This is a genomic window from Gordonia sp. IEGM753 (assembly GCF_050321825.1).
Lineage (GTDB): Bacteria > Pseudomonadota > Gammaproteobacteria > Pseudomonadales > Pseudomonadaceae > Aquipseudomonas.
In genome coordinates, this window is sequence record NZ_JBNQGB010000001.1 from 857047 (window position 1) to 914717 (window position 57671).

51 protein-coding genes and 1 pseudogene (2 of these 52 only partly in view) are annotated in these 57671 nt (G+C 58.1%); 35 read left to right on the forward strand and 17 right to left on the reverse strand.

Annotated features, from left to right (window positions below; translation table 11 throughout):
• The 10 genes from ACQR3R_RS03935 to ACQR3R_RS03980 form a co-directional block, all read left to right on the forward strand.
• Window positions 1–459: the end of an acyl-CoA dehydrogenase family protein gene (locus ACQR3R_RS03935; RefSeq protein ID WP_428270701.1), read on the forward strand. It extends 600 nt beyond the left edge of the window; the window shows 459 of its 1059 coding nt (coding positions 601–1059); its start codon lies off the left edge, out of view; the stop codon is at window positions 457–459.
• Between the two features lie 5 nt (window positions 460–464).
• Window positions 465–1616 carry an acetyl-CoA C-acetyltransferase gene (locus tag ACQR3R_RS03940; protein ID WP_428270702.1) on the forward strand — a complete coding sequence of 384 codons (1152 nt, stop codon included), beginning with the start codon at window positions 465–467 and terminating at the stop codon, window positions 1614–1616.
• A gap of 63 nt (window positions 1617–1679) precedes the next feature.
• The gene (locus ACQR3R_RS03945) at window positions 1680–2558 is read left to right on the forward strand and encodes an SDR family oxidoreductase (protein WP_428270703.1); all 879 of its coding nucleotides are present in this window, start codon (window positions 1680–1682) and stop codon (window positions 2556–2558) included.
• 224 nt (window positions 2559–2782) lie between these two features.
• Window positions 2783–3568 (forward strand): SDR family oxidoreductase, encoded by a 786-nt coding sequence (locus ACQR3R_RS03950; RefSeq protein WP_428270704.1) that lies wholly within the window; start codon window positions 2783–2785, stop codon window positions 3566–3568.
• 10 nt (window positions 3569–3578) lie between these two features.
• Window positions 3579–4049 carry a MaoC/PaaZ C-terminal domain-containing protein gene (locus ACQR3R_RS03955; RefSeq protein WP_428270705.1) on the forward strand — a complete coding sequence of 157 codons (471 nt, stop codon included), beginning with the start codon at window positions 3579–3581 and terminating at the stop codon, window positions 4047–4049.
• A gap of 13 nt (window positions 4050–4062) precedes the next feature.
• Window positions 4063–5265 carry an acetyl-CoA C-acyltransferase gene (locus tag ACQR3R_RS03960; protein ID WP_428272591.1) on the forward strand — a complete coding sequence of 401 codons (1203 nt, stop codon included), beginning with the start codon at window positions 4063–4065 and terminating at the stop codon, window positions 5263–5265.
• A gap of 69 nt (window positions 5266–5334) precedes the next feature.
• Window positions 5335–6537: a LuxR C-terminal-related transcriptional regulator gene (locus ACQR3R_RS03965; RefSeq protein ID WP_428270706.1), complete on the forward strand. Its 1203-nt coding sequence runs from the start codon at window positions 5335–5337 to the stop codon at window positions 6535–6537.
• A gap of 105 nt (window positions 6538–6642) precedes the next feature.
• On the forward strand, window positions 6643–8019 hold the full coding sequence (locus ACQR3R_RS03970; protein WP_428270707.1) for a DUF1329 domain-containing protein: 1377 nt from the start codon (window positions 6643–6645) through the stop codon (window positions 8017–8019).
• Between the two features lie 160 nt (window positions 8020–8179).
• Window positions 8180–9220 (forward strand): Rieske 2Fe-2S domain-containing protein, encoded by a 1041-nt coding sequence (locus ACQR3R_RS03975; protein ID WP_428270708.1) that lies wholly within the window; start codon window positions 8180–8182, stop codon window positions 9218–9220.
• A 125-nt stretch (window positions 9221–9345) separates the two neighbouring features.
• Window positions 9346–9519, forward strand: coding sequence for a hypothetical protein (locus tag ACQR3R_RS03980; RefSeq protein ID WP_428270709.1), 174 nt, complete (start codon window positions 9346–9348; stop codon window positions 9517–9519).
• Here ACQR3R_RS03980 and ACQR3R_RS03985 read toward each other — a convergent pair.
• Window positions 9516–10424 (reverse strand): LysR substrate-binding domain-containing protein, encoded by a 909-nt coding sequence (locus ACQR3R_RS03985; protein ID WP_428270710.1) that lies wholly within the window; start codon window positions 10422–10424, stop codon window positions 9516–9518. The two genes, ACQR3R_RS03980 and ACQR3R_RS03985, sit on opposite strands and share 4 nt — an antisense overlap.
• 126 nt (window positions 10425–10550) lie before the next feature.
• On the opposite strand from ACQR3R_RS03985, the gene ACQR3R_RS03990 reads away from it, so the two are divergent.
• The 4 genes from ACQR3R_RS03990 to ACQR3R_RS04005 all read left to right on the forward strand — a co-directional run bounded on the left by ACQR3R_RS03990 (window position 10551) and on the right by ACQR3R_RS04005 (window position 15646).
• Window positions 10551–11897, forward strand: a complete 1347-nt coding sequence (locus tag ACQR3R_RS03990) for an FAD-dependent oxidoreductase (protein ID WP_428270711.1) — start codon at window positions 10551–10553, stop codon at window positions 11895–11897.
• 50 nt (window positions 11898–11947) lie between these two features.
• Window positions 11948–13603, forward strand: a complete 1656-nt coding sequence (locus tag ACQR3R_RS03995) for an FAD-dependent oxidoreductase (RefSeq protein ID WP_428270712.1) — start codon at window positions 11948–11950, stop codon at window positions 13601–13603.
• Window positions 13604–13607: 4 nt separating this feature from the next.
• Window positions 13608–14777: an FAD-dependent oxidoreductase gene (locus ACQR3R_RS04000; RefSeq protein ID WP_428270713.1), complete on the forward strand. Its 1170-nt coding sequence runs from the start codon at window positions 13608–13610 to the stop codon at window positions 14775–14777.
• 71 nt (window positions 14778–14848) lie between these two features.
• Window positions 14849–15646 carry a transporter substrate-binding domain-containing protein gene (locus tag ACQR3R_RS04005; protein ID WP_428270714.1) on the forward strand — a complete coding sequence of 266 codons (798 nt, stop codon included), beginning with the start codon at window positions 14849–14851 and terminating at the stop codon, window positions 15644–15646.
• An 87-nt stretch (window positions 15647–15733) separates the two neighbouring features.
• On the opposite strand, the gene ACQR3R_RS04010 is transcribed toward ACQR3R_RS04005, so the two are convergent.
• Window positions 15734–16252: a hypothetical protein gene (locus ACQR3R_RS04010; RefSeq protein ID WP_428270715.1), complete on the reverse strand. Its 519-nt coding sequence runs from the start codon at window positions 16250–16252 to the stop codon at window positions 15734–15736.
• 314 nt (window positions 16253–16566) lie between these two features.
• On the opposite strand from ACQR3R_RS04010, the gene ACQR3R_RS04015 reads away from it, so the two are divergent.
• The 10 genes and pseudogenes from ACQR3R_RS04015 to ACQR3R_RS04060 all read left to right on the forward strand — a co-directional run bounded on the left by ACQR3R_RS04015 (window position 16567) and on the right by ACQR3R_RS04060 (window position 29474).
• Window positions 16567–18273 (forward strand): ShlB/FhaC/HecB family hemolysin secretion/activation protein, encoded by a 1707-nt coding sequence (locus ACQR3R_RS04015; RefSeq protein WP_428270716.1) that lies wholly within the window; start codon window positions 16567–16569, stop codon window positions 18271–18273.
• A gap of 138 nt (window positions 18274–18411) precedes the next feature.
• Window positions 18412–20127: pseudogene (locus ACQR3R_RS04020) on the forward strand (filamentous hemagglutinin N-terminal domain-containing protein); the annotation flags it as partial.
• Window positions 20128–20145: 18 nt separating this feature from the next.
• Window positions 20146–26346 (forward strand): DUF637 domain-containing protein, encoded by a 6201-nt coding sequence (locus ACQR3R_RS04025; protein WP_428272592.1) that lies wholly within the window; start codon window positions 20146–20148, stop codon window positions 26344–26346.
• A 3-nt stretch (window positions 26347–26349) separates the two neighbouring features.
• Window positions 26350–26679 (forward strand): Imm40 family immunity protein, encoded by a 330-nt coding sequence (gene imm40 / locus ACQR3R_RS04030; protein ID WP_428270717.1) that lies wholly within the window; start codon window positions 26350–26352, stop codon window positions 26677–26679.
• Window positions 26680–27027: 348 nt separating this feature from the next.
• Window positions 27028–27285, forward strand: coding sequence for a hypothetical protein (locus ACQR3R_RS04035; RefSeq protein ID WP_428270718.1), 258 nt, complete (start codon window positions 27028–27030; stop codon window positions 27283–27285).
• Window positions 27286–27478: 193 nt separating this feature from the next.
• Window positions 27479–27727 carry an HNH/ENDO VII family nuclease gene (locus ACQR3R_RS04040; protein ID WP_428272593.1) on the forward strand — a complete coding sequence of 83 codons (249 nt, stop codon included), beginning with the start codon at window positions 27479–27481 and terminating at the stop codon, window positions 27725–27727.
• A 9-nt stretch (window positions 27728–27736) separates the two neighbouring features.
• Entirely contained in the window at window positions 27737–27874 is a 138-nt protein-coding gene (locus ACQR3R_RS04045) for a hypothetical protein (RefSeq protein WP_428270719.1), read from the forward strand.
• A gap of 580 nt (window positions 27875–28454) precedes the next feature.
• Window positions 28455–28736 (forward strand): hypothetical protein, encoded by a 282-nt coding sequence (locus tag ACQR3R_RS04050; RefSeq protein WP_428270720.1) that lies wholly within the window; start codon window positions 28455–28457, stop codon window positions 28734–28736.
• A gap of 113 nt (window positions 28737–28849) precedes the next feature.
• Window positions 28850–29122 carry a hypothetical protein gene (locus ACQR3R_RS04055; protein ID WP_428270721.1) on the forward strand — a complete coding sequence of 91 codons (273 nt, stop codon included), beginning with the start codon at window positions 28850–28852 and terminating at the stop codon, window positions 29120–29122.
• Window positions 29123–29276: 154 nt separating this feature from the next.
• Complete coding sequence (locus ACQR3R_RS04060) at window positions 29277–29474, forward strand: DUF4926 domain-containing protein (protein WP_428270722.1); 198 nt, start codon at window positions 29277–29279, stop codon at window positions 29472–29474.
• A gap of 216 nt (window positions 29475–29690) precedes the next feature.
• On the opposite strand, the gene ACQR3R_RS04065 is transcribed toward ACQR3R_RS04060, so the two are convergent.
• The 3 genes from ACQR3R_RS04065 to ACQR3R_RS04075 form a co-directional block, all read right to left on the reverse strand.
• On the reverse strand, window positions 29691–30602 hold the full coding sequence (locus ACQR3R_RS04065; protein WP_428270723.1) for a LysR substrate-binding domain-containing protein: 912 nt from the start codon (window positions 30600–30602) through the stop codon (window positions 29691–29693).
• A gap of 155 nt (window positions 30603–30757) precedes the next feature.
• On the reverse strand, window positions 30758–32122 hold the full coding sequence (locus ACQR3R_RS04070) for an FAD-dependent oxidoreductase (protein ID WP_428270724.1): 1365 nt from the start codon (window positions 32120–32122) through the stop codon (window positions 30758–30760).
• 36 nt (window positions 32123–32158) lie between these two features.
• A complete protein-coding gene (locus ACQR3R_RS04075) occupies window positions 32159–33214 on the reverse strand; it encodes a Rieske 2Fe-2S domain-containing protein (RefSeq protein ID WP_428270725.1) in 1056 nt (351 codons plus the stop codon).
• A 333-nt stretch (window positions 33215–33547) separates the two neighbouring features.
• Here ACQR3R_RS04075 and ACQR3R_RS04080 point away from each other — a divergent pair, with 333 nt between their 5' ends.
• Window positions 33548–34891 (forward strand): MFS transporter, encoded by a 1344-nt coding sequence (locus ACQR3R_RS04080; protein ID WP_428270726.1) that lies wholly within the window; start codon window positions 33548–33550, stop codon window positions 34889–34891.
• Complete coding sequence (locus tag ACQR3R_RS04085) at window positions 34872–35804, forward strand: NAD(P)-dependent oxidoreductase (protein WP_428270727.1); 933 nt, start codon at window positions 34872–34874, stop codon at window positions 35802–35804. Before ACQR3R_RS04080 ends, ACQR3R_RS04085 begins: the two co-directional genes overlap by 20 nt.
• A 1-nt stretch (window position 35805) precedes the next feature.
• Here ACQR3R_RS04085 and ACQR3R_RS04090 read toward each other — a convergent pair whose 3' ends face one another.
• Window positions 35806–35967: a DUF2986 domain-containing protein gene (locus ACQR3R_RS04090; protein WP_428270728.1), complete on the reverse strand. Its 162-nt coding sequence runs from the start codon at window positions 35965–35967 to the stop codon at window positions 35806–35808.
• 146 nt (window positions 35968–36113) lie between these two features.
• On the opposite strand from ACQR3R_RS04090, the gene ACQR3R_RS04095 reads away from it, so the two are divergent.
• Complete coding sequence (locus ACQR3R_RS04095; RefSeq protein WP_428270729.1) at window positions 36114–36740, forward strand: LysE family transporter; 627 nt, start codon at window positions 36114–36116, stop codon at window positions 36738–36740.
• Between the two features lie 146 nt (window positions 36741–36886).
• The gene (locus ACQR3R_RS04100) at window positions 36887–38245 is read left to right on the forward strand and encodes an MATE family efflux transporter (protein WP_428270730.1); all 1359 of its coding nucleotides are present in this window, start codon (window positions 36887–36889) and stop codon (window positions 38243–38245) included.
• Here the strand turns inward: ACQR3R_RS04100 and ACQR3R_RS04105 are convergent.
• Together ACQR3R_RS04105 and ACQR3R_RS04110 are read right to left on the reverse strand one after the other, a co-directional pair.
• Complete coding sequence (locus ACQR3R_RS04105; RefSeq protein WP_428270731.1) at window positions 38221–38820, reverse strand: 4'-phosphopantetheinyl transferase superfamily protein; 600 nt, start codon at window positions 38818–38820, stop codon at window positions 38221–38223. The genes ACQR3R_RS04100 and ACQR3R_RS04105 overlap by 25 nt on opposite strands.
• Before the next feature lie 17 nt (window positions 38821–38837).
• On the reverse strand, window positions 38838–42869 hold the full coding sequence (locus ACQR3R_RS04110; RefSeq protein WP_428270732.1) for a Pls/PosA family non-ribosomal peptide synthetase: 4032 nt from the start codon (window positions 42867–42869) through the stop codon (window positions 38838–38840).
• A 343-nt stretch (window positions 42870–43212) separates the two neighbouring features.
• On the opposite strand from ACQR3R_RS04110, the gene ACQR3R_RS04115 reads away from it, so the two are divergent.
• The 3 genes from ACQR3R_RS04115 to ACQR3R_RS04125 all read left to right on the forward strand — a co-directional run bounded on the left by ACQR3R_RS04115 (window position 43213) and on the right by ACQR3R_RS04125 (window position 47192).
• Window positions 43213–43749 (forward strand): sigma-70 family RNA polymerase sigma factor, encoded by a 537-nt coding sequence (locus ACQR3R_RS04115; RefSeq protein WP_428270733.1) that lies wholly within the window; start codon window positions 43213–43215, stop codon window positions 43747–43749.
• A complete protein-coding gene (locus ACQR3R_RS04120; RefSeq protein WP_428270734.1) occupies window positions 43746–44693 on the forward strand; it encodes a FecR domain-containing protein in 948 nt (315 codons plus the stop codon). The genes ACQR3R_RS04115 and ACQR3R_RS04120 overlap by 4 nt, the downstream gene beginning before the upstream one ends.
• A gap of 81 nt (window positions 44694–44774) precedes the next feature.
• Window positions 44775–47192: a TonB-dependent siderophore receptor gene (locus tag ACQR3R_RS04125; RefSeq protein ID WP_428270735.1), complete on the forward strand. Its 2418-nt coding sequence runs from the start codon at window positions 44775–44777 to the stop codon at window positions 47190–47192.
• A 22-nt stretch (window positions 47193–47214) separates the two neighbouring features.
• Here the strand turns inward: ACQR3R_RS04125 and ACQR3R_RS04130 are convergent, their stop codons facing one another.
• Both ACQR3R_RS04130 and ACQR3R_RS04135 read right to left on the reverse strand, forming a co-directional pair.
• The gene (locus ACQR3R_RS04130) at window positions 47215–47724 is read right to left on the reverse strand and encodes a DUF2846 domain-containing protein (RefSeq protein ID WP_428270736.1); all 510 of its coding nucleotides are present in this window, start codon (window positions 47722–47724) and stop codon (window positions 47215–47217) included.
• Window positions 47725–47805: 81 nt separating this feature from the next.
• The gene (locus ACQR3R_RS04135; protein ID WP_428270737.1) at window positions 47806–48405 is read right to left on the reverse strand and encodes a hypothetical protein; all 600 of its coding nucleotides are present in this window, start codon (window positions 48403–48405) and stop codon (window positions 47806–47808) included.
• A 153-nt stretch (window positions 48406–48558) separates the two neighbouring features.
• Here ACQR3R_RS04135 and ACQR3R_RS04140 point away from each other — a divergent pair, with 153 nt between their 5' ends.
• The 4 genes from ACQR3R_RS04140 to ACQR3R_RS04155 all read left to right on the forward strand — a co-directional run bounded on the left by ACQR3R_RS04140 (window position 48559) and on the right by ACQR3R_RS04155 (window position 53398).
• Window positions 48559–49134 carry a YceI family protein gene (locus ACQR3R_RS04140; RefSeq protein ID WP_428270738.1) on the forward strand — a complete coding sequence of 192 codons (576 nt, stop codon included), beginning with the start codon at window positions 48559–48561 and terminating at the stop codon, window positions 49132–49134.
• Between the two features lie 129 nt (window positions 49135–49263).
• Complete coding sequence (locus ACQR3R_RS04145; RefSeq protein ID WP_428270739.1) at window positions 49264–49809, forward strand: sigma-70 family RNA polymerase sigma factor; 546 nt, start codon at window positions 49264–49266, stop codon at window positions 49807–49809.
• On the forward strand, window positions 49806–50765 hold the full coding sequence (locus ACQR3R_RS04150) for a FecR domain-containing protein (RefSeq protein WP_428270740.1): 960 nt from the start codon (window positions 49806–49808) through the stop codon (window positions 50763–50765). The genes ACQR3R_RS04145 and ACQR3R_RS04150 overlap by 4 nt, the downstream gene beginning before the upstream one ends.
• A gap of 137 nt (window positions 50766–50902) precedes the next feature.
• A complete protein-coding gene (locus ACQR3R_RS04155; protein ID WP_428270741.1) occupies window positions 50903–53398 on the forward strand; it encodes a TonB-dependent siderophore receptor in 2496 nt (831 codons plus the stop codon).
• 52 nt (window positions 53399–53450) lie between these two features.
• On the opposite strand, the gene ACQR3R_RS04160 is transcribed toward ACQR3R_RS04155, so the two are convergent.
• The 7 genes from ACQR3R_RS04160 to ACQR3R_RS04190 all read right to left on the reverse strand — a co-directional run.
• Window positions 53451–53924 carry a periplasmic heavy metal sensor gene (locus ACQR3R_RS04160; protein WP_428270742.1) on the reverse strand — a complete coding sequence of 158 codons (474 nt, stop codon included), beginning with the start codon at window positions 53922–53924 and terminating at the stop codon, window positions 53451–53453.
• Window positions 53921–54355, reverse strand: a complete 435-nt coding sequence (locus ACQR3R_RS04165; protein ID WP_428270743.1) for a hypothetical protein — start codon at window positions 54353–54355, stop codon at window positions 53921–53923. The genes ACQR3R_RS04160 and ACQR3R_RS04165 overlap by 4 nt, the downstream gene beginning before the upstream one ends.
• Entirely contained in the window at window positions 54352–54933 is a 582-nt protein-coding gene (locus ACQR3R_RS04170; RefSeq protein ID WP_428270744.1) for an RNA polymerase sigma factor, read from the reverse strand. Before ACQR3R_RS04170 ends, ACQR3R_RS04165 begins: the two co-directional genes overlap by 4 nt.
• A gap of 15 nt (window positions 54934–54948) precedes the next feature.
• Window positions 54949–55269, reverse strand: coding sequence for a YXWGXW repeat-containing protein (locus ACQR3R_RS04175; protein ID WP_428270745.1), 321 nt, complete (start codon window positions 55267–55269; stop codon window positions 54949–54951).
• A gap of 306 nt (window positions 55270–55575) precedes the next feature.
• Window positions 55576–56001, reverse strand: a complete 426-nt coding sequence (locus ACQR3R_RS04180) for a DoxX family protein (protein ID WP_428270746.1) — start codon at window positions 55999–56001, stop codon at window positions 55576–55578.
• 27 nt (window positions 56002–56028) lie between these two features.
• Entirely contained in the window at window positions 56029–57141 is a 1113-nt protein-coding gene (locus tag ACQR3R_RS04185) for a Gfo/Idh/MocA family oxidoreductase (protein ID WP_428270747.1), read from the reverse strand.
• A gap of 136 nt (window positions 57142–57277) precedes the next feature.
• Window positions 57278–57671, reverse strand: partial view of a LysR substrate-binding domain-containing protein gene (locus ACQR3R_RS04190; protein WP_428270748.1) — the end only. It continues 497 nt past the right edge of the window; the window shows 394 of its 891 coding nt (coding positions 498–891); the start codon falls outside the window, past its right edge; its stop codon occupies window positions 57278–57280.

Genomic DNA, 57671 nt, shown 5'->3' on the forward strand with positions numbered 1-57671 from the left:
GGCGCGCTTTCGGTGGCCGGGCAACTGCTTGGACTGGCGCAACGCATGCTCGACCTGTCAGTGGACTATGTGGCGCAGCGCAAGCAATTCGGCAAGCCGATCGGCAGCTTCCAGGCAGTCAAGCATCACTTGGCCGACGTTGCCCGCTGCATCGAAAACGCCAAACCGGTGCTGTACCGCGCGGCCCATGCCTTGGCTCGGGGCGACAGCAACGCTTCGGTGTGGGTCTCGCAAGCGCGACTCGCGGCAAACGAGGCGAGCTGGATCGCGGCCCGCAAGGGCATTCAGGTGCATGGGGCAATGGGGTACACCTGGGAGGTGGATTTGCAGATGTTCATGAAGCGCGCCTGGGCCCTCGATGCCACCTGGGGCGACCGTGGCTTTCACAAAAACCGTGTCGGCGACTACGTGTTCGCTAACGCCACCGGCCTGGGGCCGGGGCATACTTTCGAGGAATGAGGCACATGGCCCAAGCCTACATTGTTGATGCACTGCGCAGCCCAACCGGCAAACGCAAAGGCTCGTTAAGCGAGATCCACGCAATTGACCTGGGCGCCCATGTGCTCAAGGCGCTGGTGGAACGCAACGTCATCCCCGGCGAAGACTACGACGACGTTATTTTTGGTTGTGTCGATACCATCGGATCGCAGGCTGGCGATATCGCACGTACTAGCTGGCTGGCTGCCGGGTTGCCACTCACGGTGCCGGGCACGACGGTGGATCGCCAGTGCGGTTCGTCGCAACAAGCACTGCATTTCGCCGCGCAGGCAGTGATGAGCGGCACCCAGGATGTGGTTGCGGTGGGCGGGGTGCAGACAATGACCCAAATCCCGATTTCCTCGGCGATGCTGGCAGGCCAGCCCTTGGGTTTTGCCGATCCGTTTTCGGGAAGTGTCGGTTGGCGTGCGCGGTTTGGCCAGCAACCCGTCAACCAGTTCTACGCCGCACAGCGGATTGCCGATCATTGGCAGATCAGCCGCGAGCAAATGGAAATGTTCGCGCTGCAAAGTCACGAGCGTGCGCTGGCAGCTATTGCCAGTGGGCGATTCGCTCGGGAAATCGTGGCGTGCCAAGGACTGTCGGTGGATGAAACACCTCGCCACAGTAGTTTGGCGAAGATGGCTGAGTTGCAGCCGGTAGACCCGCAGTTCCCGTCAATCACCGCTGCCGTTTCAAGTCAGACCTGTGATGCCTCGGCGGCGCTGTTGGTGGTGTCCGAAGCAGCGCTCAAACGCTACGACCTGACACCACGGGCGCGTATTCATCACCTGACGGTGCTCGGTGACGATCCGATCTGGCACCTCACTGCACCCATTGCCGCTACCCGCAGGGCGCTGGCCAAGTGTGGCCTGAGCATGGCTGATATTGATCGGGTCGAGATCAACGAAGCGTTTGCCTCGGTGGTCATGGCGTGGGCCAAGGAACTGGATTACGACCCGGCGCGAACCAACGTCAATGGCGGTGCGATCGCTCTGGGCCACCCATTGGGGGCCACAGGTGCACGCTTGATGACCACACTGTTGAACGAGCTGGAATGCAGCGGCGGCCGCTATGGCCTGCAAACGATGTGCGAAGGCGGCGGGCAGGCCAACGTGACGATTATCGAGCGCCTGTAGTTTTTCAACGCACGCCGCCGCCCGTTACGGGTGCGTGGCGACCTCTATCTCAAGGAGTCAAACATGGCTATTTGTTCAGGCCGCACCGTGATCATCACCGGGGCCGGCGGCGGGCTTGGCCGTGCCTACGCGCTGGCTTTCGCCGCCGAAGGTGCCAATGTGGTGATCAACGATATTCGCGCCGAGGCTGCACAGCAGGTGGCCACCGAAGTACGCGCCAGTGGTGGTCAGGCCATTGCCAACAGCGATGACATCACCACCCTTGCCACCGCGCAGCATATTGTCGATGCCGCTTTGGAAGCGTTCGGCGAGGTGCATGTGCTGATCAATAACGCCGGGGTGCTTCGCGACCGTATGTTCATCAGCCTCAGTGAAGAAGACTGGGACATGGTGATGCGCGTGCACCTCAAAGGCCATTACTGCCTGGCCAACATCCTCGGCCGGCGCTGGCGCGATTTGGCCAAGGCTGGTGCGCCGGTGGACGCCCGGATTATTAACACCAGTTCCGGTGCCGGCCTTCAAGGGTCGGTGGGGCAATCCAACTACTCGGCGGCCAAGGGCGGCATTGCCGCGTTGACCCTGGTGCAGGCGGCAGAACTGGCACGTTACGGCGTGACTGCCAATGCGCTGGCCCCTGCCGCACGAACCTCGATGACCGAGAGCGCCATGCCCGATGTGGTGAAAAAACCCGAGGACGGCAGTTTCGACGCCTGGGCCGCAGAAAACGTCGCGCCGCTGGTGGTATGGCTAGGTAGCAAGGCGTCTGCACACGTCAGTGGCCAGGTCTTTGAAAGTCAGGGAGGGCGGATCTCCCTGGGTGATGGCTGGCGTACGGGCATCACCCGCGACAAAGGCGCGTTATGGCAAGTCGAGGAAATCGGCGCGGCAATCGACGCGATCCTCGCCGATGCGCCGAAAGCGCAGCGGGTTTGGGGGAGTTAACGAGGCAGTTGGAGCTGTAGGCGTCTGGCCTGCCAGCGATGGCCATTCTTGCGGACGCTATCGCCGGCAAGCCGAACGCCTACACGAACCGCGTGGGTGTTCGGGATCTGGGGCTTGGTGCAAAACTTGTAGGAGCGATTGGGTTTCTACCCCATTTTGACGATGTGCCAGCATGACCCTCTCCGTACAACTACAGCGTATTGATTTCTTCGGAGGTAGACGCTGTGAAACAAGCTCCCCCTTATGTTCCAGGCCATCAACTGCTGGCCGGCAAGTCGGTATTGATTACGGCTGCCGCAGGTGCTGGTATCGGTTACTCGGCGGCCCAGCGCTGTGCCGAGGAAGGATGCCGGGCGCTGATGATTTCCGACGTGCATGCGCGACGTCTCGAGGATGCGGTCGAGCGCCTCAAAGCCGATACCGGTCTGCAGGCCATTTATGGCCAGTTGTGCAATGTGACCGTTGAAGAGGAAGTTCAGGCCCTTGTGGCTGCTGCCGAAGGGCAGTTGGGCGGCGTCGATGTGCTGATCAACAACGCGGGCCTGGGCGGCCAAAAACGCGTGGTCGACATGAGCGACGAAGAGTGGTTGCGCGTGCTGGATGTGACCTTGACCGGCACGTTCCGCATGACCCGGGCAATGTTGCCGCACATGCAGCGTCGCGGCGCAGGGGCCATCGTCAATAACGCCTCGGTGCTCGGTTGGCGAGCGCAAAAGGAGCAGGCGCATTATGCCGCCGCTAAAGCAGGCGTGATGGCACTGACACGCTGCAGCGCCTTGGAAGCTGCCGAGTTTGGTGTGCGCATCAATGCGGTTTCGCCATCGATTGCCCTGCACGATTTCCTGAAAAAGGCCTCCAGCGAAGAACTACTCGCCAGCCTTGCAGGTCGCGAGGCGTTTGGCCGCGCCGCCGAAGTCTGGGAAGTGGCCAATGTGATGATGTTCCTTGCCAGCGACTATGCCTCCTACATGGTCGGTGAAGTGCTGTCCGTCAGTTCGCAACAAGCATGAGGATGCGTTCATGAGTCATGTTTTTGGCAGCGCCAAGGCGTTGCTCGCGGCCGAAGGCCTGGACCTGGGCCATACCGAATGGCTGACCATCGACCAGCAACGTATCGATCTGTTCGCTCAAGCCACAGGTGATCACCAGTGGATTCATGTCGACCCGGTACGCGCCGCCAGTGGCCCGTTCGGTGTCTGCATCGCCCATGGCTACCTGACTCAGTCGTTGGCCAACCTGTTCATGCCGCAGTTGATGACGGTCGAAAACATGGCCATGGGCGTCAACTACGGCAGTGATCGCGCGCGGTTCCCTGCACCGGTCAAGGTCGATTCGCGGGTGCGCGGCAGGGGCCAGATCCTGCGCGCCGAGCAACTGGTTGACGCGGTTCAACTGGTGGTGCGCATCAGCGTGGAAGTCGAGGGCCAGGAGCGCCCCGGTTGCGTGGTTGACACCATCAGCCGCTACACCTTCAACCCAATTTTCGAGTGAGCTTTTAATGGACCTGAATGAAGTAGTCATCGTCGCCACCGCTCGTACTGCGCTGGCGAAGTCGTTTCGCGGCTCGTTCAACGACACCGAAGCCCCGGTGCTTGGCGGCCACGTGGTGCGGGCGGTGGTCGAGCGCGCGGGTATCGAACCGAGTGCCGTGGAGGATGTGATCATGGGCGCGGCTGTTCAGCAAGGTACTCAGGCCTACAACATCGGCAGGCTTTGTGCCTATACCGGCGGTTTGCCGGACAGCGTGCCGGGCATGGTGTTGGACCGCATGTGTGCCTCGGGCCTGATGAGCATCGGCGTGGCCGCAAAAGGCATCATGACGGGTGAGATGAGCATCGCCATCGGCGGTGGCGTGGAGTCTCTATCGCTGACCCAGACCAAGCACAAGAACAGCTATCGCGCCCAGTCTGAAGCGGTATTGCACGTGATGCCCAGCGCCTACATCCCCATGATCGAAACGGCCGAAATCGTGTCTCGTCGCTACGGCATCAGTCGTGCAGCCCAAGATGACTATTCGCTGCAAAGCCAGTTACGCACGGCCAATGCGCAACGAGACGGCCTGTTCGACGAAGAAATCGTCGCCCTGGGTGTGAACAAACTGATGTTCGCCGCCGATGGCCAACCCAATGGCCACGAACACGTGCAGGTTACGCGTGACGAATGCAACCGGCCCAACACTCGTCTGGAAGACCTGGCGGCTTTGAAGCCGGTATGGAAAGACGGCAAGTGGGTCGAGCAGGGCGAGTTTGTCACCGCCGGCAACGCCTCGCAGTTCTCCGACGGTGCCTCGGCGAGTTTGTTGATGAGCCGTGCCGAGGCCAAGCGCCGTGGACTGACCCCGCTGGGTATCTACCGTGGCATTGCGGTGGGTGGCTGTGCGCCGGAAGAAATGGGCATCGGCCCGGTGATCGCCATTCCAAAGCTGCTCAAGCGCTTTGGCCTGAGCGTGGCGGACATCGGATTGTGGGAGATCAACGAGGCGTTTGCCTGCCAGGTGTTGCATTGCCGCGATGCGCTGCAAATCCCGGCCGAGCGCTTGAACGTCAATGGTGGCGCGATATCCATCGGTCACCCGTTCGGTATGTCCGGTGCACGCATGGTCGGCCACGCGTTGCTCGAAGGGCGGCGACGCGGTGTGCGCTATGTGGTAATTGCCATGTGCATTGGCGGTGGCATGGGCGCTGCCGGACTGTTCGAATTGCCGTAAACGGCTGGCGAACTATCGATTGAATCCATGAAGGCCCCAAACACGGGGCCTTCTGCTTGGGGGATGGTTATGCAAAGTTGTCTGCCTAATGCTCAGGTCCTGGCGCACATGCACCTGGAGTTGGCCGAGTACGAACGGATCATTGGCAACATCTACGATTCGGCGATGGATACCCGTTGTTTGAGTGACTCGCTGCGCGAATTGCGAGCGCTGTTCCAGGCCAATTTTGTGACGTTGATACTGCGGGTCCAGGATGAACCGCTGCTGTCACCGATGGTGGTTGCCGGTGATATAGAACTGGGGGAGGGCGGTATCAACCATTACGCGTACTACTCCAAATCCACCCTGTTCGACGACTTGCCGACCGACAAGGTGTTCACGGTCGATGAGCTGATGAGCGACGCCGAATGGTCCAGCTCGGCGTTTTACCTGCTGTTTTGCCAACCTTACGACTGCTATCACATGCTCGGTGCGGATATCCGGATGCCGGATGGCGGCACGGTGCGTTTACGTATCAATCGACCTCAAGGGCATCCGCGTTTCACGGAGGCCGAGCGCGCGATGTGCGGCATGTTGTTGCCGCATTTGCGACGGGCCTTGCACATGTATTCGCTGCTTGATCGCAGTGAGTCGCTGGGCACTCTGTATTCGCAGACGATCAGCCGTCTGGCGGTGGGAACCATTGTCCTGGATGAACACGGCAGCGTGGTGCAACTCAATCCCGTGGCGCGGGAAATACTCGACAGCCAAGACGGCCTCAAAGTGGTAGGCGGTCGGTTGGAAGCGACCTATCCCAGTGACAATCGGGAGTTGGCGCGGCTGGTGCGCAATGCCTTTGAACGCGCCAGGCACAGGCCCGGGAAAGCCATTCAGGTGGCAGAGGCTACTTCTATTTCCCGCCCCTCGGGGCTGGTTAGCCTGGGTGTGGTGGTGGAGTTGATACCGTCCCAGGAACTGCTCGAAGGTAACGGCAAACCGACAGTGGTGGTGTATGTGCGTGATGCCGTGGGCAAGTCCCTGGTCAGCACTGTACTGACGTCGCAACTGTACAACCTGACCCCTGCGGAAACCGCGCTCGCCCTGGAACTGGCTAACGGGCTGTCACTGGAGGAAGCCTCAGAGTTATTGAATATCCGCCGTAATACCGCGCGTGCGCACCTGCGCTCGATTTTTTCCAAGACGGGTGTGCGGCGCCAGACCGAACTGGTGCGGATCATGCTCAACAGTGTGGTGGCTTTGGGGGCACGGCAGCCCGCGGCCACCGCGTTGTGATGCCGGTTTGCGCCAAAATGCGTTAGTCCGTGCGGACGATGCTGCCGGGTTCGTGGGCTGTCGATACTGGGCAACCGTTGTCGAATCTTAATAAGGAGAATAAAAATGACCGGCAGTAATCAGTCCCCTGGGTGGGCGATGACTTTGTTGTTGGGGTGTTGTGCTATCGGCACCGTCAATGCCGCACCGGAAGACGTTGCACGCCTGGGCACGGACTTGACATGCGTAGGCGCGGAAAAGGCCGGTAACGCGGACGGCAGCATCCCGGCGTTCAGTGGCAAATGGCTGGGTGCCCCGCCCCATGTCGACTTCAAGGGCACAGGCAATCATCCGGTGGACCCATACCCGGACGAAAAACCGCTGTTCGTGATTACCGCGCAGAACATCGCACAGTACAGCGACTACCTGTCCGACGGTCAAAAAGCCCTGTTCAAACTCTACCCGACCACTTACAAAATGCCGGTCTATCCCTCACACCGTGATTTTCGTTTCAACGACGCGGTCTGCCAGGCCACTCGCGAGAATGCCAGCGTAGCGCGGCTTGTGGATGATGGCGAAGGCGTGGTCGGAAAAACCGGCGGCACACCTTTTCCTATCCCGCGCAGCGGCTTGGAACTGTTAAAGAACGCTTCGACGTTTACCCTGCGGGCCTGGACCGAGGAGTACACCTCTGACAACGCCTATGTGCTCAAGGACGGCAATATCAATTGGGGCCGCGTGCATTCGCGCAACCTTGCACCGGCGCTGGAACCGGGCAAAGTCGGGGAAACCACCGGCAACTCGTCGTTCTACCTGAACGAAACCTTGTTGCCGCAGCGCGACAAGGGCGAGATCAATACCGGCACCGAGTTCTGGAACGACAAGACCGAACCGCGTCAGGCCTGGCGTTACGATCCGGGTACCCGGCGTGTGCGTCAGTCACCAGGATATGGCTTCGACATGTCGTTCCCTGGCAGCGGCGGTTCGATCACCGTCGATGAGGTGCGCCTGTTCAACGGTTCAGGGCAACGCTACGACTGGAAGATTGTCGGCAAGCGCGAGATGTTCATTCCCTACGATACCTATCGCCTGCACGCAGCGAACCTCAAGTACGCCGACCTGCTGACGCCCGGCCACATCAATCCGGATGCCATGCGCTACGAGCGTCATCGGGTGTGGGAACTCGAAGGCACCCTTAAACCGGGCTACCGCCACCTCTATGGCAAGCGCAAGTTGTACATCGACGAAGACACCTGGTTCCCGATGCTTGCAGACAACTACGACAACCGTGGCGAGTTGTGGCGCACCTCGATGGTCAACTACTTCTACGCCTACGAAAGCCAGAGGCCGCAAGCGGGAGTCGGTTTGTACTACGACCTCAATGCTGGCAGCTACCTGGCGTTCAACCTGATCAATGAGCAACGCAACGGTTATCTGTTGAACAAACCGGGTTTCAGCCCCCGCGACTTCGGCCCCGAGGCTGCTCGCCGCTTCGGCCAATAACGCAGTAGCAGGACGCCCGTTGAGAGCAGGTCGCATTTGATCTAGTCCAACTGAAGGATGATCTTCTTGCGCGCCTGCTTAATCATGTTCGCCATGGGATCACTCTGTATTTCTTGGGGGCATTGTTCGCCCCGAAGTCTGCAATCGAGGAACAATAACAATGACGAAACTCGCTGAAATCAACATCGAGAACGCCCAGCGTACCCACCGATATGCACGCGGCTGGCACTGTCTCGGTAATGCAAACGACTACCGCGATGGCAAGCCTCATACCCTGGAAATCTTCGGCACGCGCCTGGTGGCATTTGCGGATAGCCAGGGCGTCATCAGCATCCTGGACGCCTATTGCCCGCACATGGGCGCGGACCTGTCACAGGGCACCATCGAAAACGACAGGCTGGTGTGCCCGTTCCATCACTGGAAGTACGACACCGGCGGTAAATGCGTAGAGATCCCCTACTGCAAACGTATCCCGCCCAAGGCCAAAACCCGCAGCTGGTTGACGTGCGAGGAAAACAACCTGCTGTTCGTCTGGAATAATCCCGAGGGCCGTCCGCCGAAAGAGGGCGTCATCATTCCGCACCTCCCCGAGATGGATGATCCGGACTGGGTTCATGACTGGAACATCGACACCATGCTGATCGAAACCAACCCACGGGAGTTGGTCGATAACCTGGTGGATGCCCAGCACTTCGGGCCAGTGCACGGTACGCCGACCAAGTACTTTGCCAACGTTTTCGAAGGGCACATCGGTCACCAGATTTTTCACGGTGACTCCGAACGTTTGGGCGGCGACCTGATTGCGCCCTCGGCCTACTACGGCCCGGCCACCCACTTCACGCATATCAGCTCGATGTTCGGGGATGCACGAATTCACGCCATTTTGCTTAACAGTCATGTGCCGGTATCACCGAACAGCTTCGACCTGCGCTTTGGCTGCATGGTCAAGCGTGTGCCGGGCTGGACCGAAGAGCAGAACCTGGAAGTTGCCAAGGCCTACGTTCAAGGTAACCGGGATTCGTTCTACCAGGACGTGGTGATCTGGAAGCACAAAATCCGCATCGACAAACCGGTGCTGGCCGAAACCGACGGGCCGGTTTACCAACTGCGTGAGTGGTACGAACAGTTTTTTACCGACGAAGATCAGGTGCCGGCGTTCATGGCAGAGCGCCGAGAATTCGTAACGGTGGATGAGCGCTGACAGTTACGAGGCGGCTTCGAGTGACAGGTAATGGTCACTCGAGGCCGCTGTTGGAAAGGGCGCAGCCGCCTTAGGGTGGCGTGGCTGTGGCGCAGTTCCGCAAGCAGGTCATGAGAGCATCAATAATGAAAATAAAAAGCCTTTTTGCCTATTACATTCCTTTACTGATCGTGTTTTTGCTGGTGTTCATCGTGCAGGTCTCGGTGCCGCCGGAATCCGCCAGCGCCAGGGCTTGCAGGCACTACGCGAGCTGTGTCGCGATGATGTCCAGCGTGCCCAACTGGCTAAACTTTCGCTAGTGCGAGCCCACTCGACCGGGCTCCACGGCGGCAGCGGCAAGGGACTGCTCCAGCCATTCGAGAAACTCGCAGAAGCCGCTTGAACGCTTCACTCGCTTTGGGTAAACCAGCGTGTAGCGGCCGCCGGTGATGATGCTGCCGGTGTGCACTCGTCTCAGTTGCCCGGTGAGTAATTCGTCCTGCGTGAGCACAGCGTCGACCAGCGCGATGCCCTGGCCACATTTCACCGCGACAATCGCCGATTCCAGCGTATCGAACGTCAGGTGTGGGTTGTCGGGCCCCGTCGAGCCGGGGTAATACTCGTCCCAACGGCGCCAATCGAGGCGATCCATACTGGCGTCCACCAGCCGTGCGCTCTTGAGTAATTCTTCTGGCGTTGTTGCTTCCAGCAATGCCGGCGAGCACACCGGTATCAGCTCTTCTTCCCACAACTCCAAAGCTTCGAAGTCGGGCCATGTGGCCGTGCCGTAGGCAATCATCGCGTCGACCGATTCGAACGCAAAATCCGGAAAGCGGTGATACACCGTGTCGACGCTGACCGACACCTTTGGGTGCACCCGGTAAAACGCCGTGAGCCTTGGTATCAGCCAGCGCGCCGCCATGGTCGGGTGCGCTCGCAGGCTGACGCTTCGGCCTGCGCTCGCAAGCATGTGCGATGCATCCGACAACAGCCCGATCACCTGCTCCGCGACCGGCACCAGCGAATGGCCCTCGGCGGTGAGCACGATTTTGCGTGTGTGACGCTCGAACAGGCGGCTTTCCACCCGCGACTCCAACTGCGCAACTTGCCGGCTGACAGCGCTCTGGCTGAGGTTGAGCAGCTCTGCGGCCTTGCCGAAGTTCCCGGTTTTCGCAACCGTCAGGAATGCCTGCAGCAGCTCGATGGATGGCAGTTGTCTGCTCATTGTTCTATGCGCTCCTCACATGGGATTAATGCAGATACATCACTGTTATTTCGAAGGGTCGAGGCACATTCTTAGCTGAAACCCCGACGCTGCGCTACGCGTCATTCTCAACCTGACGGTGCTCTTATGAATTCTCCAGAAGCGGCATTTGCCAGTGTGTCGGCATCCCGGGATCAAGCGCTGCCGCGTGAAGTCGACGTGGTCATCATCGGTGGCGGCCTGATGGGGTGCGCGGCCGCGTATTACCTTAGCAAAGCAGGCGCCAAGGTTCTTGTCCTCGAAAAAAGCATCCTGGCGGGGCAGCAGTCGTCACGCGCATGGGGTTTTGTGCGCCAGCAATCGCGTGATGAAGCCGAAGTGCCCCTGATGCAGGCTAGCATCGACATCTGGCGCTCGCTGGAGCACGAACTACAAACCGATCTGGGCTGGCGCAACGACGGTTGTCTTTTCGTCGCCGGCAACGAAGCCGAGCGTGACGGGTACGAATCGTGGCTGACGGTAGCGCGCAGTTTTTCGGTCGATACGGTCATGCTTTCACCGCGTGAAGTGGCCAAAAAACTGCCCGGTTACGCCATCCCGCAACTCGGTGGCTTGTTCACGGCCAGTGACGGTCAGGCCGAGCCAACGCTAGTGGCTCGCGCCTTCGCCATGCGGGCGCGCGAACTGGGTGCGCACATCGTTGAACACTGTGGGGCCAAGGGCATCGATGTCGCTGCCGGCCAAGTCGTGGGCGTTGAGACGGAGCGTGGTTACGTCAAGGCAAAAACCGTCATCTGTGCGGCCGGCGTCACCACTTTTCGCCTGCTTAAAATGCTTGGCATTGAGCTGCCGCAACAACTGGTAAGGGGCACAGTGGCGCGCACCACGTGCGGGCCGACACTGAGCGGTATCTCGACCATCGCCAATGGTGTGGGCTTCCGGCAGCGGCTGGACGGCAGTTTCAATATTGCCGACGACGCCCATGTCGACGTCGACATGACGCTAGGCCATTTGCGCGCACTGCATTGGTATGCGCCTTCGCTGTGGGCGCACCGTAAATCGTTTCGCTTCAACCTGAACGGCGCCTGTCTGACGGACTTGCACCAGCGCATGCCGTGGTCGGAATCGTCACGGCTGGGCACGGGCATTCACCAACGCAATCCGCTGATCCCGCCAAACGAGAAGGGCCTGGGTACGGCAATGCGCGGACTCAAAGCTGCATTCCCCGACCAGGCCGACACGCAAATCGTCGACCGCTGGGCGGGCGGTATTGATGTGTTGCCGGACGGCATACCGGTGATCGACGCGCAAACCTCGCCGCGTGGCCTGGCAGTCGCCACCGGGTTCTGCGGCCACGGTTTTGCGATGGGTCCCATCGTCGGCAAAACCCTGGCTGACTGGATTCACACCGGCAATCCGGGGTTGGACATGCATCAGCTACGGCTGTCGCGATTCGCCGAGGGCGACGTCAAACCACCTTCTTCGCTGTTCTAGTCGATAGCCGAACTTCAACGCTCACGCGTCTATTTTCCGGGGGAAACACGGTGGAACGACCGCTCGCAACCAACCTCTATTACGACCCTGCGTCGGTGGCCGGCAAAGCCCCGACGATCAGCGACGAAACCGACATCCTGATCATCGGAGCCGGCCCCGCGGGTCTTGCCGCAGCATTGGCTGCTGCCGGGCATGGCTTGAGCGTGACCTTGGTGGATGAAAATCCGCTGCCCATCGAAACCATGGGCGAAGAGGTACCGCTGCATTTCGGCGGACGAATGAGCGCAGCGGTATCGAACCGCAACAGCGTACTGCAAGCGCTGCTCGACGCACGTCCGCAAATCGCCGACGCGCTGGAGGCGGGTGTCGATGTGCGACTCGGTACGGCGGTCTGGGGATTGTTTCCTCAACAACCCACCACGGCATGGATCGACGGTGCCGTTGCGGGTCTCGCCGATGAAGAAAACGCCTCGCTGCTGCGTTTCAAGCAAGTGATCGTCGCGGCGGGTCGGCGCGACATGGGGCTGGCTTTTGACGGCTGGCATCATCCGGGTGTCATGGGGGTCAGCGCTGCCCATCGGCTGGCGACGGTGTACCAGGCGCTGGACTGCAAACGCGCGGTGCTGGTCGGCAGCGATACCCAGGCACTGGCGTCGGCCCATGCACTGATCAGTCAGGGCGTGCACATCGTTGCCATCATTGAACAGGCCGCTCACGTGGTGGGCGACCCGGCGCTGCTGGCGTTGCTGGTTGGGCAAGGTGCCCAGGTGTTGACCGGGCATGGGGTGCGCGAGGCCGTCGGGGATGCGTTCGGCGTCAAACGCATCCGCGCGGTCGCGGTAGACGCAATGGGTCATCCGGTCAGCGGTGTCTTCAACGAAATCGAGTGCGACACCGTGCTGCTTGGCGTGGCGGCCATTCCCGCCATTGAGCTGATCGACGCTGCCGGGTGCCGCACTTCATTTCAGGCGGACCGGGGCGGCCATGTTCCGGACACCGACACTTCATTGCGTACCTCGTTGCCGAGCGTTCTGGTGGCGGGCGACTGCGCGGGCGTCTGGGCCTCGAAAAGCCTGGATGAAGACATTTGCCGCCGCGAAGGTCGGCTCGCTGCGCACACCGCGCTCGCTGCGCTAGGGGTTGATATCGCTGACGCCGACGCGGCGCCGCTGCCCGATGCATTTGCCCACGACGTTGCCGGCAATCGCACGGCATGGGTCCGTGCCTGCACCTTGCATGCGCAGAACCAACCCTTCGTTTGCCTGTGTGAAGAGGTCACTGCAGCTGAAATTCTGACCCAACAACCACCGCGCTATCTGGACTGGACGCCCTCCGACGCTGCGTCGCAGCGCGCAATGACGTCAGCGCAACCCAACCCGGACGTGACCAAGCGTTTAACCCGGGCCTGCATGGGCCCATGCCAGGGCCGTCGCTGCCGTGAACAGGTGGCAACCTTGCTTGGCATCGGTGCCGGCGTGCGCGTCGAAGACATTGCGCTGGCCTCGTTTCGTCCACCGGTACGCCCGCTGTCACTGCAACAGATCGGCCAGGTCGAGGAAACACCGCAGATGCGCAGTCGATGGGATGCCTGGTTCGACATGCCGTCGCAATGGACGCCGTTCTGGCTGTACGCCGGTGAGCAAACGGTCGCCAGGCGCGCACAAGGCACGGTCCGTTCCATTAACCCGTCGCAGAACGAGGGCTGACACCATGCAGGCAGTTACTAAATCGTCCACCAGTGCCTCCGTTGTCGTCGTCGGTGGCGGCGTAACCGGGTTGAGCGCCGCCTGGTGGCTGGCCCGCGAAGGCATCGACGTGCTGGTGCTCGACGCAGGCCTGATCGGTTGGGGCGCCTCGGGGCGTAACGGCGGCGGCTGTTCACATCACCACAGCCCACTGTTCCTGGAAGAACAGCGGCTGTGGCCGATGATGGATGAGCTGCTGGGCTATCCAACCGAATATCGGCCGGATCGCATCAGCATCGATCTGGACGAACATCAGCTGTCACTCGATAAAAAAGTGGTCGAAGAAGCCAAGTATTACGGCCTGCGTGCCGACCTGCTGGACCCACAACAGGTTCGTGAGCTCGTACCCTTTGCCGGCGACAACGTGCTGGCGGGCTACTACTACCATTTCGGCGGCCACGCCAATCCGCACCGCACTTTGCAAGCGTATGCCTGGGCCTTGCAAAATCTCGGGGGGCGCGTACTGGAACACACGCCCGTGCTGCACATCGAGCGCCAAGGCGACCGGGCGACGGGCGTGCGTACCGCACAAGGCTTGATAACGTGCGACCACCTGGTGATTGCCGCTGGCCCGCATACTGGTGAATTGGCGGCCCAGATCGGCGTGCACATTCCGCTGGTCACCGCGCGCGCCGAGATGATCGTCACCGAACCCCTGCCGTTGATGGACGTCGGCGGTGTCGATGGCAATGGCTTGTATGGCCGCCAGACGCTGCGCGGCAACCTGGCGTATGGCGGCGGTCCGCATGAATGGGTCGACCTCGACGATGTACGCGATACACGCGCGCAATCCACGCCTTTGCAATGCAACATCGCCAGGCGCCTCGCCGAACTCTTCCCCAAGGTCGCGCACAAACGGGTGATTCGCAGTTGGGCAGGGTTCATTGAAAACACCCCGGACGGACGGCCCGTGATTGATCGCCCGGCCGGGTTGGACAACGTCACCGTCGCCACTATGTCCGGTGTCGGTTTCGGACTTTCGCCTGCCAGCGGCCACGCTATTCGTGATCTGGTGGTCGACGGCACGTGCGGCTTCGCCGACCTGTCGAGCTTCTCGTTGTCACGTTTTGCTGTGCTCGAACCGGACTGGCAAACCCTGCAAGGATGGCTGCCTTTGCCGGTGCCCGGGGTGTAGAAAATCAGTCAGTAAACCTACGCAATTCAACCGTTCTATGTGCAACCTTCCTCCAGAAAAAGGGATCGACCATGAAACGAATGCTCCGCAATTTCGCTTTGCTGGCCTCAATCAGCATGACGTTGTGTTCCTTTACGGCACCCGCGAGCGCAGCGCAGGAGAAACTGCGCTTCGGTGTCGCCGCAGAGCCTTATCCGCCGTTTCTGGTCAAAACGCCCACCGGACAATACACAGGCTTCGAGCCGGACCTGATTCGCGCAGTCTGCGAGCAATTGAAAGCCGATTGTGAGATCAAGGAAGTGGCCTGGGACGGCATCATCCCGGCGCTGCTCGCCAACAAATTCGATGTGCTGTTCAACTCGATGGGCATCAGCCCGGATCGTCAAAAAGTCATTGCGTTCTCGCGCCCTTACTATGAAACGACCGGGATCTTCGTGGCGCCCAAAAACGTCAACCTGACCCTGACGCCAGAGGGCCTGGCCGGCAAATCCATCGGTGTACAGGGCTCGACCACCAACGCCGAATTTATCCGCAGCGCCTACAGCAACAAGTCGACCATCCGTATCTACGGCACACAAGAAGACTGCAACGCCGACTTGCTGGCAGGACGCATCGACGTCATGTTCCTGGACAAGGTCGGGGACATCGACTTCCTGAAATCAGACGACGGCCTGGCGTACGAGGAGAAGGGCACAGGCAGCGTCAAAATGGACCCGTTGCAATACGGTCTGGGCGTAGGTGCGGGCCTGCGTAAAAGCGACACCGCACTCAAGGCACGCATCGATCAGGCGCTGAACCAAATACATGATTCAGGCCAGTACGCGCAGATCTCGGGAAAGTACTTTCCAGTTGATCTCTGGCCAAAGTGAAACCTGAGTGCAAGGGTGCTACTGATCACGGGTGGAGTCGTTGCGCTGCCACCCGTGTTTGCGGAGGGGGCCGACTTTCTGTCGCGGCTACTTGACGAACGTGAGGCACGCAAACGCAGTCTTGATACGCAGTTGTTGAATGCGCTCAACGCTTTGTTTGTCCCCGACAGTCTTGACCAGTCCAACGCCACAGTAATGCTGGTCTCTGGTAAACATCGACAACAGGCCGGAACCGGCCTCACTCCACGAACCCGACTGCAAGGTGTAGGTCGCTCCCGCCTCCGGAGTAAAAGAGAAGGGTATCTGGCACGCTGCTCCGGCGAGGACACGCTTGTACGTCAGCACCAACTCTTTGCCCGCCACTACCGGAGCTTCGATGTATTCGTCGGTGCCAGGCAATGTCGTATAGCCGGCGTAACAACCCGAATCGTTAAACGTGATCGCGTCCAGGCTGGTGCCACTTTCATACTTCATGCGAACCGTCGCGGAAGGCTCACCGGCCTTGGGAAAAACATACTGCTTGCCCTGCAACAGCGAAGTACAACCGCTGAGCAGCACCACCGCAGCGATCAACCCACAGCCACCGAACTTCGTATTTCTGTGCATCTATCACTCCCTGACTTGTACAAACTCCCTTGGCGATGCAAAGGGGCGGACGTTATTGAACCGGCCGCATGATACTTGAATTAAGAGCGCTGTTTTAAGCAGGGACTACACACGGAAGTGCAATGTGTAGTCCCTGAAGAATTTTCCAACAATAGCTCGGAACCGTCCCACAGGCTCGTCGGAAGCAGCCGACTGCGCGAGTGATTGATCGTCAATTAATGTTTTCGAAGGCCGTCATTAATTGACACCGGGATAGTGGGCAACCTAATACTGTGCCACTATTTTGATATCACTTTATTTTCGAGGGATCGATCATGTTCTCACCCGCCCTTGTGGCGAGGTTGTGCTTGGCGTTGCTGTGCTTTTCTCCGCTGAAATGTGCTTATGCCGCTCCCAATCCCGGCGAAACCGACCTGATCCGTGAACGACAGGATCGCTTGCTCGACGAACAACGCAGGCGTCTGCAAGAACTTAAAGAGCTGCCGGGAAAAGAAGCCAAACCTGCACAGGTTCCTACCCCGACCGAAACCCGTTGCTTCCCGATAAAAGATATCGAGCTCAAAGGTGCCGAGAGCCTGTCGGTCCGCCAGGAAAACAGCCTACTCAGGCCTTACATCGGCCAGTGTCTGGGTGTTGCTCAACTCAATGAGTTGCTGAAAGTCATCACTGATGTGTACATCGACCAAGGCCTGGTCACCAGCCGCGCGTACTTGCCACAACAGGATTTATCTGGCGGGCACCTAAAGGTTTTGGTGGTTGAAGGGCGACTCGAAGGTCTGAAAGGCGCGCCGGGCAGCAAGCTGTCGGCGCGTGAACTGACGATGGCTTACCCGGGCGGCGTCGGGAGCTTGGTCAACCTGCGTGAGATCGAGCAAATGGTCGATCAGTTGAATCGTTTGCCATCCATTCAGGCGCAGATGGAGCTGGCCCCCGGCAAGACAGTCGGCGGCAGTGAAATCCTGGTTAAAAATACGCCGCAGTCTCCTTGGCGTGCTGGCGTGTCTCGCAGTAATACCGGCCAGCGTAGCACCGGTGAACAGCAGTGGGGCACCACGCTTGACTGGGACAGCCCGCTGGGTCTGGCCGATCAGTTACTGGTGCGCGGTGGGCACGATGCGATGACTGATCACCAGCATACCTCGGGCAGCGCGCTGCTCAATTACACCTTGCCGTGGGGCTGGTGGAACTTCAGCTACGTCTACAACCGTACCGATTATCGCTCGCAGATCTCGGCCAATGGCTACAACTTCAAACAAACCGGCGACAGTGAAAACCACCAACTACATGCGCAAAGGGTGATTCACCGGGACGCGCAAAGCAAAACCTCTATCACCTCGGGTTACTCATGGTTGGCGACCAACAACTACATCGAAGACAACAAACTTGAGTTCAGCAGCAACCGAATCAGCGAAGCGCAACTGGGTATCAACCATGGCCGACGGATTGGCGGCGCTTACGCAAACTTCGACTTCGGCATGCAGCAGGGCATCGGTGCTTTTGGCGCTCAGGATAACGGTCATCCTGGCCCGGGCGAGCCCGACGCACGCTATCGCAAATACACCGCCACCCTCAGTTACCTGCACCCGTTCAAGCTGTGGGGCGAGTCGTTCCTGTTCGGCAACATGCTGACCGGCCAGCGCAGTGAAGACGTGCTCTTCGGTTCGCAACGCACCAGCCTCGGAGGGCTGTCGTCGATTCGTGGCTATAAGGATCAGTCACTGTCCGGCGACAGCGGAGGTTACTGGCGCAATGACGTGAGTTGGACCCGTCCGATAACCCTGGACTGGATGCGACCATTTTTCACCGAATACAGCACCGGCCTGGGTTACGACGTCGGTGTGATCCGTAATGACCGCTACAACGGCGCCCAACATGGTCGCCTGTCAGGCAATGCACTCGAGTTGTCGGCCAGGGGGCCAAATATGAGCGTCAGGCTGACCTTTGCCCACTCTCTGGAACGTCCGAACGCTGTGACCGAGCGCGAAGCGCCGATCTATTTTCGCGTGGATTTTTTTCTTTAATTACGCTACTTCGAGACTTTTTACATGGACGTTCGCCAATACACCTTCCTCATGCACCTGCCTTCTGCGCGGATGAAAGCCCGCGAGCATTTTTTGGGAATGCCCAAACGCGGAGTGGCGTTTCTATTGGCTAACGTCATGTTCTGGCAGCCGCTATGGGCCCAGGCCGATGGCATCGTCGTCAGTGCCCCCGGCACCACACTTGATCACGCCGGTAACGGGGTGCAGATCATCAACATCGCCACCCCGAACGGCAGCGGCTTGTCTCACAACCAGTTTGTTGATTACAACGTTAATTCCCAAGGCCTGATCCTCAACAATGGCGCCTCCCAGACATCTGCCACACAACTGGGCGGCATCATTATTGGCAACCCGAACCTGAAAAACAGCGGTTCGGCGCAAATCATCCTTAACGAAGTGAATGGCGGCAACCCGAGCCAGCTGCGCGGTTACACCGAAGTGGCCGGGCAGTCGGCGCGGGTCATTGTCGCCAACCCGTATGGCATCAGTTGCAACGGTTGCGGTTTTATCAATACCCCACGCGTCACGCTCACAACCGGCAAACCGATGCTCGATGGCGCGGGGCGGCTGGACCGCTTTCAAATCGATCAGGGCAGTGTTTCCATCGATGGTGACGGGTTGGATGCGAGCAATGTTGACAGCTTCGAAATCATCACCCGAAGCGCAAGAATCAATGCCGATATCCATGCCAGGAAACTGACCGTCATCGCTGGCCGTAACAACGTCAATGCCACCACCCTCAACACCACCGCCCGCGCCGATGACGGCAGCGTCAAGCCGCAATTTGCCATTGATAGTTCAGTTTTGGGCGGCATGTACGCCGGCGCTATCAAATTGGTCGGCACTGAGGCCGGGGTCGGCGTGAAGCTGGCGGGCAACGTCGCCGCCAGTGGCGGTGATCTTCAAATCGATGTCAACGGGCATTTGAATCTGGCGGGCGCCACGGCGGTTGGCGCCGTAAATTTTAAAGCGGCGAGCCTGGAAAATCAGGGCACGGTAAGTGCTGGTAGCACCATAAATGTTCTAACGGCAGGCGATCTGACCAACCAGCACACCTTCGTGGCTCGCGACAGCATCGTCATGAGCGCAGGTGGTCAGTTGACCAATAGCGGCATTATCGAAGCCGGGGTCAATGCCGACGAAAGCCGCAATGCGCACGGTGATGTCAGCCTGATCGCGCAGAACATCAACAACAGCGGAAAAACCGTGGTTGCCAGTCGTAGCCTGACGGTCAATGCCACGCAGACCCTAAACAATCAAGGTGGCACTTTAAGTACCGGGCAAAGCGCCAACGTTTCGGCCATGACGCTGGACAACCGCAATAACGGACGGGTATTGAGCAGTGGCGCACTGAGTATCACGGCTGATCAAGTGCTGAATTCGAAAGGTATGATTTCCAGCGACGGCAATTTCACCGGCAAGATTGGCCAATTAAGCAATGAAGGTGGGCGTTTATTGGCCCAGAGTGCTTTGAACCTCGACCTCAACAACGGAGTCTTGAGTAATCAGCTTGGCGTGATCAACTCCAAGGATGCGCTGAGCATCAGTCATGTGCGCAACCTTGATAATCAGAACGGTGTAATTGCCAGCACCAGTAGCCTCAATGTTTCGGGTCATACCCTGGACAACCGCAAGGGCAAGCTCATCAGCAATGAGCGAATGACCGTTGTTGCCGAAAGCCTGAACAATCAGGGCGGACTTGTTTCCGGCTGGCAAGGATTGTCCGTGGCGGGTGGCACTCTCGATAACAGTCAGGAAGGCACGCTGTCGAGCCTGCAGAGTAACGTCGACATTGATCTCAGCGGTGCGCTGATCAACAACACAAAAGGCGGGGTAGCTGGCAAGGGTGAGGTGACGGTCACTGCCGCGAGCCTTGATAACCGCAATGGCATCGTCAGTAGCGGCGGCGCACAACAGATCACCATCACCCAAGGCGCTATCGACAACAGCGCGCAAGGTTTGATTGAGAGCAGCGGCACACTCGATTTAATCGCTTCAAAACTCGGCAATGCCTCTGGAAAAATCAGCGCCCAAAAAGCACTGACTTTCACCGGTATCGACCTGGATAACACCAGCGGCAATATGGCAGGCAAAGACAGCATCACGCTTGACCTGCTGGGTATTCTGACCAACACCGATGGAGTACTCGCCAGTGGCGGGCCATTAGTCATCAAGCGTTCCGAGCAGATCGACAATAAGGGCGGCAAACTCATCAGCCAACAACTGATGAGCCTACTGACAGGCCAGCTCAACAATGATTTGCAAGGCATCGTGGAGGCCAATGCTCAACTCGATCTCATCGCTACTCGTGGTGTCAGCAACACGGATAACGGGTTGATCCACAGCAGTGGTGCCGGGCTCAATATCACGACCGATAGCATCAACAACAGCAAAGGCTCATTACAAAGTCACGACAACCTTATCCTCAAAGTTCAGGGCGGCAACCTTGATAACCAGGGTGGCAAAATCATTGCCAAGAATGGCCACCTGAATATCGACGCAGGCAATGTCGACAACCGCAATGGCGAGTTGTCCAGCCTCCAGGATTTGATGCAGACCAGGCTGACCGGCGTTCTGCGCAACGGCCAGGGTGGCAAAATCGAAGGCAATCGCCTTGACCTTCAGGCATTAGGCGGCATCTATAACGAGGGAGGGCGCATCGCCGCCAACGCGGGCGATATTTTGCTCGACACCGGCGCCACTCAACTCAACAACATCGACGGTGGGATTTACGCCACAGAGTTGGTCTCGATCAAGGGCAATGCGCTCGACAACAGTGCGGGGAAGATCAGCGGTAAAACCATAGCACTTGAACTCGATGGCGACCTTGTTAACCACGACGGCCTGATCGAAAGCGGCAGTAACCTGAAGCTGCGTGCAGATAGTGTCGACAACCAACGCGGCCAATTGCGTGCGATGGGTGTGACCGGCACCACCGATTTTCAGATCGGTCGCCGATTCGACAATCGCAATGGCCTGCTGGAAACCGCCAACACGCATCTGACGCTCGCCACCCCAAGCTTTCTCAATACGGGAGGCAACGTAACCCACGTCGGAATCGGCGATTTCAACATCGCCACCGCCAACGTGATCAATGCTGGCGGGACGATGGTCACTCGCGGCGACATGACGCTCGATGCTGACAGCTGGACCAACAGCAGTGTCATCCAGGCCAACAACCTGAAGGTTAATGTCAGCCACTTCGCGCAAACCGCGAGCGGGCAATTGCTGGCTTCAGAGCACTTTGAAGGCAGAGGCGAAAACTGGACCAACGATGGGTTGATCGCCAGTGATGGCACCCTCGATGTGCAGCTGCTTAAAACTTATGGCGGCAATGGTCGCATGACCAGTCTGGGTGACATGCAACTGGACGCTGCGGCCATTAATGTTGGTAGCACAGGCAGTATTGCCGGAGGCAATAAAACGACGGTGGGTGATCGCGATGAATTGACTACCCTGAACAACAGCGGTCGTCTCACGGCTGCAAACCAGCTCATCGTCACAGCAAAAAACGTCAACAATTACGGCACCCTCGCGGGTGGCAGCGCGCTGAAGCTGAAAGCATCCACGCTGCTGAATGACCAGGGAGGGCTCCTGTTCAGCGGTGGCGACATGGCCTTGCGGGTCGGGAGCTTCACCAACAGGAATTCCGACGTCTACAGCCTGGGTGCGATTGATATTGCGCGGGATGATGCTGGCGGCCGATCGGCGTTGGTAGAGAACCTTTCCGGCACGATGGAAAGCGGCGGGGACTTCTCGATCCGTGCCGATTCAATCGTCAATCGCAGGGACCAGTTCAAGACCGTCTCTGAAATGTACACGGCGGACATCGGCGTTCGTTGTTACGACTGTGAACAGCTACCGGCCAATTGGGCCGACCTGTCTACACACCCGATTGCCTCGCACCTGGTGTGGGAGCAAACCTTCAAAGTCAGCCTGCTGGAAAGCGAAAGCTCTAAGGCTGCGTCGATGAATTCGGGACGCAATCTTGATGTCTCCGGGGGAGCATTCCGTAACTCGAACTCTTCCGTCAGCGCTGTTGGAAAAATAGACATCGCAGTGTCGGACTTTGAAAATTCGGGCACGTCGCTGGGCGACTTTACCTCGCGCAAGTATCTAAACGGCGGCCAATCGATTGAACAGTGGCAGGAAATCGTCAATTACAACGCGCAAAACGATGCTGAATACAATCAGGATCTGCGTTTCTGGAACGCCAGTGAAGCTGATTCGAGGGTACTGCCAAAGGTAGTGCAGCCTGGGGTCAAAGGTGAGGAAGATAACTGGTCCCAGCGCCTCGGTCCTCTCCTGATCTCCCTTAACAAAAAAGACAATGCCGTCGAATTTGGCGATTCACAGTATTCCACCGGCGTTAGAACAGACGCCCCAAGCTTCATAAAAAACGCCGTATTCAGCGAAACCATCATCAACGGCGTTCCGACGGGCTACGCCTCCGCCATCATTCAGGCTGCGGGCAACGTAACCGTCAATGCGGCAAACCAGATCAACAACGGCGTGTTGTCACCCTACAGTTCAGTGGCTGCCGGTACATCGCGCAACGCGGATACCGCAGCGTCAGGCACCGGCACCACCACGGTCATCAGCCTGAACAGCCAGCTATCACCTGATCTCGCGCAACAACAGATCAATCCACTGACGCTTCCTGGCTTCAGCCTGCCAACCGGGCAAAACGGACTTTTCCGACTTAACGACCAAAGTGGCTCGGTTGCTGGCGCCGTGCCGAACGGAGGCATCAACAGTTCATTAGCGGTGACTCGCGTTCGGGGTTTGCCAGACAACAGCGTTCGCTCTACATCGCATAAGTATTTGGTCGAGACCAATCCGGTACTCACCGACCTCAAGCAATTCATGAGCTCGGACTACCTTTTGACGAACCTGGGCTACGACCCCGACATCAGCGCCAAGCGTCTGGGCGACGGCTTCTACGAACAACGGTTGATTCAACAAGCCATCATCGAACGTACCGGGCAACGCTTCATCGACGGCCAAACCTCCGATGAAGGTCTGTTCAAATACCTGATGAACAACGCCATCGCCAGCAAGGACGCGCTCAACCTTTCAGTAGGCGTCACGCTCACCTCACAGCAAGTCGCGGCACTGACCCACGACATCGTCTGGCTCGAAGAGCAGCAAGTGAACGGCGAAAAAGTGCTGGTGCCGGTGCTGTATCTCGCCCAGGCCAAAAATCGCCTGGCACCGAACGGCGCATTGATCCAGGGCAATGACGTCAAGCTGATCGCAGGCCAGGACCTGAACAACGCAGGCACCTTGCGTGCAACCAACAACCTGGCAGCGATGGCGGGACTAAATCTCACCAATAACGGCGGTTTGGTAGAAGCCGGGAATCGCCTTGATTTGCTGGCGACGAACGATGTCTTGAACACATTGGGCGGTGTTATTGCGGGACGCGATGTCAGTGTCACGGCGAGCAATGGCGACGTGATCAACGAGCGAACCATCACCGCCCTCGACAGCACGCTGTACGGCATTTTGCACAGAGAGTTTGCCGACAATGCTGCGCGTATCGAAGCGACTAATGACCTCAATGTGTCGGCAGGTCGCGACATCAATGTTATCGGCGGCGCACTGCAAAGCGGTCGGGATTTAAGCCTCGAAGCCACCCGCGACGTCAATCTGGCATCACAGCAGGTCAGCAACAGCTCGTATCAAAGTGCCAGGCATAACAGTAGCGACATCACTCAACTGAGCGCTGAAGTCAGTGCTGGTCGTGACCTGTCCGTCGAGGCTGGCCGCGACATCAATGTCATCGCCAGTGACGTCGATGCCAAAGGCGATATCGCCATGGCAGCAGGTGAGAACCTGACGATCAGTTCGGCTGCGGATGAAGAGCATTCGCTGTCGAAAAACAAGAAAGTGACCCAGCAGGAAGATCATGTCAGCCAGGTCATGTCGGCTGTGACCGCGGGCGGTGATGTGGCGCTCAGCGCGGGCAACGATTTGGCTGTCATTTCCAGCCGCATCACGGCCGGTGACGAGGCGTATCTGGTTGCAGGAGGCCGGCTAGACATTTTGGCTGCCCAAGATTCCGATTACTCGCTGTATGACAAGAAGAAAAAGGGCAGTTTCGGCAGCCTCGAGACGAGGCACGATGAAGTGACCGATGTGAACAACATCGGGAGTCAGATCAGCGCTGGCGGTGACCTGACACTGGTCAGTGGCGGCGATCAACTGTATCAAGGCGCCAAACTGAACAGCGGCAAAGACCTGACTCTTGACAGTGGAGGCAAAATTACCTTCGAGGCAGTCAAGGATCTGCATGATGAAAGTCACACCAAAAGCGATAGCGACTCGTTCTGGTTCTCGGCTAAAGGTGAGGGACGTACCGACGAAACCCTGCGTCAAAGTCAGTTAACTGCGGGTGGCGACATTGTTATCAGGGCGATTGATGGCCTGCAGATCGATCTGAAACAAATCGATCAAAACACCGTTAGGCAATCCATCGAAGCAATGGTCCAGGCTGACCCCAATCTAGCGTGGCTTGAAGAAGCCGAGAGACGGGGTGATGTGGATTGGCGGTTGGTGAAGGAGATTCATGAGTCCTTCAAATACGACGACGCCGGACTTGGCCCTGCATCGCAACTGATTATCGCCATTGTCGCCAGTGTGCTTATTGGACCCTTGACGGGTGCCATCGCCAGTAATTTTGCGGTGGGTACAGTTAATGGAGGAGGCGACCTTAGTGCCGGATTCAAGGCCGCCACCAGCATCGATGCACTCAAAGGGTATGCCACGCAATGGGCGACGGCCTACGGATTGAGCACCATGGACAGCCTGGTCGGCGGTTGGCAAGCGGGCGGGGCGCAGGTTCTTAATGGAAGTGGAGTCAGCAATCCCGGTTACTCATCAAGTCTGCTGGACTGGAATACCGCCGTAGACAATGTGTTGCGCAGTGGATCCCACGTCCTGATAAGCGGTGGCATCAATACGGCAATCAATGGCGGCAGCCTGAAGGATAACCTGGCAAAAGCACTTGCTTCAGAGGGCTTGGACTTCGTCGCCGCGTTTGGCAACAAACAAGTGGGCGATCTTGCTGATTACCTAAATGTGGACTCAGGCTCGGCATCAAAAATACTGATGCACGCCTTGTTGGGCGGTGCTTTATCCGTAGCCAGCGGCGGTGAATTTAAAACCGGGGCATTGGCGGGCGCTGCTGCTGAAGGCCTGACGCAGTTCACCACAGACGCACTGGGAAGATTTCTGGATGAGCGAATTGTCACCGATGACCAATTCAAAGTCGGTACAGCGCAGATTATCGGTATTTTGGCAGCGGCGTCAGGCGGTGGCGATCCTGCTATAGGGAGCTGGGTAGCGGGGAATGCTGAGCGCTATAACCAGCAGGTTCATCGTGAAGCGAAACAGCGTTTGGAAAGCGGATTTGCTATTTTGCACGAGCGGGGGGAATTTGTTGACCTGCAACCTGAAGATGTCCTGGCGGACCTTCAGAAAATCGCGGAAGGAGAGAAAGACCGCTCACAGTTGAACCCCAAAACTGTTGAGTTTTTAAACCAGTTTCCACCAGCAGCCCTTCGCGATATTTTCTTTGAGCTCACCGATTTTGAGCGGTATGTGGAATTGGGGATCGATATTTCCTTCCCCACGCCTTCGCCTGTCGGTAAGGTTAAAGCCGTTGCTACAATATCCAAACCTGCAGCCAAGGAAATTTTGCAGGCGCTGGAGAAAAAATTCGGCGCAGCGTTGCTTGAGGTTGAGGCAAAAGCAGCGCGAGGTGCAAAAGGCGGAAGCGCCGTAGCGGATGATTTCTTTGCAGGTACGAAATACACAGATAAAGTGTTAGGCCAGATCAAGACTGGCGATCTTCATGGGTTCCCGGAAAGTGTCACAACTTTCCAAGGGGCCGGACAGGTGACGAAGATCACAGGGGGAGATGGTGTGGTAAGAGACATGCTGAAAATTCCAGGTGAGTATCGTGGGAAACAAGGCGTTTTCGAGTTCATAAAGGAGTCGGATGGATCAATCAACCATCGACTATTCAAACCGACCTCGGCGGAGTGATCTATGAGTATTGTATGGTCGGAGCAAATTGATCCTATTCTAAGTAGAGGTATATCTCTAGAGCATTTGGGAGTGCGGAACTGGGCACTAGGTCGTGATGACGCTTTACATGCTATTTATGAACTCGAGGCTTTCGGAATTGCGATTCTTGGAGGGGATGTGTATAAATTGGTTGGCGAGAAAGCTGAGCAGACGTACGACAGTTGGTACTGCGACCAAGGCCCCGATGAGTCTGATTCTGTTTTTTCTAAGCGCAGTTCAGATAAGGCAAAGAATTATATTTTCAGCTACTTAATGCCGGAGGGGCTTTTTGCGATAGTGCCTAAAAATTGATGGTGCAAAAGGCGTTCCCGCTATTGCTGAATCAGGAGCGAACAGCGCGGCTAATGCTGCAAGACTTAAAATGCAGATGGTTGCTGAGCAGGCCGCCGGAGCCAGGGCGCCTACATAAATCACTAGCTATTCAAATCATGCATTAGAACAATTTGCAGGAAGGGATGGCGGCATTGGTGTGAGCCAATCTGCACTCAGTGGCGCTTGGTCTGGCCCTCTAAAAATTGAATATGTCCCTTCGAAGTACGGTCCAATATTTAGGTATACGGGGACGGATGCAGTCATAGTTGTCAATGCTGAAGGTAAAGTCGTCACAGGTTGGGGGAAATCCGCTTCGGGGACCGGAAAATGAGTAGTCTCTTAACAAATGCCCAATGGCAGCTTTTATGTTCGTTGTGCTTTATGGCGGGAGCGTTCCAACCGACACTAACTGAGAAATTGCTTAATGGTTCATTATCATCAGGTGAGGTAGATGAACTTTGTGAGTTGATTTCTAATGAGTTTTTGATGAATGGTGTAGAGGAGAGCTTTGAGCCGAATAGTTATGGCTTTGAGCTTGAATTGCTTCTGGATGTGGTCAACAGAAGTCGTGGTCAGGGGCGTTAGAGCTTCGTGAATATTCGGCTCTTTGGTTGGTGCAAAAGGAGTAGGGGGCGCTACAAAGGCGGGCTCTGTTTTTACGCAGCAACGTAATTTTTGGTCAAAAGATCCTATTCGGTTTAGTGGGAATAAGGTCTATCAACGGAATGATTTATTTGAGCCTTATTTGTAAACTAGTTGACGTGAAGGTGGCAAGGTCATTACAGGTAATAATGCTGAGCGTATGGACTCTGGCCTAGTGCCCATAGGTGAAGATGGCAAGTCGGTGAGCCAACATCATATGACGCAAATACAGTCAGGGTATATCGCAGAAATGACGCAAAGTTTTCACCAAACCAATAGCACAACTATTAACATTATCCCTAGTACAATTTCTTCCGGTATTGGTAGGCCAGCTTTTGATAAGTGGAGGGAGCAGTACTGGCAGCAACGATCTGCAGATTTTTAGGAATTGAGAATGAGCCAAGTTAAGACGCATCAAGTTGAGGACTTAGTATCACTGCATCCTGATATCGTTTGCTTTGGTAGTCAGGTCGATTGCGTGGGTGACGACTTGATTGAGAAGGCCGAGCAGCGGCTAGGGCTTGAGCATTAATATGAATTTGTTCTTATTTAAATATAGATTCTACTTCGGCGGAATGCTTCTGGCGGGGGCTTTATTTAATTGCTTCTTTCGATTTTTCGGGGAGTGGAGACCATTTTTCGATTCGTTACTGCTTCAGATTTGGTTCGGCCAAGCAGTTTTTTCGTATTTGATGGGCGGAAGGGTATCTATCGGCCCAGGGGGACTCGGAAAAGATGCCAATCCAGTTGGCAGACTCGCATTGGCGGTAGTCTCTTTGTTTATATATTGTTTGGGGTTTTTTTTGGGCTTTTAAAAAACGGTCTATTTTGTGAAGTTGTTGGTATATTCTTGAGGGGAGTTCAGATCAAATTGCCGCTCGGTCTCGGCAGGTCGAAACTTTTCCAGACGCTCATCGCTATTAACCAAGAATGGCCCGAGACATTGTGTGTTGAACAATTTTCGCCTGGTCTGCTAGACTAAACATTAACGTCAATGTGGGCTTTAGTAATTTTTTAAAGATATTGTGTGCATCGAAAGTTTATGCGTAGTTGTTCTGCATAGTTAGGTTAAAGCCGTTGCTACAATATCCAAAGCTGCAGCCAAGGAAATTTTGCAGGCGCTGGAGAAAAAATTCGGCGCCGCGTTGCTTGAGGTTGAGGTAAAAGCAGCGCGAGGTGCAAAAGCGACTGGTGGGCTTCCACCTTTGCGACAAGCATATGTCAACGAAGTAAAAACACTTGATGAAGTTTCTATCAGTATGAGAGCTGCGGGCGCATCACCTGAGCAGGTTGCTCGTCAGCTTCATCAAATACGTCGAGATTTGGGTGTTCAGTACAAAGATCTCACACTTGCTCCGCAGATTGAGGTTATTTACGCCAGGAATCTCGAGTAATACGGCGATAAGCTGGGTCCGACTGTCGATTGGCTTAGGGCCATTGGCAAAAGTTGGGAGCAAGTTGTCAAGTCAGCAAGCCGGTCTGGCGGCAAGGATTTCGGTTTTTAAGAATGAGTAATGAGACAGTAACAATTATTCTCGGCGATGAATATGACGATGCTCTCAGAGATGCCCTCTGCGCTGTTCTTGTGAGAATTGGTGCGGTTCGCATTGATAAGTCTTGGGGGATTGGCGGGTCCCAAGAGGTTGAAGCTCTGATTGTTAGGGTTGGCAACGCTTTGGTAGCGATAGAGGCAGAGACTTTCGTCGGTCTCACTGTTGCTGGGCCCAAGGCCGTTGTGGAAGATATTGCTCTGCAGGTGAGGCGTCAGCTAATGGATTGACGGTGCAAAAGGAATAGGGGGCGCTACAAAGGCGGGCCAACCGGGCCAACCGGGCCAAATGGTAATACGGCAACTGTTCGTACTGGCTGGATATATGATCCAGGCTCGTCCACACCTAGAATGACAACTCTTTATGTCAAGTAAGGAATGCCAGATGACTTACTCGCTTTTTGATATTGTCGTATTGACTGAGGATATCCCGGGGGAAGGACTACGAACTGGTATGCAGGGTGCGATCATTGAAATTTATAGTCTGCCAGTTGAAGGCTATGAAGTAGAGTTTTGTGATGCGCAGGGACGTACTGTTGCTCAGCTGGCATTATCTCCCAATCAATTTCAGCTCGAGAAATAACAAATAAATCTGACAGATTTGTTTGTTCCTCCCAACACCGGCCTCGCGCCGGTGTTGTTTTATCTGCCTGCTGCAACCCCCCGCCTTCACTGCTCGCTTAAGTCGTGGCCTGAGCGATCAGAGCATCCAGCTTCTGCGCAAAAAATTCTGCTGGATATTAGGCGGTTCCGGGACAGGGCCACGCATACAAACAACGGCTTCTTGCTCGCTAATTCCCTACGGCCCAATCGCACTAGCCGCATCCAACACCACACTGCGTAGCCACTTCGACGCTAATGAACGGTGTTTTCGTGCGTGCCACAGTTGGTAGTAACGCAACGGTTGGGCGGGGACGGGGAAGGGTTCGATACGCAGGGGTAATAATTCAGTGTAATGCTTGGCAAACGAGCGTGTGGTGGTGAAGACCAGGTTTGATTTAACCAGTACATAGGGCGCGATGCAGAAATAGGGCAGGGTGGTTTTTACTGTGCGGACCAAGCCACTTTTGGCCAGTTCGGTGCCGATTGTGCCTTGGCCGGAGGCATTGTTGGTCATCACGGCCAGGTGATCGGCCTCGATATACGCTTCACGGGTCAGGCAACCTGGCTGAATGGGATGTTCTTCGCGTAACAGGCACACAAGGTCGTCGTCGCACAACGGTTGCAGATGCAGGTGTTCTGCAGGGGCGGCCCAGTTGCCGATCACCAGGTCGAGAAAGCCGTCCTCAAGTCCGCGAGAGTACCCGCCCTCGGCCTGCAAGTGCTTGAGCTCCAATGTGGCAAACGGTGCCTGGGCGTAAAAGCGTTCGATGATGGCCGGCACAAAGAACACGCTCAGGTAATCCGGAGTGCTGATGCGAAAGGTTTGTTTGGTGGTGGCCGGGTCGAACAGGTCGACCGGGTGCAGAATCTGGTCGATGCCGTTGAGTGCCTGCGAAACAGGTTCGATCAGGGTCAGGCCGTGTGTGGTCAACACCATGCGGCTGCCGCTGCGCACCAGCAACTGGTCGCCAGTCAGTTCACGCAATCGGCGCAAGGCAACGCTGATGGCGGGTTGGGTTTGCCCAAGCAGTTCGGCGGTACGGGAAACACTGCACTCAGTGAGAAGGGTATAGAGCGTGCGGATCAGTTGAGCATCTAAGTTGGGCATCGAGTTAGACACAGCAGCCTCTGTTCTGGTTGATCAATCTTCACGATTGTTCCTTCACCTTGAGTTAGCGACGCGCCCTCAGTGGGTTCTTCGTAGCGCTATATAAAAGATAATATAGCGCTAGGCTTGAACCCGTCCACGCCAAGTAAGCTGTGCTAACGCCAATCGGGCAGGGTTTTCAGAAGTTCGGCTTTTTCCTGCGTAGCCGCCCCCATCAGTACGAAGCCGAGCATGCGGCTCTGCTGATCGTGGTACAGGGACTTCACCTGTGCGATGCCTTTTTCGCACCGTCCTCCCAACTCGGTGGACCACAGCCCATGAGTGCCCATCGGCGATGCCACGATAGTCGGCAAGACGCTGGTTTTGATGGTCACCGGCATGGCGGGGTAGGCGACCGGGGTTGGCTGGCCGGCCAGTGTTTGGGCCAAGGCGCGCGCCTGTAGCATGATCGGCATCACGTAAGGCAACACCAGGTCGTGAACTTGCGCGCAGTCACCCAAGGCATACACGTTGTTCGCGCTCGTGCGCAGGCAGGCGTCGGTGATGATGCCGCTGTCGACGCTGATGCCCGCAGCACGAGCGATGTCCACTCGCGGGACCAGGCCAATGGCGCACAGCACATAATCCACCTCGATTACGCGGCTATCGGCCATGTGCAGTTGCAGTCCGCTGTTCGTACGCTGGACCGCAACGGGCGCATTACCCAGTTCCAGGCGCACGCCAATAGACTCCAGCGCTTGCGCCATGGCATCACCGGCCTCCAACGGTAGTAGACGGCTGAGCGGCCAGGTCGCGCGGTCGACAATGCACACTTCATGGCCTGTATGACGCAGATCGTTGGCGAACTCGCAGCCGATCAAGCCACCGCCCAGAATAGCGATGCGGCTATTCACGCCGATCTGTTGTCGGAAGCGTCGATAGTCGTCCAGATCGTTCACGGTGACGATGGCGTCTACGCCGTCACCTTGCAGATCGGGCCGGCGCGCGTCGGCTCCCAGCGCCAATACCAGCGAGCTGTAGCGGTGTGGCTGGCCCTCGATGTCAACCGATTGCGCTTGCGCATTGATGTGTTCAATCGAGGTACGGGTGTGGATTTTCAGGTTCAGTTGCGCCGCCATTTGCTCGGCACTCGAGGTCACCAGCGCATCCGGCAAGCGCCCGGTCTGGAAGGCGTTGGACAGTGAAGGCTTGGAGTAGAACTCACCCCCATCGCGGGTGATCAGCACAATCGGTGTATCGGCATTCAGCTTGCGCAATTCGCGAGCGACGGTGTAGCCGGCCAGCCCCGAGCCCAGAATAATCACCGGGTCCGGTTGTGCCGGTGGCAGCGCTGCAGCGCGACTCGCCTCTTCGCTCGCGATTTTGATCATCTCAAAGTCACTTTTGCCGACGCCGCACTCGGGGCAATACCAATCGTCTGGTACGTCCCCCCAGGCTGTGCCGGCGACGATGCCGTGTTCCGGCATACCGGCGGCTTCATCGTAAATGAAGCCGCACACAAGACATTCCCACTTAAACATGGTGTTACTCCACTCAATCGGTATGCAGCAATTGGGTCAGCTGATGAAGGCGCGACCCAGTCCCAGTGCGCTGAGCGCGCGGCGGTAGGCGGTAGAGGAACGGTCGGCGGGAATATGGATTTCCATCGAAAGGTCCAGCGGCAGGTCTTCCGGACGGCACAGTTCGACGATGTCGCGATCCTCTTCGAATACTTGCTGGTTGAAGGCGTAGACGTCGTCCAACGGCATTTCCTGGTCGAAGTTGCGCGTGATGGCGCAGAACATCCGCGTCTTGCGGGCCGAGATCGGGCTGGCTGCGTTCAGAATCACCAAGCGGTGTTCCGGGTCGGGAAAGTTGACGGTTAAACGCGCGGTAAACGGCGCAAAAACATCGAACGTGCGGCTCCACAGAAAGTCATCGGGGGCGCGGTGTTGCATGCTTTTCGGAAAGTTGCTGACGTTGCTGACGTATTCGGCATGCATCCCATACGGCGTGACTTCGGCCTTGTAGGTTGGCACCACCGGATTGTCACGCGTCGCGAAGGCTTCGTGGTGGATCCAGGCAAAGTGCGCGACGTCGATAAAGCCTTCGACTTGCCGGCCCGCCGAGGCCGCAATGTCGATTGACGGCGGCAGGATGCGTTGGAAGCTGTCGTCGTTCCACGACGGCATGTGTGAGAAGGGCGCGCTGTCGCCGTACATCAATACCCAGATCAGCCCGTAGTCTTCTCGGGTCGAATACATCTGGATGCGATGGCGTTCGGTGAGGTTGGCATTGGGCTCCGAGGGGATGCGTGTGCACCGGCCATTCGTGCCGAAGTGCAAGCCGTGGTAGGGGCAAATGATGTTTTCGCCCTGGACCCAACCTTTACTCAACGGTGCGCCACGATGGCTGCAGATATCTCGCGCGGCGTTGAGTTTTTCACCTGTGCGATAGAGCACCACAGGCTCATCCAGCAGCGTGACGGCGAACGGCTTGTCGGTAACGTCGGCTGAAAAAGCAACGGGGTGCCAATGTTGGCTGAGAATGTCGCGGTCCTGTGCAGTGAAGGTGCTGTGTTTGGTAATCGGGTTCCAGGTGACGGTCTGGCAGGCAATGGCGGGCATGGACATGTGCAGTTCTCCTTGTGATGGAAATGGCACTGAGATCAAGCATGTCCGCGAGCTACCGGGTGGCTGCTTGCCCGGCCGGGCGGACAACGAGTGCGAAATCCATGCTAGAGGAACGTGCCCGGCCCGCCCATGTTGCGAAGAACATGTTGCCTATGTGCAATTCGTTATGTCGCTCCAGCGTTAACGGCTGTTCATGCGTCCCGGTTATTCTTTTTTGATGGATCAAATCCCAATATATGGGTTGATAAATCACATGTTGAGGTGTTGCTTGATCTCGTTTATGGTGAGGACAGAAACGTTGACCACCCTCATAACAACAAATAGAGAAGTCAAATGCCTCAGTCTTCGCTGGATCTGGGCCTGCATGCCAGCACCATGAAGCGTCTCAACCTCAAATTGATTCCCTTCCTGATGTTGCTGTACATGGTCGCTTACATCGATAAGTCGAACATCTCCGTTGCCGCATTGCAGATGAACGCGGAGCTGGGCCTTACCGCTCGCATGTACGGTATAGGCGTCGGTTTATTCTTCTTGACCTATATCCTCCTCGAAGTTCCAAGCAGCGTGATCCTGACCAAGGTCGGCGCCCGGCGCTGGATTGCGCGAATCATGATCACCTGGGGCATCGTGGCCGCGGGCATGAGCCTGGTACAAAGCGCCAACCAGCTGTACGGGATGCGCTTGCTACTCGGCGCCGCCGAGGCCGGTTTTACCCCCGGGATCATTTACTACCTGTCGCAGTGGTATCCGCGTAGCGATCGGGCCAAAGCCATGTCGTTTTTCTACATCGGCGCGGCGTTGGCCTCGGTGATCGGCCTGCCGCTGTCGGGGGCCTTCCTGCACATGGACGGTTACTTTGGCATCAGCGGCTGGCGCTGGTTGTTCTTCCTCGAAGGCTTGCCTGCGATCGTGCTGGGTATCGTGGTATTGCGTTATCTGCCGGACTCGCCCGAAAGCACGCACTGGCTCAAACCCGCGGAAAAAGAATGGCTGAGCCGGACCATTGCCAGCGAGCAGGCTAAAACCCCGATCTCTCATCATGCGGGATGGCAAATGGCATTTCGCAGCCGTCAGGTCTGGTTGCTGAGTTTGTTCTGGCTGCTGCAGGCTTTTGGCACGATTGGCATCACGCTTTTTCTGCCGTTAATCGTCAAATCCGTCTCTGGTCAGGAGTCGTTTACCGTCAGCGTGCTGTCGGCGTTGCCGTTCCTGTTTGCGTGCATATTCATGTACCTCAACGGTACCCATTCGGACCGCAAGCGTGAGCGCAGCTGGCACTTGGGTGTACCGCTGATGTTGGCTGGCGTGTTGCTCGCATTGGCGGTGGTGACCAGCAATCCTTGGCTGGCCTACTCATTGCTGGTGGTAGCGGTGGGCCTGAACTGGGCGGCCACGCCAGTGTTTTGGGCGACCACCACCGAGTACCTGTCCGGCGTAGCGGCGGCTGCGTCGATTGCGCTGATCAACTCCATCGCCAACGTTGCCGGCCTCGGTCTGCCGCCGATCATGGGCTGGATCAAAGACGCTACCAATAGCTACGACTATGCCTTGTTGCTGGTCAGCGCAGCATTGCTGGCGGGCGGCGTACTGGGACTTTATCTGGCCCGGGCTCCGCGCTCGGTGCCGCCTGTAACGGTCAACATTTCACGAGGTCTCGATGAAGCCAAGGCTCCTTAAAATTGCACGCCTGCCGGCGATGCTCGACGAAGCATTACACGCAAGCTACGAAGTGGTGGAGTGTGATGAAGACGGCACCGGTACCGGTCAGCACACGGAAGACATACAGGCGCTGGTGGCCAATGGCGAATCCACGGTCACCCGACAATTACTGGCCCGTCTACCGGCGTTGCAACTCATTGTGGTGTTTGGCGTGGGATACGACGGCGTCGATGTCGAAGCGGCGCGCGAGCGTGGAATCAAAGTGACGCACACCCCCGATGTGCTGACGGATGACGTAGCGGACTTCGCGATGGCATTGCTGCTGGGCATCGCACGTAACCTGCGCATGGCCGATCAGTTCACCCGTTCAGGCGCTTGGGCAGATGGGCCTTTTCGGTTCAGTCGCAAAGTCAGCGGGGCACGCCTGGGGATTATCGGGCTAGGCCGAATCGGCGCGGCGATTGCGCGCCGTGCTGCAGGTTTTGACATGCAAATCGCCTACACCGGGCGCCGGCCACAGGCAGTGGATTATCAGTACTACTCGACCGCACTCGAGTTGGCTGCGGCGGTCGATTTCCTGGTGGTTGCTGTGGGCGGGGGCGCCGACACTTATCACATGGTCGATGCGCAGGTGCTGGAGGCGCTGGGGCCGAATGGCTACTTGATTAATGTGGGGCGCGGCAGTGTCGTTGATGAGGCGGCCGTTGCGCAGGCGTTGGCACAAGGACGACTGGCGGGCGCGGCGCTGGATGTCTACGAAAACGAACCTCGGCCCGCCGCAGGTCTATTGGGTTTGGAGAATGCATTGCTGACGCCTCACATGGCCAGCGCTACGCTTGATACGCGGCAGGCGATGTCCGACCTGGTGATGGCTAACCTGCAAGCATGGAATAGCGGGCAGGCCTTGCCTTCGCCGATTCCAGGTCAATAAATCAGCTGCCCGCGGAATCGGTTGAGTCCTGGCTGGCTTCAGCCTCCAGTTTCAACCGATCTGCCTTACTGATGTATTTGGACTTGCTGGCCGGTGCCAATTTGGCACTGGCCTTTTTGGCGTGAGCCTTTAATAGTTGCTGGATTTTTTTACGGCGGTTCATGTTTTTTTGCTCAGCGTGTCAGTTATTGAATGATGCCCAACCCGGGCTTGCGGAACAAGGTATGCCGCCTAAGCAATGTGACCCTGTTGCTTTCGACCTTCATCTGAGGATAACTGTGGCCCTCTCTTGCCTCGAGGTGAACTGCGATGTTTGATCTGGCCTCTATCGTGGCGTACGTAGCCGTCGTCATCGGGCTTTTTCTGATCCCCGGACCGGCCGTGCTGCTGGTGATCACTCGCACCCTCCAAGGTGGACGCAAAGTGGGTATCGCCACCGGGCTGGGCGTTGCATCGGGTGACCTGATCCATACGCTGTGCGCCGCACTGGGGTTGTCGGCAATACTGATGACCTCGGCGCTGGCGTTTAACGTCGTGAAAATCGCAGGAGCCTGCTATCTGATCTATCTGGGCGTGCGCGCCTTTTTTGCAGAATCAAGCAGCGCAGCGCGGACACAATTGGCTGATGTGACATCGACCCAGGCTTTTTTTCAAGCGGTGGGCGCAGAGGTACTGAACCCAAAAACCGCACTATTTTTCCTGGCATTCCTGCCGCAATTCATTCATCCGGAATCAGGTTCGTCCCTGAGTCAATTCGCCGTGCTGGGTTTGATCTTTTCGGGGCTCAGTGCGATCTATACCAGCGTCATTTCCCTGGCCATTCGACCTTTGAGCCAATGGATCAAGGGCCTTTCCAGGCTGCGTCGGTGGGAGGGGAAAATAATAGGAACGCTGTTTGTCGGGCTGGGAGTGAAAGTCGCCTTGCAGCAGCGGTAATCCGGACCGGCGGCTCCTGCGGAGGACGCTGCCTGCGCCCTGTAAAAATAATCGAACCCTGACGAGATATTCATCTCGCGGTGTACTTCACTGCTGCAGCTATCCTTTAGAATCTTTTCCCCGCAGTCGAGCCGGACCTTCGCCCAATGCCAATTCCCAACCAAGACAACCCGCTCTGGAAAACGTACCTGCTTTTCCTGGCGCCGATGGTCCTGTCGAACTTCCTGCAATCGATGTCGGGCACTGTCAACAGCATCTATATCGGCCAGATGCTCGGCACCCAGGCATTGGCTGCTGTGTCCGGCATGTTCCCGATCGTGTTCTTCTTCATTGCGTTGGTGATTGGTCTGGGCGCAGGCGCGGGTGTGCTGATTGGCCAGGCGTGGGGCGCGCGCGAACTGCACATGGTGAAGGCGATTGCCGGCAGTACATTGCTGTTGGGCGCAATGATCGGCTTGGCGGCGGCGGTGCTGGGCAGTGTGTTTGCCCGCTCGGCGTTGCAAGGGTTGGGGACGCCAGCGGATGTGCTGGACGACGCAGTGGCTTATGCGCACGTGATGATGTGGATCATGCCGTCGCTGTTGGTGTATGTGCTGTTTACCCAATTGTTGCGTGGGGTGAGCGATACGGTGTCGCCGCTGGTGGCGTTGATTGTGTCGACGTGCATTGGGCTGGCACTGACGCCGGCATTGATTCGGGGCTGGTTCGGGTTGCCGCAAATGGGCATTCAGAGTGCCGCGTATGCCGGGTTGGCGGGTAACTTGTCGGCGATGGCGTGGTTGGCCTGGCGCCTGATTCGCAAAGGGCATCCATTGGCTCCCGACCGCGAGATGTTTGCGACGATGCGTCTGGATCGGGTCATCCTCGGCAAGGTACTGCGCATCGGTTTACCGACCGGGTTGCAAATGGTGGTGCTGTCGTTGTCGGAGCTGGTGATTCTGGCACTGGTCAATCAACACGGTTCGCAGGCGACAGCGGCTTACGGGGCAGTGACGCAGATTGTCAATTACGTGCAGTTCCCGGCGCTGTCGATTGCGATCACCGCGTCGATCCTCGGCGCGCAAGCCATCGGATCAGGGCACCTGGAGCGCATGGCGCCGATCCTGCGTACCGGACTGTTGATCAATGTGTGCCTGACCGGCGGGCTGGTGCTGTTGGGTTACCTGCTGTCGCCGTGGCTGTTGGGATTGTTCCTCACCGAAGACTCCACGCTGACGATGGCCGAGCACCTGTTGCACATCATGCTGTGGAGCCTGTTGGTATTTGGCTTCCAGGCAATCATCGGCGGCATCATGCGCGCCAGCGGCACGGTGTTGGTGCCGATGTCGATTTCCATCGTCTGCGTGCTGTTGCTGCAGTTACCGGTGGCGTATGTGCTGGATCGCCATTTCGGCCTGCAAGGCGTGTGGATGGCGTTTCCCGTGGCCTATCTCGGGATGCTGGCGTTGCAGACCGCGTATTACAAAATCGTCTGGCAGCATCAGAAAATCGAACGCCTGGTGTAAGCAGGCAGCGCGAGAGCGCCCACCAAAGGCGACGGCAATGCCAGTTCAAAAACAAGGCACTCCGGGGGTTGCGTCACGGCCCACTCGGCGAGTGCCAGGCCATGGCATTTGAGTTGTGCTTCGTGCTTGCACCACGCGTTGGCAAACGCCTGCGGTTGCAACAAAGTGGGGGTGGCCAGCAGGTGGTCGGTGGTCTGAGGGCCAAGATAGTCCTGCGCTACCGGTTGCCAGTCCGCAACGTCGTGTACCTGCATCAGGTCTGCGCCAACCTTGCCTCGAAGGTTGACCGCCGCCAGCGACAATCCGTCCTCATGGCTGATCGACAACCCCGGTTCCGGCCAACCCTGAATCTTCAGCCGTGGCGCATGCCCCGCAAGGCTGATGAACGAGATTGCTTGCGAGGTTATTCCCAATACGCTTACCAACGCTTCGCCCAGGCAATTGCGAATGCGTGCTCGAGCGATGGCGCGCGGTGTACCCGCAGGATTGACGGTGCTGATCAGCAACACACTGTTCTGCAGTTCCGGCGGCGGACCGGGGCACGGATAAACGGTCCAGATAGACTCGTTCTGCACGCAGGTAGGCCCGATGCTCAAGCGCGACCGGGCGCGGCCGGGCAACCCGTCCAGCGGCTGGCGGCGGGAATGTGTTCGCCTTTCATCACCAGTGTCAGCGGGCCGAGGTGCGCGTCATTACCGATCACCGCGCTATACAGCACGGCGCTACGCGGTCCCATGTACACCCGTTCGCCGATGGTGACGTGGTCGATTTTCATCACCCGGTCTTCGAACAAATGCGTTTGCGGGCAGGCGCCGGCATTCAACTCGCTGTCGGCACCGATGGTGACGCAGTCAAATTCGGTGATGTCAGTGGTGTCCAGGTAAACCCCTCGGCCAATCTTGCAGCCCAACAGGTTGAAGGCCAGCGGTAACCAAGGCGTGCCCCGCAGATAGCGCATGAAGTTCGGCGCAGCCATGCCTTCGTACAAACTGGTAATGCCCTCTGACAGCCACACAAATGGCGTCCACATCGGGTCGGCGCGCTTGCGATAACGACCCATTACCAGCCATTTCAGAGCCACCACCAACAGGAAGTTACCCACGCCATACGCCAGGCCAATCAGCGCCAGGTAACCCAGCACCGCGCCCCAGCGCTCTTCGCCAGCCAGTGGCATCAGGTCAAGCATTACCGTGTAGCCGACGGCGATCACCACCGCATGCGGCGTGACAATTCGCACGCCTTCGATCAAGCCTCGGGCCAGACGGCGCAATGGGGAAGGGCGGAACGTCAGTGACTCAGGGTAACCACCCACTTGTTCGCGGGCCGGCAGGTTGATCGGCGGCGAGCCGAGCCAGGTGTCGCCATCGGCCAGTTCGCTGTTGCGCGGCGCACTGGAATGAACGCCGATCAGCACGTTCTCCGGCAGCACGGTGCCATCGGGAATGAAACTGCCATTGCCAACAAAGCTGCGGTTGGAAATCACCGTCGGCTGCATGCTCATCCAGCCGCCATCGATCTGCTCGTCGCCGAGCATCACCGCATCGGCGATGAAGGTTTCATCACCCAACGTCAACATGTCCGGAATCACGCCTTGTGCGGTTGAAATCTCGGCGTCACGCCCGACTTTTGCACCCAGCAGTCGATACCAAAATGGTGCATAGACAGTGGCGTAGATGCCGGACAACACGTTCAGGCTGGCTTCTTGAATATGGCTGACCAGCCACTTCGCGCAGTAAGTGTTGCTGTGTACCGAGTAACGCCCAGGTTGCAAGCGTGGCAAGGCAATCCAGCGCAGGGCGGCGGATGCGAGTGCGGTGACGACTATCAATACCGCGCTGGCGGGAAACGCCAGGATGAAATACCGCGCCAGTTGCAGGGCAACGTTGTCGCTTTGTAGCCAAGGCAATATGTGCTGGTCATCGAACCAGTCGATCAAGAAAAACGTCGGGAACACCGGAATGAAAAACAGCGTGGCGATCAGCAAGATGCCGAACACAAAAAATGCCCCTTCGACACGCAAGCGGCCCTTGGTTACCGAGGGCCGTGGTGAATGGCGCTGGGTGTCGAAGGTGCCCAGGTCACGCGCCGGCGAGCCCTGCCAGATGCGTCCGGCCGGCACACTGTGCCCGTCGGCCAACGCCGATTGGCCTTCCAGATGACCGAAGGGACCGACCTGGGTATTGCCCTCCATGATCACGTACGAACCGACGCAGGCATTGTCCTGCAAGGTGATTTGCCCCAAGTGCAACTGACCGCGTTCAACACGGGCGTTCTCGAAACTGACGCCATTACCAACGCTGACGCCGTTGCCGATGTGCAGCAAGTCGGGCGCCCGTACGACGGCCCCGCCGACTATCACGTCTTGGCCAATTTTGGCGCCCAGTGCGCGCAACCATAAGGGGTAAAGCGAGGAACCGCTCAACAGGTAAACCGGTGCCGATTCGACCATTCGGTCAGCGGCCCACCAGCGAAAATAGGTCACGCCCCACAACGGGAAAACGCCGGGTTTCAGGCGTCCGGCGATCAGCCATTTGCCCGCGAGTGCGATGCCAAACTGCAGCACCGTGGCGAGCAAAAACACAGCGACCGAGGCGAGCGTTGCTGCCGCGACAGAATCGCCGGGAGCGCCGGTCAGAAAGTGATAAGTAAAGAATGGTGCCAGCCATTGCGTCATGCGCAGGCTGACCATCACGGGTAGCGCCAAGGCCTGGGCCAGACCACAGCGCCAGCGTCGCCACGCGCAGGGTGGGGTCCATTCGACGGGGACGGCCGCAGGTTCCGGTGCTTGTTGCAGTGTCGCGGCAATAGCGCCAATGCGCCGTTGTTGATAGATATCGCGCACCGTGACGTGGGCATATCGTGGGTCGGCGCGTAAGGCCGACGCCAGGCGTGCAGCAAAAAAAGAGTGGCCACCAAGGTCGCTGAAAAAGTCGGCATCGCGACGCACGGGCTGTCCTGGGAACAAGGTTGCCAGCGCCGCGAACAGTACTTCTTCAGCGGGATTCTCGGCCCGGTCGCAGTGGAGATCGGCGCCGTGGGTGTCAACGCTCAATGGCCGGGCCTTGAGTGCTTTGCGGTCGATTTTGCCAGAGGTCAGTCGCGGCATTCTGTCCAGCAACTCAAAGCGTGCTGGCACCATGTAGGGCGGCAACTGTGCTTGCAGCGCCCGACGCAGCAGCGGGGTAAATGCTGCTGGCGGCTCATCGTCGCACACCAGATACGCAATCAACTGGTCGAGACCGTCGTCATTGCGCAACAGAACCGCGACCGTGCCGACACCGGGTTGTTGCGCCAACAAGGCTTCGATTTCACCCAGCTCCACACGAAAGCCGCGGATTTTAACTTGATCGTCCGCACGTCCCAGGCACTGCACCTGGCCTTTCTGGTCGATACGCGCCAAGTCTCCGGTACGGTACAAGCGGGCGTCGTGGTAACCCGTGGCCCAAGGGTTGGGCAGGAATTTTTCGCGGGTCAGGTCCGGGCGGCCCAGGTACCCGTCGGCCAAGCCTGGGCCGATGATGCATAACTCACCGGTTTCGCCGCGCGGCAAAAGGCGCGGTTCACTTGCGGCTGTCTCATTGGCAATCACCAGCAGTCCGTAATTGGGCAATGGTGTGCCAATGGTTACTGGCCGCCCGGGCACAAGTCGCGCCAGGCTGGCGGACACTGTGGCCTCGGTCGGGCCATAGGTATTGAAAATTTGTCGCCCAGGCTGGCTCCAGCGCTCGACCAATGACTCGGGGCACATTTCACCGCCCAGGTTGATCAGGCGCAGGCTCGGCACATCCTCACTGAACAAGGCCAGCAGCGTCGGCACTGCGTGCAGCACGCTGATGCGCTGTTCATTGAGCAGGCGTGGCAGGATTTGCGGGTCGCCGCTGATTTCCCTCGGACCAATCCACAGCGTCGCGCCCACCAGGTAGGCGATCCAGATCTCTTCGAACGACATGTCGAAGGCCACCGAAAAACCCTGGTAGACACGGTCGTTGGCGTTGATGCCAAGGACCTCGTTTTCGCTGCGCAAAAAATGGCAGATGCTGCGTTGAGAAATCAGGATGCCCTTGGGTTTTCCGGTCGAGCCCGAGGTGTAGATCACGTAGGCTGGATGGTCTGGCAACGCCGCGCTGCGCCGCACGAGGGCGGTTGCTGTGGGGGCCAACAACGTTTCGGCAGTCCAGCGTGTCAGGCCCGTATCGCCAAGCGAGGCGGCCAGCGCTGCGCAAGTCACCACGCCGACGGCGCTGGCGTCCTCCATGCAAATCTTCAGACGCTCCACTGGCGTGTCCTGGTCCAGTGGTAACCACGCGGCCCCAGCCTTGGCGATACCGGCCTGCATCACCAGCAACTCGATGCCGCGCGGCAGCCATAAACCAACAATCTGCCCCGGCCTTACGCCGGCCTGAATCAGCGCCGAGGCTACAAGATCAGCCTGTTGGTCCAATTCACCGTAGCTGAGCTGGCGCTCGCCGAAGATCAGCGCGATCTGTCCTGGATTACGCCGCGCGCTGGCTTCGAGCAAATCGGCCAGCACTTCTTCGCGCAAGAGTTCAGGTTGAATCGGACCGTACAGCACGTCCGACAGTTGCTCGGTCTGACTGGGCTTCAGCAAGATCACGTCATTCATGGCGGCAGGTATTCGCTGTGCTTAAGGAAAGGGCTGAAGCGTTTAGTGTCAGTAAGGCGAGCCACTGGCCAGAGGTATGTGGCTTCTGTTCTTTGTTCATTGGATATGTCTGGCGTGTTTCAATCCGGATACATTTCGACGCGTTAACTGCCTTTCGTAGAAGACAAGAAACCGCGGAACGGGATGAATATCGCAGAGGCAAGCTGTACGGAGGTTGAACGATTTCTTGAAGTGCAGGGCTCGATCAGGGCCGCAAGGCTGTGATTGCCGGGCGTCAAGCGTGTCGCTATAGTGCGATCAATTCTCAAATGCATTCGCATCGTACTATCAGGAAAGCCGCCCAATGGGTCCTGCCATTTCACGTGATGCGTGCCTGCATCGCGACATTCAGTTGCTGTACGTCGAGCATCATTCCTGGCTCCAGGGCTGGTTGTGCCGGCGCATGGGATGCCGCAGCGATGCCGCCGACCTGGCGCAAGATACGTTTGTGCGCATGTTCCGCTCCTCAGCGTCGGCGCTGCAGCCAGACCTGCACCAGCCACGCGCATACCTGGCGACGATTGCCCGGCGCTTGATGCTCAACCTCTATCGTCGCCGTTCGCTGGAAGAGGCATGGCTGCAAACGCTGGAGCAGTTGCCTGATCAATTCGCACCGTCCGCCGAAGAGCAGTGCCTGATTCGCGAGGCGTTGCAGGCCGTCGATACGTTGTTGCAAGGCCTGCCGCCGTTGGTACGGCGCGCGTTTTTACTGTCCCAGTTGGAAGGTCATACCTACGCCGAAATCGCCACGATGTTGAACGTCACTGTGCGCACCGTGCAGCGCTATCTGACGCAGGCGATGGAGCAATGCATGATGCTGCCGATGGCGGAGGGCACATGAATGAAGTGCCGCTGGACCGCAGCGTCGTGCGCGAGGCCGCGCGTTGGTACATGCGCCTGAACGAAGCTGACGGCGACACAACCCGGCAACTGCGATTCGAGCAGTGGCGCAAACAGCATCCTGACCACGAACGTGCGTGGCAATTGGCCCAACGCGTCAGCCAGCAATGGCAGGGCATTCCCACCGGCGTAGGGTTGCCGACCCTGGACCGCGCCGATCGCTTGAGCCGACGTTCCGGGCTCAAGGCGTTGGTGCTGCTGATGACCGCGGGCCCGGTGGCGCTCATGACGTGGCGGCATTCGTCATGGTCGGCGGATGAGCGTACAGCGGTTGGCGAGCAACGCCAGATCAACCTGCCCGATGGCACCCGACTGAACCTGAACACCGACACCGCCGTGGACATCGCATTCGACGCGACCCAGCGTTTGATTCGCTTGCGCGCCGGGGAAGTCCTCGTCACTACCGGCCAAGACATTCTCAAGCGCCCGTTGCGGGTGCAAACCGAGCAAGGCAACGTGCGCCCGGTCGGCACCCGATTCAGCGTTCGCCTGGAAGCTGCCGACAGCCTGGTCAGCGTGTTTGCCGGTGCAGTTGATATTCAGCCCCTGCGTGGTACCGCTGAGGTGCGCTTGAACGCGGGACAAAATGTCCGCTTCGATAGTCTTCAGGTGCAGTCAGCAACTGCATTGCTCCCCGGCAGCGCCGATTGGGCCCAAGGCGTGTTGCGCGTGGACCGCATGCCCCTGGCAGCGTTTGTGCTGGAACTGAACCGTTACCGTCCCGGCTGGGTTCGGTGCGACCCGCAGGTCGGCGAGTTGCTGATCAGCGGAGCGTTCCAGTTACGCGACACCGATTTGATCCTCAGCGCCGTCGCACAGGCGTTGCCCGTCGACGTCCTGTACTGCACCCGCTATTGGGTCACGCTGCAACCGCGCGTTGCCTGAAAAAATCTTCGCATTGCCTGTCCTGTTTTTCGACGCTGGCGTGTCCTCCTTGCAAACAGGTCTTACCGATACGGAGTTTGCATGTCCTTTTTCCCTCGTTCATCTTCACTCGCCAGCGCGATGCACACGGCTGTGCTGGCGTTGGGTGTGTCCGCCAGCCCGATGTTGTTCGCCGCCGATGTTCAACATTATTCGATTGCCCCGGGGTCTCTGGGTCAAGCGTTGTCCAGTTTCGCCGCTACCGCCGGGGTCAATCTGGCGATTGATCCGGCGCTGGTGCAGGGCCGTCGAAGTGCAGGGCTGGAAGGGGATTACCCGCTACAAAACGGTTTTGCCCGACTGTTGGCTGGCAGCGGTTTGCGTGCCACCTCGCAGGGTGACGGTGTGTACGTACTGCAGGTGATTCCTCAAGGTGCTTCGTCGGTAGAGCTTGAGCCAACGCAGGTTCAAGCCACTCGCCCGAGTGAGGAAACCGGTACCGGGCCGGTTCAGGGTTATGTCGCCAAACGCACCACGGTCGGCACTAAAACCGATACGCCGATCAATGAAATTCCGCAGACGATTTCGGTGATTACCCGCGACGAGATGGACCAGCGCGGCGTGCAGGATTTCAACTCCGCAGTGGCTTATACGCCGGGCATTCGCGTGCTTGATTATGCCGGCGGGCAGGGCGCGCCAGACATCTTCATGCGCGGCTTTCGAGCGTTCAACCTGTTCGGTATTTATCAGGATGGTTTGCGTACCGGCTTCAACCAGTACGACACCAACTTCGAGACTTTCGGCCTGGAGCGCATTGACGTGGTCAAGGGCCCGGCCTCGGTGCTGTTCGGCCAAATGGCACCGGGTGGCGTGGTCAACATGACCAGCAAACGGCCGCAGGAAACTCCGATTCATCACATCGAAGTACAAGGTGGCAGTTTCGATCGCCGCCAGATCGGTCTCGACCTTGGTGATCAACTCGACAGCGCCGGCACCTTGTTCGGCCGCGTGGTGATGTTGCAGCGTGACAGCGCAACCCAGGTCGATCACTCACCAGACGACCGCACTTACATCGCACCGTCGCTGACCTGGAAACCCGACGACGCTAACACGCTGACTGTGCTCACCAGCTACAACAAGAGCAAAACCGGTGGTTCGGAACAGAGTTTTCCGGCCATCGGCACCGTGCTTAAAAGCCCTTACGGGCACATCGATTCCGACACCTACCTGGGCTGGAAGGGCAGTTATTACCATGTCGAAACCACCTCGGTCGGTTCGATCTACGAGCATCTGTTCGATAACGGCTGGAAGTTCCAGCAGAACCTGCGCTACATGCATTCCAATGTCGGCTTCCTTTCCAGCGGCCCGGACGTGGTGCTCAATGATGACGGGCGCACGCAAGATGTCGGTTTGCAAAAACGTCCGAAAAGCAGCGACACGTTCATGGTCGACAACTCTGTGCAGGGCACCTTCAACACCGGGCCTTTGCAACACACGTTGCTGACCGGCGTGGATTACTCGCACTACACATCACAAGAGACGCGCCGTAATGGCGATCCGGACCCGGAATTCGAGATGCTCGATCTGTACAGCCCGGTCTACGGTGGCGGTGCAATCTGGTACGACCCGTTGCAGCGCGACACCAAAAGCAAAATGCAGCAAGTGGGCGTGTACGTTCAGGACCAGATCAAACTGGATCGCTGGGCGCTGACCATCGGTGGCCGCGAAGATTGGGCAATGGACCGCGAGACCGGCGTGTATTTCGGCACCGAGAGTATCGACACCGAGCAGCGTGATCACAAGTTCACCGGGCGCATTGGCCTGGCGTACCTGTTCGATAACGGCATCACGCCGTATGCCAGTTACAGCACATCGTTCCAGCCCAACCCGGACACCGACCGCGATGGCGCATTGTTCAAACCGACCGAAGGCAAGCAATACGAAGTCGGGGTGAAATACCAGCCACCGGGTTACGACGCTTCGGTGACCGTATCGGCGTTTGACCTGACGCAGAAAAACGTCACCACCGCCGATCCGGTCTACACCGGATTCTCGGTGCAGAGTGGCGAGGTTCGTTCACGCGGGTTCGAGGTGGAAGGCAAGGCCAGCCTGGCGCATAACCTGAACATGTTGGCGTCGTATGCCTACACCGATGCCGAGATCACCGAAGACACCACCTACAAGGGCAACACACCGCGCGCCATTCCCCGCGACACTGCCAGCGTGTGGCTGGACTACACGCTGGACAGCGGTGTGTTCGACGGTGTCGGGATGGGCGTTGGCCAGCGTTACATCGGCTCTTCCTACAACGTTCAGAACACTGTGAAAGTGCCGCACTACACGCTCACCGATGCCTCGCTGCGTTATGACCTGGCCAAGGTTGGCCTCGACGGAACCCGGCTCTCGGTGACTGCCAATAACCTGTTCGACAAGCACTACTTCGAGCCCGGGTTCTACGAGGATTCAGTGTTGTACGGCAACCGCCGCAACGTGATCGCGACGCTTAGTTACGATTGGTGAGGCCCACCCCGGTCAGCGTCATTCATTGCGGCGCTGCCGGTACCTGCTGGCACCACTTCATCGAGCGCAATGCCTGCTCTTCCGGCACCAGGGCGTAACGGAAGTAGAAGCGCTGCAAGTTGAAGCTGGCGTCATTGATTTCGCCCAGCGTCTGATCATCCTTGAAGTCCATGGACGATGTTTCGTCGGCGATGAAATAGACGTTGCCGTTCGCAACCGTCAGGTCAAATGCCTTATTGACCGAGTTGGTAACAATCGGTGGTGTGGTGGATTTGATGTGGTACTTGCCAGCGGGGAGGGTGGTCTTGAAGTAGCCACCGGATGGCAGGCTGCCGACCGGTTTGCCATCCACAGTAATCGTCGGTGCGACGCCGTAGCCGACGCTGGCAGCGGTGCGATAAAAATACACGGTGGCCAGGTCTGGCCGGGATTCTACCGGGCCGGTGAAGAAAGGTTGACCCTTGAGGTCCGGACCGCTGGCGCAGCCGCTCAGCAAGGACAGTGCAGTGAGCAGGCAGGTTAACAGCAGCATGCAGCGTTTCATGGCGAGACATTCCAGACGTTGAACGAGATGACTGGGCCGGGCTGTTTTACCAGGCCCGAACCCGTGGAATCAGAAAGTGCAGAGGCCTTTTCCCGAGTCTTTTGCATCGGATGTGGGCCAGGGTTTGAATGCGCTTTGGGCCGTCACATTCGAAATCTGCTTGTCCCTGAGCATTGGGTACTTTTGCTTCAAAGCCGTGAGTGCGTCATTGCCGTGATCGACGTTGGACAGGCAAAAAGTCAGGGCATTGGCGTACAGATCACCGATGTAGGCGATTTCCCCGGCTTTTACGCTGAAAACCACGGGTGCGGGTTGCGTCATTGCGTACCCCGCGTAGTAGTAATAACTCCAGCTGGTGAACTCATACTGGCCTGCGGGCACCTCGTACATGAAGAGGTTACCGAGCAGGTTCGGCGAGGGCCGATCGTCTTCATTGAACATCGTTTTAAGGTCGATGGTCGCGCTCGGTTCTGTGCGCGCTTTTATCTGCACCTGCAGGCCATGTGGCTGCGTCAGAAATCCCTCGGTGATCGAGCCAATGATGATCGCTTTGGCGGGGTCTGGTGCGCGACTGCCATCGTATCGGGGGGTTGTGCAACCGGCCAGAAGACTGGCGGCGAGAACGATAGCTGAACAGGTGAGAAGGGTGCTGCTGACTTTCCGTAGCATTGGTTTTCAAGATCCATGATTGCGTGTTGATTCCGGCCGGTGGCCTTGCAAAGCGTGACAAAGAGTACTGATGGCGTTGGCAAGTGGCAAATCGAACTATCATGGATAAACCTTCAGCACCCACGCTGACGTGAGCTTCCGGCGGAGAACCCCATGCAGTTGCAGCTACTCTGTTCGCGTTCCATCGCGTCGGTCGCCGTGCTCACGTTTGGCGTAATGTCTTGTGCCTCAGCCGTTGAATACACAAGGGTCAACCCGACCGCCAGCCAGATCAGCTTCACCTACAACCAGATGGGCACAAGAATGTACGGCACATTCGGCAAGTTCCAGGCCACGCTGGATTTCGATACGGACAAACCCGAGGCCGCTCGCGTCAAACTCGACATCGACATGGCCAGCATCGACGCCGGCAGTGACGATGCCAATAGCGAGATGCCCAAACCCGCCTGGTTCAACACCGCTGATTTTCCGCTGGGCACTTTCGAGTCAACCCGCGTGAAAGACCTCGGCAACAACAAATACCTGGTCACCGGTAATCTGACGATCAGGGGCATCACTCGCCAGGTTGAGGTGCCGGTGGTATTGAGTCCGGATAATGAAATCGGCTTATTCACTGGCGAACTCGTTCTCAAGCGTGATGATTTTGAGGTGGGAAAAGGCGAATGGGCAGACACCGTGGTCTCCAAGGATATCGACATCAAATTCCGTGTCGTTGCCCCTCAACGCTGACTGCCGCGCCGCACCAACACGTCACCACTCCTTCCCAATGGCAGCGGCTTTACGTCGCTTGCTCTGCTGTGATTTTGCTGTCATCGTTCGCGCTACTGGTAATCTTTCTTATTTGAGAAATTTTTTCGTATGCGTGATATGTCCGTGGCTCATGACGATGTAGCCCTTCGTCAGAGGACCTTTACCGAGCTGTATAGCAACCATCATCCCTGGTTGCACGGCTGGCTGCGCAAGAAGCTCGGATGCTCGCATCGTGCCGCAGACCTGGCGCATGACGCCTTCATTCGGGTGCTGGCGCTTGCCGAGCCGCAGGACATCAAAGAGCCACGGGCGTATTTAGCGACCATGGCGGGGCGCTTGCTGATCGATGGCGCGCGACGTCGGCGCATAGAGCAGGCGTACCTTGAAGCGCTGGCGATCCAGGCCAGTGACGCCGGCATGCCCGATCCGGAGGCGATTCACGTGGCGCTTGAGGCTCTCGAGAAAATATCGGTGATGCTTGCAGGTTTACCGGCGAAGTCCCGCGAAGCCTTCCTGTTGAGTCGTCTCGATGGCCTGACCTACAGCGAAATCGCGATCGAGCTCAAGGTCTCGGCCAGCACGGTGAAGAACTACGTGGCCAGCGTTCTCGTTCATTGCTACAAGACCTTGTACGAAGCGGATGCCGTGTCGTGACGGCCATCAATCAGCCGTCCGAGCAGATGATCACCGAAGCCGCCTATTGGCTTACGATGCTGCACGATGACCTGGTCGCACCGGCGGACCGCGAAGCATTCGATGCCTGGTGCGTCGCCGATCCCCAGCATGCCGTGGCGCTGGAACGCATGCGTTTGCTGTGGAGCAGCCTTGACGAGTTGCCACCCAAACCCACACGCATTGCCCTCAAAACCGCTTTCGCACGCGCACCCTCCAAAGCGTCGAGCCGTGGTACTCAGGCTGTCGCCTTGCTGGGTGTTTTGCTGTGCGGCTGGGTCAGTCTCGACCACATGCCCGTGTGGTTTGCCGATCAGCGCACCAGCGTCGGCGAGCGGCGAGAGGTGGCACTTGCCGATGGCAGCCGTGTGCAGCTCAACAGCAATTCGGCGCTGGACGTGAAGTTCGACGGTCAGCAACGAGTGATCGAATTGCTGACGGGCGAGATGTGGGTGGAGGTCGCCAAGGATTCAAGCCGTCCCTTCGTGGTGCGTACCGATCAAGGCACCGCAACGGCGCTGGGCACGCGTTACCTGGTGAAACGCACGGCCGACGGTTCGACCGTGGTCAGCGTGCTGGAGTCGGTGGTTGCCGCCAAGCCCAACGGTGGCGAGACGGTCAACGTCAACGCCGGTGAGAAAACCACGCTCAAGGATGACCGCGCGCAACCACCGCAACCCATTGGCAGCAGCGATTCTGATGCCTGGACGCGGGGTTTGCTCAAGGTCGATGACCAACCATTGAGCGAAGTGCTTCAGGCCCTTGCCAGCTATCGCCGCGGGCTGGTGCGTTTCGACCCGCAAGCGCTGCAAGGCTTGCGGGTTTCCGGGGTGTTCCGTCTGGACAATACCGACGCCGCGTTGGCCACACTGGCCGACAACTTGCCGATCACGGTCGAACACTTCACCGATTACCTGGTAGTGATCAAGCCGTTGTAAATCGTCTGTACGGGCGGCCCGTGCAGGGCTGCCTTCCATTCCCGATAATTATTTAATACAAATCACTCTCATTCCTTGTCCGTTTTTCCGGCATGGCCGTCATGGTTAGTAATGTCTTCCCTTTCGCAGGATTTCCCATGTCACGCTTTGCTCGCCCGTTGCACCCATTGGCACTGTCGGTGGCGATGGCTTTTATCGCCGCGCCACTGTTCGCTGCAGACTCACCGCTGGTGGGGGAACACGTCAGCGCAGTACGCAGTTTTTCGATTCCCGCCGGGGAGTTGAGCCAAGCACTGAACAGCCTCGCCGAGCAAGCGGACCTGGTGCTGGCCTTTGATTCGGCGTTGACCCGAGGTAAAACCAGTCATGGCCTGAGCGGACAATTCAGCACCGGCGAGGCACTCGTACAATTGCTGCAGGGCACAGGCTTGAGTGCGATTGCGCTCTCGGCCACGCGTTATCGCATCGAGCCAGTTCCGGAGTCCAAACAGGGTTCGCTCGAGTTGCAGGCCACCACCGTCAGCGGCGCGTACCAGACCGAGAGCCCGACCGGCCCGGTCAACGGCTACGTCGCGACACGCGCACTGTCGGCGACCAAGACCGACACCGCGCTGAATGAAACACCACAATCGATCTCCGTCGTCACCAAGGACCAGATGCGCGCCCAAGGCGCTGAAAGCCTTAATCAGATATTGCGGTACACCGCCGCCGTGATTCCTGAAACTCGCGGTTCGACGGCGACTCGACTGGATCAACTGACCATTCGTGGTTTTAGCCCGGCGACGTACCTGGACGGCCTGCGCATGCCGGGCAGCCGCGACGCTTCGCCACAAAAGGATTCGTTTGACCTGGAACGTGTCGACATTCTGCGTGGACCGTCGTCCGTGCTGTATGGCCAGGCGAGTCCAAGTGGTGTGGTGAACATGGTCAGCAAGCGGCCACTGGAGACGCCATTTCATGAGATCGGCGTCGAGTACGGCACCTTCAACAAAAAGCGCACCACGTTCGACCTGAGTGGGCCGCTGGATGATCAAGGGGTTTACTCGTATCGCCTGGCCGGCCTTTACGATCAGGCCGATGGCCAGATCGAACACACCGAAACCCAGCGCCAGGCCATTTCGTCCGCGTTTACCTGGCGTCCCGGCGAAGACACATCGCTGACGTTCCTTGGGCATTTTCAGAAAGACCCCAAAGGCGCGTCTTACGGCTCGGTTCCGGCCTACGGTTCGGTATTGAACAGCCCGACGGGGCGTAGCATTGATGTCGACTTCTACGACGGTGAAAGAGACTTCGAAAGGAGCGACCGCGAGTATTTTTCTCTAGGTTATCTGTTTGAACACCACATCAACGATGTGTGGACCGTGCGCCAGAATGCCCGCTACCTGCGCAGCGAAGGCGACTATCGCAGCATTTACAACGGCAGCCTCAAAGCCGATTACCGCACCTCGACCCGCTACACCATCGCCGCCGATGTGAACCTCGATTCCTACGCCCTGGATAACCAGGCACAAGCCAAATTCGACACCGGGCCAGTGCAGCACACCGTGTTGTTTGGCGCCGATTATCAGAACACCAGCACCCACACCAAATCCGGTAACGGCAATGGCCCGACGCTGGATATTTTCGATCCGGTGTACGGCGCTCCGGTTACCACGCCGGCCTTCACCAGTGACGGCACGCAACGCAACGACCAAAAAGGCTTGTACCTGCAAGAGCAGATGAAGTGGGACAAGTGGGTTTTGCTGATGGGCGGACGCTATGACTGGGCGACCAACAACAACAGCACCGTGAATTTGCGCAACAGCGTCAAGACCAAAACCTCACTCGACAGCGAAGCGTTTACCGGCCGCGTTGGCCTGGTCTACCTGTTCGACAACGGTTTGTCGCCGTACGCCAGCTACTCCGAATCGTTCGAACCGCAATCGGGCACCGGTTTTGGCGGCTCGGTGTTCAAGCCGACCGAAGGTACGCAGTACGAAGTCGGGATCAAGTATCAGCCACCCGGCAGCAACAGCTTCATTACCGCCTCGGTCTTCGACCTGCGCCAAAGCAATGTACCGACGCTTGATCCGGACCCAACACATATTTGTGGTGCTGCACGCTGCCAGGAACAGGCAGGCGAAGTGCGCTCGCGTGGTTTCGAGCTTGAAGGCAAGGCCAGCCTCAATGACAACCTGGACATCACTGCCGCTTACGCCTACCTCGATAACCGCGTGGCCAAATCCAACAGCACGGTGCGTTACGCGCCAATTTCCGACATCGGCGTCGGGCCAGCGGTGCCGGCCAAAGGCACCACCAACTACGGTGTACCGCGCCATACCGCCTCGGTCTGGGCTGACTACACTTTCCACGACGGCGTCGCCAAGGGATTCGGTGTCGGCGGCGGCGCGCGTTATGTCGGTTCGTCGTGGGGCGATACCGCCAACACCTTGAAGGTGCCGGGCTACACGCTGATCGATGCCGCTTTGCACTACGACATCCCGCACATCAATAGCGCTAACGACAACCTGCGTTTGGCCATCAATGCCAGCAACCTCGCCAATAAAGAATACGTAGCGTCCTGCTATTCGTATTCGTGGTGCTGGTACGGCGCTCAGCGCACCGTGAACGCGAGTGCCACTTACCAGTGGTAAACCGTTGCTGAGCGATTGGTACGCACGCGGTGATGGTTGCCGACGCAGTGCTTTAATTACGGTTCGCCGCCCGGCCCTTGGCGTTGCCGCGTTCAAACATCGATTCGACCAGCGTCTGCCGTTCCTCGGGTGGCAGCGTGCTGGCGAATTCGGCCAGGTTGGCATCGACCTTGGCGCGCAAGTTGATGTCGGCCTCGCGGGCTTTACCCATATCACTTTCCAGCGCACTGCGGTCCAGTGTCGGCGCCTGCAATTGGCGAATGACGTCCAGGCGCGCATCGCGGCTGGCAGCAATCAATGGCTGGTTTTCAAGACGCGTCTGGCGCAGTAACTGCCGCAGTTGATGACGTTTGGCCGGCGGTAACTGCACCAAGGCCTTGCGCAAGCCGTGTTGCGGCATCGCCAACATCGGTTTGGCCTGGTTATGCCACTGATAGAGGCCGCCGGCGACGCCGCCGATCAGAAACACATTCAGCAGCAGCGACACCACCAACAGGGCTTTGAAACGTTTTGATGGCTGAGTCACTGTTCTGCCTCCTCGGCATTGATACTCATGACGAAGTCGGCATCGCTCTGCTCGAATATGCTGGGCAGAACGTCGTGCGAGGAGGGCAGCGGCATGCCCAGTGAAACCACCAGCATCCCGGCAGCGATGCCTGCCAGGCCTACGCCGACGAAGCCTGCGCGTGAGAACCAGTCGATATGGCGCCGCCAGAACGACGGCGCTGCATTGAGCGGCGCCGAGGCGATGATTCGCCGAGCCAGCGCCGGGTCCGCGATAACGACCTGGTGCTTGTCGAGCAACGTGTCTAGCCAACGGGCCTGATGCAGCGTGTCTAACGCCATGGGGTGGCGGCTGTCGAGCAACGACTGGGCCGCGGCCCGCTCGCTGATCGGCCAGCGTTGCAAGTCTGCGCCGTAAGCGTCGGCCAGGTGACTGAACCGTTCGGGTGTCATCGTTTTCCCCTCCTTAGGACCGAGTCGTCGTGGGCATCGACAAGGTGATTACGCAAGTTGCGGCGTGCCCGCGACAACAAGCTTTCCAGTGCTTCGACGGTAATATTCATCAACGCCGCCGCCTCGATATTCGACAGTTCCTGGTAGTACTGCAGCACGATCGCTTCACGTTGGCGGTCAGGTAGCGCGGCCAATGCAGCGGCCATATGGTCGCTTTGTGCGCTCGCTTCCAGTTGCTCCAGCGGTAACGGCGCCGGGTCGACCTGTTCGGCCAACTCATCGGTGTCGGGCAACGGTTGTTCTTTACGGGCACGCAAACGGTCGTAGCACAAGTTGAGCGCGACCCGGTGCAACCAGGTATCAAACCGCGCCTGGCCACTGCGCCATTGCGCGGCTTGTTTCCATATCCGCAGAAAGCTTTCCTGAGCCACATCCCTGGCCTCATCGGCGTCGCCGAGCAAACGCCCGGCGAGCGCCAGCAGACGGGGCAACTTGCGCAGCACCATCTCGTTCACAGCGTGTGCTTCGTTGTTGCCGATGCGGGCCAACAACTCGACGTCTGGATCATCTTCGTTCAAGGGCAGGTCTCGCGCTTACCGCACCCAATGCCCTTCCACCCAGCGCCAGTTCGGCCCGCGTGCCTGCCAATGGCCCGGTTTCCAGCGAGCGCCGTGCATCACGGGTTGCCAGTGACCTGGCATCCACGCATAGCCGCGACCGTCCCAGCGCCAATGGCCCTGATCCCAGGCATAACCGGGACGCCCCGGGGGCATCATCTCGACGCGCATTGGCGGCGGCGCCTGTTGGATGATGATTTCCTGCTGAGCAAACACGGGTGTACTGGCCAGCGCGGCAATGGCCAACGGCACGAGCATCAAGTGCCGCATTTTGAACAGGGGGCGCACAAATCGCATGACAACTCCTCAGGCCTGCATCCGAAAGTGAATGCTGCTGATAAGTTGAACGCGGCAGATGTGAAAGATCCGTCGCGCCAAAATGAAATATTTTTCAGGCAGCGCCAGCGACGGATAAATCAGCCTCGGAACGTTCAAATGTTAACCGCCAATACAATATGTCTGCTGGCGGTTGCCATTGACCTTTGAGGATTCAGCCATGTCCCGCCGTCTCAGACTGATCGCTTGCCTAGCCGTATTAATGACCTTGAACGGCTGCGTTTTTTATGGTCATCCGCACCGTTGCTGCTGGCGGTATGACGCCCACTACGCGCGTTGATCGACGCGGCGCTTGAAAGGCCAGGAGATCCATTCGCCACAAAACAGGGCGGCCCAGACCAGTACCGGTTGGAACGCCAGTCGTGGCGCGTGGTAACCCCAGCCCAGCACCACGCCGCCAACGGGAATATTTTCCAGGGCATGTTTGACGTTCGCCGGGAACACGCAGATGGCGTACAGCGCGAACATCAACGCCGCCAGTTTGCGCAGGCGCGGTGTCAGCAATGCCACCGCGCCCAGCAGTTCCAGGCAACCGGTGATCATGACAACCGTGAACGGGTAGGGCACCCACTCCGGGACGATGGTCACAAAACCTGCGGTTGCGTACAGATGAAAGAAGCCCGCCACGGCGTAAAACAACGCGAGGACTGCCCGAAGGGTGCGTCTGCAATCACGGGCAATCACTTGGGTCATCGTCGTGCAAGCTCCTGAAGTGCCCCGTTAGTGGTTATCGATGGCTCCACTGTACGGCGACTGAACCCCGATTTTAGCCGCATCGAGCAACCTGTGCATACGCACCGCATCGTTGAAGGTTGCCGCCACGTGAGTGCCCTCGGCCAGGTCCTGCGCATACACGGCATACAGTTCTGCCAGTTCGAGCACGGCCGATGATAATGCCGAGGCCGGCAAGCGCTGGTAGATGTCAGGGATCGGCAGGATCTGCAGAGGCAGGTTATCGCCGTGCGCACCTGCGATCACATAGTCATCGCCCACGCCTCCGAACGCTGATCGGTTGGTGATTTTCAGGTCGCCTTCGTGGCCGCTGATGTCGATCTGTACACCGGCGCCATTGCGCTTGCCGCCTTCGATATGCACCGATATCACCCCGCCATCTTCCAGCATGCCGGTCAGCACCATCTGGTCTGGCGCGGTGCTGTCCAGCACTTCGCCGGTTTCCTTGATCGTCACCTGCGGGAATTGACTCAGCACCAATCCCGAGACGCTCACTGGCCATCCGGTAGCGGTGAAGAGCATGTCGAGAAAGTGCCCGGAATAAATCGAGACGATACTGGAAAAATTTTCTTCGGGCGCGGTCCAGCGCAGGGCGTTGGCGCGGATCGCCTGGAAGTCATGCGTGCTGACGTGCAGGCGCACCGAGCGCAGTTTGCCGACATAACCTTGCTGCAGCAGGTCTTGCAGATAGCGGTTATGCGGGGCATGGCGACGTTGCAAGCCGACGATATGACGCACGCCCGCATCGTTCGCCAGGTGCACTAACTGTTCTGAGGCTGCGGTGGTGGTGGTCAGCGGCCATTCGCAATAGACATTCTTGCCGGCGGCAATGACCGCACGTACCGTTTTTTCGTGCTGTGGGGCAGTGTTCAGCACCACCACCAAGTCCACTTCGGGGTTGTGAATCAGCGCATCCAGCGATTCGGCGACGTGAGGAATACCGTACTCGTCAGCCGCCGCTTCAGCCCGCTCGCGGTGTTCGCTGTACACCGCTTGCACGTGGTATTGCGGCAACAAGGCCAGCACCCGCAAATGACCGTGTCGAGCCCAGGTGCCAACGCCGACGATGCCGACACGAATAGGAAAATGTGCAGTTGTCATGAAGATGCCTCGCAGGTGATGGCTCAGAGAGGCAAATTCTAGAGCGCACGCTGGGCGGGAAAAACAGCCCATAGCGCCGATCACTTCGGACATGAACGGCGCTAATCGGCAGACCAAAGCGCTTCAACGTTGATTGTCAAACCTTGAGAATGTGGTCCTTGAAGAAGTCGATCAACACGCGAAGCCTCGGTACGGTCTGCCTGGCGGCTGGCCAGAGCATCCACAGGTCGCTGTTGTGATCGGTGTAATCGCCAAGCACGACCTTCAGTCTGCCGTCGGCCAAAGGCTGACGGATTGAAAAGTCCGGCAGGCAGGCAATGCCGACACCGTCTATCGCCAGGTACGTCAGCGGATCCATCGTGGTGCAGATCATCGCTCTCGATAAGTTCGGCTCAATGTGCGTCTCGCCGACACGCAGTGGCCAGCGCTCGATCAATCCGGTGGCCGGAAATTTGTGCAGCAGGCAAGTGTGGCGGATCAAATCGTCCGGGTGCTGTGGTTCGCCGTGACGCTCCAGATAATCGGGGGAA

Bases quoted from the DNA above. Each gene is read 5' to 3' on its own strand.
- ACQR3R_RS03940 (WP_428270702.1), top strand. From the start codon at position 465: ATGGCCCAAGCCTACATTGTTGATGCACTGCGCAGCCCAACCGGCAAA.
- ACQR3R_RS03945 (WP_428270703.1), top strand. From the start codon at position 1,680: ATGGCTATTTGTTCAGGCCGCACCGTGATCATCACCGGGGCCGGCGGC.
- ACQR3R_RS03955 (WP_428270705.1), top strand. From the start codon at position 3,579: ATGAGTCATGTTTTTGGCAGCGCCAAGGCGTTGCTCGCGGCCGAAGGC.
- ACQR3R_RS03965 (WP_428270706.1), top strand. From the start codon at position 5,335: ATGCAAAGTTGTCTGCCTAATGCTCAGGTCCTGGCGCACATGCACCTG.
- ACQR3R_RS03970 (WP_428270707.1), top strand. From the start codon at position 6,643: ATGACCGGCAGTAATCAGTCCCCTGGGTGGGCGATGACTTTGTTGTTG.
- ACQR3R_RS03975 (WP_428270708.1), top strand. From the start codon at position 8,180: ATGACGAAACTCGCTGAAATCAACATCGAGAACGCCCAGCGTACCCAC.
- ACQR3R_RS03980 (WP_428270709.1), top strand. From the start codon at position 9,346: ATGAAAATAAAAAGCCTTTTTGCCTATTACATTCCTTTACTGATCGTG.
- ACQR3R_RS03985 (WP_428270710.1), bottom strand. From the start codon at position 10,424: ATGAGCAGACAACTGCCATCCATCGAGCTGCTGCAGGCATTCCTGACG.
- ACQR3R_RS03990 (WP_428270711.1), top strand. From the start codon at position 10,551: ATGAATTCTCCAGAAGCGGCATTTGCCAGTGTGTCGGCATCCCGGGAT.
- ACQR3R_RS04000 (WP_428270713.1), top strand. From the start codon at position 13,608: ATGCAGGCAGTTACTAAATCGTCCACCAGTGCCTCCGTTGTCGTCGTC.
- ACQR3R_RS04005 (WP_428270714.1), top strand. From the start codon at position 14,849: ATGAAACGAATGCTCCGCAATTTCGCTTTGCTGGCCTCAATCAGCATG.
- ACQR3R_RS04010 (WP_428270715.1), bottom strand. From the start codon at position 16,252: ATGCACAGAAATACGAAGTTCGGTGGCTGTGGGTTGATCGCTGCGGTG.
- ACQR3R_RS04015 (WP_428270716.1), top strand. From the start codon at position 16,567: ATGTTCTCACCCGCCCTTGTGGCGAGGTTGTGCTTGGCGTTGCTGTGC.
- imm40 (WP_428270717.1), top strand. From the start codon at position 26,350: ATGAGTATTGTATGGTCGGAGCAAATTGATCCTATTCTAAGTAGAGGT.
- ACQR3R_RS04035 (WP_428270718.1), top strand. From the start codon at position 27,028: ATGAGTAGTCTCTTAACAAATGCCCAATGGCAGCTTTTATGTTCGTTG.
- ACQR3R_RS04045 (WP_428270719.1), top strand. From the start codon at position 27,737: ATGAGCCAAGTTAAGACGCATCAAGTTGAGGACTTAGTATCACTGCAT.
- ACQR3R_RS04055 (WP_428270721.1), top strand. From the start codon at position 28,850: ATGAGTAATGAGACAGTAACAATTATTCTCGGCGATGAATATGACGAT.
- ACQR3R_RS04060 (WP_428270722.1), top strand. From the start codon at position 29,277: ATGACTTACTCGCTTTTTGATATTGTCGTATTGACTGAGGATATCCCG.
- ACQR3R_RS04065 (WP_428270723.1), bottom strand. From the start codon at position 30,602: ATGCCCAACTTAGATGCTCAACTGATCCGCACGCTCTATACCCTTCTC.
- ACQR3R_RS04070 (WP_428270724.1), bottom strand. From the start codon at position 32,122: ATGTTTAAGTGGGAATGTCTTGTGTGCGGCTTCATTTACGATGAAGCC.
- ACQR3R_RS04075 (WP_428270725.1), bottom strand. From the start codon at position 33,214: ATGTCCATGCCCGCCATTGCCTGCCAGACCGTCACCTGGAACCCGATT.
- ACQR3R_RS04080 (WP_428270726.1), top strand. From the start codon at position 33,548: ATGCCTCAGTCTTCGCTGGATCTGGGCCTGCATGCCAGCACCATGAAG.
- ACQR3R_RS04085 (WP_428270727.1), top strand. From the start codon at position 34,872: ATGAAGCCAAGGCTCCTTAAAATTGCACGCCTGCCGGCGATGCTCGAC.
- ACQR3R_RS04090 (WP_428270728.1), bottom strand. From the start codon at position 35,967: ATGAACCGCCGTAAAAAAATCCAGCAACTATTAAAGGCTCACGCCAAA.
- ACQR3R_RS04095 (WP_428270729.1), top strand. From the start codon at position 36,114: ATGTTTGATCTGGCCTCTATCGTGGCGTACGTAGCCGTCGTCATCGGG.
- ACQR3R_RS04100 (WP_428270730.1), top strand. From the start codon at position 36,887: ATGCCAATTCCCAACCAAGACAACCCGCTCTGGAAAACGTACCTGCTT.
- ACQR3R_RS04110 (WP_428270732.1), bottom strand. From the start codon at position 42,869: ATGAATGACGTGATCTTGCTGAAGCCCAGTCAGACCGAGCAACTGTCG.
- ACQR3R_RS04115 (WP_428270733.1), top strand. From the start codon at position 43,213: ATGGGTCCTGCCATTTCACGTGATGCGTGCCTGCATCGCGACATTCAG.
- ACQR3R_RS04120 (WP_428270734.1), top strand. From the start codon at position 43,746: ATGAATGAAGTGCCGCTGGACCGCAGCGTCGTGCGCGAGGCCGCGCGT.
- ACQR3R_RS04125 (WP_428270735.1), top strand. From the start codon at position 44,775: ATGTCCTTTTTCCCTCGTTCATCTTCACTCGCCAGCGCGATGCACACG.
- ACQR3R_RS04130 (WP_428270736.1), bottom strand. From the start codon at position 47,724: ATGCTGCTGTTAACCTGCCTGCTCACTGCACTGTCCTTGCTGAGCGGC.
- ACQR3R_RS04135 (WP_428270737.1), bottom strand. From the start codon at position 48,405: ATGCTACGGAAAGTCAGCAGCACCCTTCTCACCTGTTCAGCTATCGTT.
- ACQR3R_RS04140 (WP_428270738.1), top strand. From the start codon at position 48,559: ATGCAGTTGCAGCTACTCTGTTCGCGTTCCATCGCGTCGGTCGCCGTG.
- ACQR3R_RS04145 (WP_428270739.1), top strand. From the start codon at position 49,264: ATGCGTGATATGTCCGTGGCTCATGACGATGTAGCCCTTCGTCAGAGG.
- ACQR3R_RS04155 (WP_428270741.1), top strand. From the start codon at position 50,903: ATGTCACGCTTTGCTCGCCCGTTGCACCCATTGGCACTGTCGGTGGCG.
- ACQR3R_RS04165 (WP_428270743.1), bottom strand. From the start codon at position 54,355: ATGACACCCGAACGGTTCAGTCACCTGGCCGACGCTTACGGCGCAGAC.
- ACQR3R_RS04175 (WP_428270745.1), bottom strand. From the start codon at position 55,269: ATGCGATTTGTGCGCCCCCTGTTCAAAATGCGGCACTTGATGCTCGTG.
- ACQR3R_RS04180 (WP_428270746.1), bottom strand. From the start codon at position 56,001: ATGACCCAAGTGATTGCCCGTGATTGCAGACGCACCCTTCGGGCAGTC.
- ACQR3R_RS04185 (WP_428270747.1), bottom strand. From the start codon at position 57,141: ATGACAACTGCACATTTTCCTATTCGTGTCGGCATCGTCGGCGTTGGC.